The following is a 53,971-nucleotide window of genomic DNA, read 5'->3' as shown; positions in this document are numbered from 1 at the left end:
ATTGCCCGGCCCCATTCGCCCTGGTCCCAAAGCACGGTGAAGAGCGGGCGCACGAACTTGGCGCGGCCGATGCGGGCGAGGAAATCCTCCGCCTGCGGGACGGCGGGTTCGTAACGATTGGCCAGCGCCAGTTCGAGCCACAGGAACAGCTCTTCATTGTTGCCGCTCTGGTCGAGCTTGAGCGTGTCGTTGAGCGTTGCGAGCTGTTCGGCAGTGCGCTTCTTCGGGATATTGTCGAGGAAACGCTGGCGTTCTGCGCTGGTCCACTCGGTCCAGTTCTTGGGCAGCGTACCGTTCTTCGCATAGGCGTTCACGGCGTTGTCTACGTCGGCGAAAGCCTTGGGATCGGGCTTGGCCACGTTCGACGGCAGGCCGGGCTCGTAGATCCATTCGCGCAGCATCAGGCGCTTGGCTTCGTCTTCATCGCGTACGAGGTTCTTTTCCATGTCGGCCAGCAGCATCGCGCTGGTGGCGGGCTGGAAGGCGTGATTGTCGAACCATTGGCGCAGCCACGCGTCGAACCGCTCACGCCCGACGATGTTCTCCACCGTGCGGAGGAAGTAGGAGCCCTTGTCGTATGCGATCGCACTGCCGACCAGGTCTTCCTTGCCATCGGTGTGCAGCGCGGTCCCGGGCGCATCCTCGCCGACATCGGCCAGCGTTTCCTCGATATTGGCATAGGCGAGCGCGGCTTCCTGCTCGGCACGCTTCTTGCCGTACACCGCTTCGACGATGCGGTTTTCGAAATAGGAGGTCACGCCTTCATTGAGCCAGCCATCGCCCCACACCGCATTGGTGACGAGGTTGCCCGACCAGCTATGCGCCAGTTCGTGCGCGATTAGACCATTGTTCGATTTGTCGCCCGCGATGAAGGTCGGCGTGAGGAACGTCATCACCGGGTTTTCCATGCCGCCATAGGGGAAGGCCGGCGGAAGGACGATCATGTCGTAGCGGCCCCAGCGATAGGGACCGTAAAGGGCCTCGGCTGCTTCGACGAGCTGCTCGGTATCGGAGAGTTCCTCTGCCGCACGATCGAGCACGGCGGGTTCCGCCCATACGCCGGTGCGGGGCCCGAGCTCGCGGAAATCGATATCGCCCGCCGCGATCGCGATCAGATAGGGCGCGACCGGCTTGTCCATTTCGAATGTAAAGGCGCGCTTGTTGCCATCCACATCCTCGACTTCGCCGACCTTCAAGCCGCTCATCACCACGTCGAGCGGCTTGGGGGCGACGATGCGCGCCTTCCAGGTCTGGCGAATTCCGGGGCTGTCCTGCGTCGGGATCCAGGTGCGGTTGAGGATCGCCTGGCCCTGGCTAAAGAGATACGGGTATTCGCCACCTGCCGTCTGTTCGGGGCTCAGCCATTGCAGCGCGTCGGCATCCTTGGCGCTGTAGGCGATCTTGATCTGCCGCGCGTCGCCGATCTGGATCGTGAGCGGGCGGCCCTTGCCCTCGACGGCTTCGCCGAGCTCGTATTTCAGCGGTTTGCCCTTACCATCGGTGATCGAGCGGACCGTGTAGCCATCATTGTCGAGGATGATTTCCTTGGCGCCATCGGCGGCCTGGACATCGAGCACGGCCTCGCCTTCGACCGACTGGTCTTCGAAGTTCAGTTCGACGTCGAGATCGACATGCGTCACTCGCGCGACCTGGGGCTGAGCGAAGGTCTGGTCGTCGATTGCATCTTCGCTGGTCAGGATCGGCGCTACCTGCGGGGCCTCGTCGCTCACGGCCTTCTGGTTGTTGACGGTGCATCCGCCGGTGGCGAGCGCGATCGTGGCGACGGAAAGGGAAAGGGCGAAGGGGAGAATACGCAAGACAGGTCTCCGATTGCGGGGAGGATTCGGTCGAAATGGAAAGGCGGGTTACAGCATCGCGCATCGTTTCGCACGGCCCGTTTGCCAAACCTGAACGACACGCTATTGTGAACGTTAACAACAAAATTCGTCGGGGAGAGAGTTATGATGGGAAGAAACATGGCGATCGGCCTCGCCACAATGCTGGCAGCAGGTTGTGCAACGGCAGATGTCGCACCGGTGCGTGTCGACGGGGCCACCGGACGGACGGTGATCTTCGAGGACAATTTCGACAATGGCGCACTCGACCGATCCAAATGGAACGCCATCGGCCCCGATTTCTGGGTCAATAACGAGCAGCAGGCCTATTTCGACAGCCCCGAAACGATCCTATTCGAAGACGGTATGGACGGCGCGGATGGCGGCGTACTGGTGCTCAAGCCGGTGTGGAAGCCGGGCATGGACACCAATGCCGAACGCGAAGCCGATTTCATCTCCGGCCGCCTCAATACCCGCGACAATTTCGATTTCACCCATGGCCGCGCCGAAGCGCGCATCCGCATGCCAGATAATGTCGGGGCCTGGCCGGCCTTCTGGCTGCTCGGCAACGGAGCCTGGCCCTACACCGGCGAAATCGACATCATGGAATATGTCGGCGACAAGAGCTGGACCGCCGTTGCGATCCACGGGCCCGGCTATTCGGGCGACACCCCGATCGTGAAACGCCGGACCTTCCCTGCGGGACAGGACGTGACCGGTTGGCACACCTACGGCGTCGAGTGGACCGGCGACAGCATCGCCTTCGATGTCGATGGCGACGTGTTCTACACCGTCAGCCGCAAGGACATCGAGCAATATGGCGAATGGCGCTTCGATACGCCGAAATTCCTGATCCTCAATTTCGCCGTCGGCGGCGTCTATCCGCAGAAGGTGTTCAATATCGAAGAGCCGTATTTCGGACTCCCGCAGGACACCGTCGACGCGATCAAGCGCGGCGAGGTGCAGATGGAAGTCGATTGGGTGAGAGTCTACGCTCTGGAGTGAGGCTTGCGTTTTGCGCAATATCAAATGCGCAGGCTCCTCTAGCCCCTAAAGCTCAAGGAGCGTAGGACCGGTCCATGTTCGATGGACTCGACGCACTGGTGCTCGCACGCATCCAGTTCGCCTTCACGGTGAGCTTCCACTTCATCTTTCCGGCGTTTTCGATCGGATTGGCGAGCTTTCTCGCAGTGCTCGAAGGGCTCTGGCTCAAGACCGGCAAGCAGCTCTATCTCGACCTGTTCAAATACTGGCTGAAGATCTTCGCGATCGCGTTTGCCATGGGCGTGGTGAGCGGGATCGTGATGTCCTACCAGTTCGGGACCAACTGGTCGGTCTTCTCCGACGTCGCGGGACCGGTGATCGGCCCGCTGATGGCGTATGAAGTGCTGACCGCGTTCTTCCTCGAGGCAGGCTTCCTCGGCGTGATGCTGTTCGGGATGGAGCGGGTCGGCAAGAAGCTGCACTTCGCGGCGACGCTGATGGTCGCGGTCGGCACCTTCATCTCCGCCTTCTGGATCCTCAGCGTCAACAGCTGGATGCAAACCCCAACCGGATACGAGATCGGCGCCAACGGACAGTTCCTGCCAGGCGACAGCTGGTGGACGATCGTCTTCAACCCAAGTTTTCCCTACCGCCTCGTCCACACCGTGCTCGCGGCCTATCTGACCACCGCTTTCGTGGTCGGCGGTGTAGGCGCATGGCACCTGCTCAAGGACAGCGCCAACGCCCATGCGCGCAAGATGTTCTCGATGGCGATGTGGATGGCCGCGCTGGTCGTGCCGGTCCAGATCTTCGCGGGTGACATGCACGGGCTCAACACGCTCGAGCACCAGCCGCAGAAGGTCATGGCGATGGAGGGTCATTTCGAAAGCCATCCCAACGGTGCGCCGCTGATCCTGTTCGGCATCCCCGACAGTGCCGAGAAACGCGTCAAATACGCGATCGAGATTCCCAAGGCATCCTCGCTGATCCTCAAGCACGATCTCAATGCGCCGCTCGCCGGGCTCGACACGATCCCCGATGACGAGGAACCGCCGGTCGGGATCGTGTTCTGGAGCTTCCGCATCATGGTCGGGCTCGGTTTCCTGATGCTTGGCGTTGGCGTCTGGAGCCTACTCGCGCGGTGGCGCGGCAAGCTCTACCAATGGCCCTGGCTGCATCGCGCCGCGCTCGTGATGGGGCCTTCGGGCTTCGTCGCGGTGATCGCGGGATGGATTACGACCGAGGTCGGTCGCCAACCCTATGTGGTCTACAATCTCCTGCGAACGGCCGATGCCGCCAGCCCGCTCGACGCGCCTGCGGTCGCGACATCGCTGCTGGCGTTCGTGCTGGTCTATTTCACCGTGTTCGGCGCGGGCGTGTGGTACATCCTGCACCTGATGCGCAAATCTCCGCATACGGGCGAATACGGCGTCAAACGCGGCGACAAGGGGCCGATCCGCACCGCCGGCATCACGCCCGGCCCGACCCAGGACCCGTCCGACCAAAGCCGTCGCGATCTGTCCGGCAGCAAGCATGAGCCGGAGGACAGGCCATGACCGGGAGCTTCGGAGACCTGACCACGATCTGGGCGTTCATCATTGCCTTCGCCGTGTTCGCCTACGTCGTGATGGACGGGTTCGATCTAGGTATCGGAATCCTTTTCCCGACCTTCGAAGTCGGGCCCGAGCGCGATCGGGCGATGAACTCGATCGCGCCCGTCTGGGATGGCAACGAGACCTGGCTGGTGCTGGGCGGCGGCGGGCTCTTCGCCGCCTTCCCGCTCGCCTATGCCGTGATCCTGCCCGCGACCTATCCGCTGATCACCGCCATGCTGCTCGGGCTCGTCTTCCGCGGCGTGGCATTCGAGTACCGCTGGCGCGATCCCAACCACCGTCGTTACTGGGACGCCGCGTTCACGGGCGGCTCACTGGTCGCCGCGATGGCGCAAGGCATGACGCTGGGTGCATTGCTGCAGGGGATCGAGGTGGTCGATCGCGCCTATGCCGGTAGCTGGTTCGACTGGTTCACACCCTACACGCTGCTCACCGGCCTCGGCACCGTGGCGGGTTATGCGCTGCTCGGCGCGACGTGGCTGGTGTGGAAACTCGACGGCGAAAGCCAGGACCATGCCCGCACCCTCGCCAAGCGCGCGGCCTGGGCTACGCTGGTGCTGATGGCGGGGGTGAGCCTCTACAACGTCTTCCTCAATGCCGACTATGCGGCCCGCTGGCTGACGGCACCGGAAATCTACTTCGCCGCCCCTGTTCCGATCCTGACCGGGCTGATCGCAGTGGCGCTGCTTCGCGCCCTTTCGGTAGCGCGACACAGCAAGCCGTTCTGGCTTTCGATCGCGCTGTTCTTCTTCGGGATGGCAGGGCTCGGCGTGACGATCTGGCCCAATGTCGTCCCGCCCGGCATCACGATCTGGGATGCCGCCGCGCCCGAACGCAGCCAGATCTTCATGTTGATTGGCGTTGCGATCACCATGCCGCTGATCCTCGCCTACACCGCCTGGGCCTATTGGGTGTTCCGCGGCAAGGTCGGCCACGAAGGGTACCATTGATGGCAGCGCGTCCGGCACTCAAGCAGCAAAGCGACAGCGCAGGCGACGACGCTCCTCTGTGGAAGCGCCTTGGATGGATGGCGCTGATCTGGGCCGGCAGCGTCATCGCGCTGGGCGCAGTGGCGTGGGTGCTGCGGCTGTGGATCGCCTAATCTGCGTGGAGCGCGGCGAAAGCTTCGATCCGGTCGACACGGCCTGAAACCACCAGCACATCGTCGGGCAGAATCAGCGTGTCGGGCACGGCGTGGATGAAATCCTCGTCCTCGCGCTTCACCCCGATCACGGTAACGTCGTACTTTTCCCGGCAGGCGCTCAACTCGAGCGGCAGTCCGGCGATCGCTTCCGGCGCTGCGAGTTTCGCGATCGCGAACTCGTCTCCGAAGCTGATGAAATCGAGCAGCCGCTCATTGAGCAGGCGGGCCACGCGTTCGCCCATCCGCTCTTCGGGGAACACGACATGATGTGCGCCGGTCCGCTCAAGGATACGGCCATGTTTCTCGTTGACGGCCTTGGCCCAGATATTGGGGACGCCGAGATCCGATAGGGCGAGCACGGCCAGCACGCTCGCTTCGATATCACTGCCGATTCCGACGACAGCCGAGGTGAAGCTGCGCGCGCCCATCTTTTCCAGGCAGACGGTATCGGTGCAATCGGCCTCAACCACCTGCGTCAGGTCCTGGGCATATTCCTGGACCAGCGTGGCGGACCTGTCCGCCCCCAGCACTTCGTGCCCCATTCGCTCGAGCGTGCGCGCGACCGATCCGCCGAAGCGTCCGAGACCGATCACGAGAACGGGATTGCGCGTATCAGCCGACAATGGGATTCTCCTCTGGATGCCGGAACGGGCGAGGCTCCGCCCCCAGCGCCAACGCGGTTGCGACCGTAATGGTCCCGACGCGGCCGACGAACATCAGAACGCACAAAACCAATTGCGCACTGACAGGCAAATCGGCGGTGATGCCGGTCGATAGACCGACCGTGGAAAAGGCCGAGATCGCTTCGAACAGCACGCGCTCCATCGGCAAGTCGGATACGGCGAGAATGAACATCGATGCCGCGATGATCAGCGTGGAAGCAGCGAAGAACACCGTCAGCGCCTGACGCTCGATGCCCGCACCGAAACGGCGCTGGAACAGGCCGGCATCGCGGCGCCCGCCGACTTCGGACAGCACCACCGCGGCCAGCACGAAGAAGGTGGTGATCTTGATTCCGCCCGCAGTCCCGGCACTCCCGCCGCCGATGAACATCAGCACGTAGTTCCACAACAGCGTCTCGCTGTTGAAAGCACCGACATCGAGGCTGTTGAACCCCGCCGTGCGCGGCATGACCGAGTGGAAGGCCGCATTGAGCAGCTTGGCCCCAACTCCCATTGGCCCGAGCGTATCGGGATTGGACCACTCGCTGGCGAGGATCACGACGAAGCCCAACGCGACCAGCACCAGAGTGCCCGTTACGGTGATCTTCGTGTGCAAGGTCCATTTGCGCCAGCGCAGCCCATTGGCGCGCAAATCCTGCATGACCGGGAAGCCGAGGGCCGTGATCACCACCGCGAGCATGATCGGGCCGAGGAATACCCCGTCGTGCTGGAAACCCATCACGCTGTCCGAATAGCTCGAAAAGCCGGCATTGTTGAACGCGCTGACCGAATGGAACACGCCGTGCCACAGCGCATCGCGAAAGCCGTAATCGTAGGCCAGCATCAATCGCGCCACCAGGATGGCGGCAACCAGGCCTTCCACCAGCAGCGTGATCTTGAGGACCAGCATCAGCACCGAGCGTGCATCCCCGCCCGAAAGGCGGTTGCGCTCGACCTCGGTCGCCATCCGGTCGCGCAGTCCGAAACCGCGCCCCGCCATCAGCCCGAAGATCGTCGCCGCGGTCATGATGCCGAAGCCGCCGATCTGGAACAGCAACAGGATCACCAGCTTGCCGAAGGGAGACCAGTAGGTCGCGGTATCGACGACGATGAGGCCGGTCACCGCAACCGCCGAAGTCGAGGTGAAGAGAGCGGTGGTAAGCGTCGTCCCGTTGCCGTCGACGGTGGCGAAGGGCAGCATCAGCAGCGCCGTGCCCAAAGCGATCGCGGCTGCGAAAAGCAGCGGAATCAGCCGGACCGGATTGCGCAGCGCACCCATGCAGCGCCGATCAGCTCCAGACGGCTTCCGGCGGCAGGCTCATGAGGATGGCGTCGATATTGCCGCCGGTCTTCAGGCCGAACAGTGTGCCGCGGTCGTAGACCAGGTTGAATTCGGCGTACCGCCCGCGCCATTCGAGCTGGGTCAGTTTGTCCGCAGGCGTGAACTCACTCTCCATCCGGCGGCGGACCAGCCTGGGAAAAATGTCGAGGAAGGTCTCGCCCACATCGCGGGTGAAAGCGAAATGGCGTTCGAACGCCGCCTCGTTTTCGCATTCGAGGTGATCGTAGAAGATACCCCCGACCCCGCGGTGGACCTGACGGTGGGGAATGTAGAAGTAATCGTCGGCCCACTTCTTGAAACGTTCGTAATAAGTCGGGTTGTGCGCGGCGCAGGCCGCGCGCAGCCGGGCGTGAAAATCCTCGGTATCTTCGGCATAGGCGATCGGCGGATTGAGGTCCGCGCCGCCACCGAACCAGGCCGCCTGCGTGGTCAGGAACCGCGTGTTCATATGGACCGCCGGGACATGCGGATTGGCCATGTGGGCAACCAGGCTGATCCCGGTCGCCGTGAAGCCGGGATTGTCCGTACTCGCGCCGTTCACTTGGCCGGCGAATTCGGGCGAGAACGAACCCTTCACCGTCGACACGTTGACGCCGACCTTTTCGAACACCTTGCCTTTCATCAGACCGCGCGTGCCGCCGCCCGGATCGGGATTGCCGTCCTCTTCGCGCTGCCAGGGCGTGTATTCGAAAGCGGCGTCCGAATCCGCCTCGCGTTCGATCGCTTCGAATTCGGCGCAGATGCGATCCCGCAGGGTTTCGAACCATGTGCGGGCTTGCTCGGTCTGCTGGGTCCAGTCGGTCATGCGAGAGGCCTTGCCATTGCGCGGGGCCTGCGGCAATAGCCTCGCATGGTTCCCCTTTCGTTCGCAGATGAAGAATGGCTACTGTGCGAGAGCCGTACGCTGTACTGGCCGCGCGAGAATGCGCTGCTGGTGGCAGACCTGCATCTCGAAAAAGCGAGCTGGTATGCGCAAGCATCGGGCCAGATGCTGCCGCCCTACGACAGCCGCGAAACGCTCGAGCGACTCGCTGCGGCCATCCGCCAGACGGGCGCGCGGCGAATCATCACGCTGGGCGACAATTTTCACGACGACGACGGCCCGACCCGGCTCGAGCCGCATGCCAAGGGCATGCTAGCCGCCCTCACCCGCGCAACCGACTGGGTCTGGATCACCGGCAATCACGACGAGCAGCTCGATCCGGCGATCGGCGGAACGGTCGCCGAAGAACTCGAGATCGGCGGCGTGGTGCTGCGCCACCAGGCGATGGCAGGCGAAACGCGGCCCGAATTGTCAGGCCACTACCATCCCAAGCTGCGTCTATGGGCGAGGGGACGGCATATCGCCCGGCCTTGCGCCGTTCTTGCCGCAAATGACCATGGCGGGTCGCGCATGATCATGCCGGCTTTCGGCGCGCTCACCGGCGGAATGGATGCAGGCGATCCTGCCATCCTAGACGCACTCCAGCCCGCCGACCGGATCGAGGCGCTGGTGCCCGCGGCGGGCAAGCTGGCGCGCTTCGCCCTTTGGCAAGCCGCGGCCTGATCGCCACGTTTGCGACTTTTTCGCCCTCGAAACTAATGCGACCCTTTCGCGTTTAACCTTTAGGCCCTATCTAGCGCCCATAAATCGCCATAATTCCGGTCGCCAAGCGGCCACCGCAACAGGAGACTACACATAGCCCGCCCACCGCGCCGTTCCCTTCAGCCGCCCGTCAAAAGCGGCCCGCGCTACGACAATTTCATTCAATCGCCCAAGGTTCGCGTTATCGACGATCAGGGCGAAAATCTCGGGGTCATGTACACCCGGGAAGCGATCGAGCAGGCCCAGGAACAGGGGTTGAACCTCGTCGAGGTATCGCCCAACGCCGATCCGCCGGTGTGCAAGTTCCTCGATATCGGCCGCTATCGCTACGAAGCGCAGAAGAAGGCAAACGCGCAACGCAAGACGCAGAAGACCCAGGACATTAAAGAGGTCAAAATGCGTCCCAACATCGATACGCACGATTACGACGTGAAGATGCGTAACGTGAACAAGTTCATCGACAATGGGGACAAGGTGAAGGTCACGCTGCGCTTCCGTGGTCGTGAAATGGCGCACCAGCAGCTTGGCATGGACCTGCTCAACCGCGTCCGCGACGACGTGGAAGAGACCGCCAAGGTCGAACAGTTCCCGCGCCTCGAAGGCCGCCAGATGCTGATGGTTCTGGCCCCCAAGTAAGCGATTGGTGGCGGCGTCCTGATTCGTGCCTTGTGCCGGATCGGACGCCACCACCCACTTCTCTCCCAACCCCTACCAATCCGATGCGCCGACCGCGCACGATAGCGCATGCCTGCACGATGGCCTGACAGTCAGGCCGGGTGTGCGGACCAGTTGAAAGCACGCCAAGCCGCGACTAAACGCGTTCGCGCAAGTGGTGATCGGAGGAGAAGCGTTCCTGCGGAGGTTAGGAACGGGCGCCCCGAATGCCCCATCCGCTCCCGCCTTCCTGGGAGCGCGATCATAGGAAGGATGCTCGCCCCATGAGCGACAACGACATCGACCCCACCACGCCGCGCAAGAACCCGCATGCCGAAGTCAAGACGATCGGCGGACGCGAACTGAAACCCAGCACGCTGATGATGGGTCATGGCTACGATCCGACGCTGTCGGAAGGCTCGCTCAAAGCGCCGATCTTCCTCACCAGCACCTTCGCGTTCGAAAGCGCGGCCGCCGGCAAGCGCCATTTCGAAGGCATCACCGGCAAGCGCCCGGGCGGCGCCGACGGGCTCGTCTATTCGCGCTTCAACGCGCCCAATCAGGAAATCCTCGAGGATCGTCTCGCCGTGTGGGATGGTGCGGAAGACGCACTGTCCTTCTCCAGCGGGATGACCGCGATCTGCGTGCTGATGATGGCCTATGCCGACAAGGGCGACGTGATCGTCCATTCCGGGCCGCTCTACGCTGCGAGCGAGGGCTTCGTTGCCAAGGTGCTCTCGCGCTGGGGCATCACCTATGTCGATTTCCCCGCCGGCGCCACGCGCGAGAAGATCGACGAAGTGCTCGAAAAAGCCAAGGCCCAAGCCGACGAGAATGGCGGCAAGGTCTGCATGGTCTATCTCGAAAGCCCGGGTAATCCGACCAACGCCCTGGTCGATATCGAAGCCGTGCGTGCAGCACACGATGCTGCCGGGCTCGATTGCCCGATTGCGATCGACAACACGTTCCTAGGGCCGCTGTGGCAGCGTCCGCTCGACCACGGTGCCGACGTGGTCTGCTATTCGCTGACCAAGTATGTCGGCGGCCATTCCGATCTCGTTGCGGGCTCGATCGCCGGTGCGAAGAAATGGCTCGATCCGGTTCGCTCGCTGCGCAACACGATGGGCGGGATCACCGATCCCCACACTGCGTGGATGCTGCTGCGTTCGCTCGAAACGGTCGAGCTCCGGATGCAGCGTGCAGGCGAGAATGCGGCCAAGGTTTGCGATTTCTTCGCCGAGCACCCCAAGGTCGAAGGGCTGGGCTATCTCGGCATGATCAAGGACGAGCGCCAGCAGGACATCTATGATCGCCACTGCCTCGGTGCCGGGTCGACCTTCTCGCTCCTGCTCAAGGGCGGCGAGGCCGAGTGCTTCCGTTTCCTCGATGCGCTGAAGATCGCCAAACTGGCGGTCAGCCTCGGCGGAACCGAGACGCTGGCCAGCCACCCGGCCAGCATGACGCACCTCTCGGTCGCCGAAGGTCGCCGGGCCGAACTCGGCATTTCGGACAATCTCGTGCGCATTTCGATCGGCATCGAAGATGCGGACGATCTGATCGCCGATTTCGAACAAGCGCTCGAGAGCGTGTAGTTCATCGGATTCGACTTGCCGAATGGTGGGGCGGGTAGCTACGCCCCACCGCACACCAACGACGAAAAACCAGGACAGAAAAAGATGGTCGTGCTCCGGAAATCCAGCCTTCTCGCAAGCGTTGCCATGTGCGGCGCTCTGCTTCTTGCCTCGTGCGGCGACGACGACAACGCACCGACGCCAACACCGACCGATTCGCCGACCCCGTCGCCTACTCCGACCGAGACGCCGACGCCTACGGCCACCGATTTCGATTTTGCGAAAGACTTCGAAGCGTCGGTGTCGAACACCTCGTATATCTATGCCTATTTCACCCCTGCCGGTGAAGCGGAGGTGTTCAACGGGAGTTCGAGGTTCACCGGATTGGGCTCGGTCAATTATGCCGCATCGCCCAATACCGTGGCCTATTCCGCTCCGGACAGCACCGAGATCCGCAATTTCGCAGCTGCCGATCTGGAGAGTGCTGCGGCAGACATCAGAACCTATCGCAAAGGCGCTGAAGGTCTGGTGATGGAATTGCCGTTCGAGCATATTTTGCGCGTATCGTATGAACGCGTCGATGCCTATGTGCGGGAAACGGTGGCAGGTGATTTGCGGAGCAACCGCGTTACGCTGTTCTTCAATTCGGTCACCACGAGCGACGCAATCACGACCAACCTTTCCTACACAGGATCCGCGCAAGTTGTCGGTGGCAAGCCGGGGGAGACCGCGCCTGAAACCTATAGCTCGCCCACTGCCACTCTGACGGTTGCTGCAAGCGATAAAAAGGTGAGCGGCACGATCCAGATCGTGACGGTTTCAGGAGGGACGACGACGGTCGTCGCAGAAATTCCGATCTCGGCAACGCTAACGGATAAAAACGTCTTGAGCGGCGATATCAAAGACACCGCCAGAGGCTTCACGGGCAAATATATCGGCTCACTCGCTGGCCCGAACCGTGAGGAAGCGTTCGTAATTTTCGAGCTCATCCACACCGACGGGCGCAGGTTGCTGGGCTCGTTTATCGCAAACTGATCGAGTGGCGCGGCGTCAGCCGCGCCACGACCGCCGCTCTTCGGCCTGCTTCAGAACGTCGTAGGCCACCTGATAGGCCTGAAACTGCTTGGCTGCGTCTTCGTCGCCCGGCTTTACGTCCGGATGGACCAGCTTGGCCTTGGCGCGCCAAGCTTTCTTGATCGTCTCGAAATCGACATCGGGTTCGAGCTCCAGCAGTTCGAGCGCACGCATCTCGTCTGCAGACCGGGAGCCATCGCCACTGCCCGACCAGCCGTAATGGCTGGCTTCGGCATAGCCGGCGTTCTCGGATTGCTCCTGCTTGGCGCGCGCCGCCGCTTCGGCCTTGTCCAGGCCTTCGAAATAATCCCAGCCCTTATTGTATTCGGCTGCGTGCTTCTCGCAGAAATACCAGCGCTCGTTCGTTCCGACCGCCTTGGGTGCCGGGCAATTGCCGGGCTCGTTGCAATTGTGGCGATCGCAGATGCGCACATTCGTGGCTTCGCGCGAGGCACCGTAATCGCGCCAGCGGGGAAAGCCCCAGTCCATCGATCTCTTTTCGCCAACCATGCGAGGTCATGTAGGCGATCGAACGCGCAAGGAAAAGGCGCGCCCGCCAGGGCGAGCGCGCCTCCCGTCCGGTTGTTCCGGATCAACTGCGAATGGAATGCTTCCGATCAGTCAATCGTTACCGTCACCGCGCGGCGATTCTGTGCCCAGGCCGCTTCGTTCGAGCCAAGCGCCTTGGGGCGTTCCTTGCCGTAGCTCACGGTGGTGATCCGACCCGGCTGCACCCCGAGCCCAACGAGGTAATTCTTCGCGGCATTGGCACGGCGTTCGCCCAGAGCGAGGTTGTAATCGCGCGTGCCGCGTTCGTCGGTGTGGCCTTCGATGGTGATCCGCTTGTTCGGATAGCGCATCAGCCATTGGACCTGTGTCTGCAAGCGAGCGGCAGCCTCGCTATCGATATTGTAGCGATCGGTATCGAAATAGACCGTGTCCTGGCCGCGCGTGAAATTCACGAAATCGCGCTGGCTGCCGGGGACGATCTCGTCCGAAATGCCCGATCCGGCATTGTCCTGCTGGCCCGAGCCGGTGCTCGTATCGACCGGCTGCGGCGGAAGGTCTTCGGGCGCTTTCTTCGAGCAGCCCGCAACGGCAACTGCCATGGCGAGCGGGGCGACGTATTTCCAATTGGCCATCGTGCTTCTCCTGTAACGGACGTGAAAGGGAGGCGACCCCTCGAACTCATTTCATCAACGTGTCAGTCGCGGATCGGTCCCCATGCGGGGTCGGACCCGTCGACAGGCGTGGTCAGGCGGCGTTCGTTGCGCCCTGTAAGGTCCACCTGCCAAATCGAGGTATCGCCCGAATTGCGCTGGGTCCGGAAGAACTGGATGATCCGACCGTTCGGGGCCCAGGTCGGCGCTTCGTCCTGCCAATTGTTCGTCAGATGCTTCATGTTCTTGCCCGACGGGCTCATGATCGCGACGCGGAAATTGCCCGAAATGTGCGTGAAAGCAATCTGGTCGCCACGCGGGCTCCACTCGGGTGTCGCCGCGCGTCCGCCAAAGAAGGTGATCCGGCGCTGGTTCGATCCGTCGGCATCCATCACATAGATCTGCTGCGAACCGGACCGGTCGCTTTCGAACACGATCTGGCTGCCATCGGGCGAGAACGAGCCGCCGACGTCGATGCCCGGCGTGGTGGTCAGACGCTCGCTCTGGCCGCCATTCGCGGAAACGCGATAGATGTCGGTATTGCCCGCGACAGCCATCGAATAGAGGACCCACCTGCCATCAGGCGACCAGCGCGGGGCGAACGTCGGGTTCTCGCTCCGGGCGATCAGCTTCTGCGTGCCGCTGGCGAGATCATAGACGTATATCCGCGGATTACCGTCGAGATAGGAGAGGTAAAGGATCTTCTTGTAGTCGGGCGAATATCGCGGGCTCAACGCGGTCGCGTTGCCGCTGGTCAGGAAACGGTGGTTGGCCCCATCCGAATCCATGATCGCGAGCTGCTTGCGGCGGTTATCCTTGGGACCGGTTTCGGCGATGTAGGCGATCCGGCTGTCGAAGAACGGGCTTTCCCCGGTCAGGCGCGAAAACACCATGTCCGCACATTTATGCGCCGCACGGCGCCAATCCGACGGCGGCAGACGCCAGCCCGCCTTGTCGACCGGCTGCTTGAGCAGCACATCGTAGAGATAGCAGCCGACGGTGAGGCTATCGTCGCTATTCTTGCGGACATAACCCTGCACCAGCATCTCGGCGCTGCGTCCGCTCCAGGTCGCATAGACCGGATCGGTCACGTCGCCGAAGTCCGGCTGCGGCAGCGCATCAGGACCGGTCGGTTTGAACAGACCATTGTTCTGCAGGTCGGCAGTGATTACCCGCGCCAGTTCCCGCCCCAATGCAGAGGTGCCGCGATCATTGGCGGCGGTCGAAACATCGGCATTAGTCGCGAAGCCGGGAATGGCGATCGACAGGTCCTGCCACTCGCTTTCGTCGGTCACAGCACCCGAAAGGCCTTGCGGCGCTTCCTGAGCGGTCGCGATCGGCTCTTCGTCGATCGCAGGCGACTGCTGCGCGACCGCAGGAACCGCAAATAGCGCAAAGGTGGCGGACAGCAGGACGGCAGAAAATTTCATCACAGTCTCCGGTCGAAACGGAAATCCGACACGCGCTTCCACGCGTCGTAATATTCTTCGGGAAGGTTGAACGGCGCGGCAAGTCGGACGGCGCGGATGGCCTGCTCCGCATGTCGTCCTGCCTGCGCGCGATTGGAATCGGTGATCCCGAGCTGGCGGACCACACGCGGCGTGCCGCTAAGCGACCCGTCCCGGTTGAGGTCCCAGGCAAGGATCGTCACGAGTTGGTCGGCATCGGCGCCCTGCGGCGCACTCCAATGCGGTTTGAGCTGGCGCGAGATCGAGCCTGCGAGGGAATTGCGCACTCTTGGCCCGATTTCCGCAGCAGGCGTCCCGGAATTGGAGCTGTCCTTCGTGGCACCACCGCCTCCCAAGAAGTCCTTGCCGATCTCGCCGCGCGATTCGGCGCGTTTGGGAGGCGAGCTGCGCTCCTTGCGCGGGGTTTCGGTCCGCTTGGGAGTGGCGCGCGGTTCGCTGCGGGTCTTGGGGCGCACCACCGGATCCGCACGGGGTTGCGATCGAGGCTGGGCGATCGGTTCGGACGGCGTCTCAGGCGCGACTTCGTCCGGTGTATCCTCGACCAGTTTTCCGCCAGCGGGCGGCGCTGCGTCGGGCACAGGCATCGGTGCGGTGGAAGTAAGGCCGACATCGTCGGTTAGCGACACCGTGATCCGTTCGGGCGGCTGCACGATCGCGTCGCCGACGGGCTTCCACAGCAGCACTGCGACCAACGCAAGATGGAGCACCACCGCGAGCGGCAGCGCGTATTTCTCCTCCGTGGCAAGGCTTCTGGTGGCCATTACCATGGCGCTACGGAAGCTCGGATGAACTGTTGTTGACCAGCGAGATCGCGGTGAAACCGGCTCGGTTGAGCTCGCCCATCACCGCCATGACCCGCCCATAGTCCAGGCTGCGATCGGCGCGCAGCGTCACCGGAGGCGGCGTGCCGCCGGCGGCACCGATCGCCTGAACGAGCCGGTCGGGCAGTTCTCCGGGCGCAAGTTCGCTATTGTCGAAATAGAGCCGGCCGTCGCGCGTCATCGAGATTTCGAGCTGATCCGCTTCCTGGCTCAACGCCTTGGCGCGGCTGTCGGGCAAATCGAGCGGAACGCCAGAATTGAGCAGCGGTGCCGTGACCATGAAGATGATCAGCAGCACCAGCATCACGTCCACGAACGGCGTGACGTTGATCTCCGCCATCGGGGCGCGCATCCGGCGCTTGCCGCCCGATTTGTGAAGCCCCATCGCCATCAGCCGCGCGTTTCCAGTTGGCGGGAAAGGCTCATGTTGAAGCGTTCGGCAAACCGCTGGAGCCGCGCTTCATAGCCGTTCACGCTCTGCGTCAGGCGATTGTAGGCAACCACGGCGGGGATTGCGGCGAACAGGCCGATGGCGGTCGCGAACAGCGCTTCGGAAATGCCGGGTGCCACAACCGCGAGCGAGGAATTCTGCTGCGCCCCGATCTGGAAGAACGAGTTCATGATCCCCCAAACGGTGCCGAACAGTCCGACGAACGGCGCCACCGAGCCGACCGTGGCGAGGAAGCCCAACCGCTTGGCCAGAGTGTCCGCTTCCTCGGCAACCTGCATGTCCATCGCCATGCGCAACCGTTCGCGCGTCCCTTCGCGATCGATTTTCGGCGCCTTGATCGAGCGGCGCCATTCCTTGAGCCCCGCCCCCGCCACGCGCGCGGCCGGAATGTCGCGATCGGCGACGCTCTTTTGCAGCTGGTCAAGGTTCTCCGCGTCCCAGAACTGCGTCTCGTAGATGGCGCCCTGCTTTTTGAGCCGCCCGAACTTCATCGCGAAGGAAATCACGATCATCCATGTCCACACGCTGGCCAGCAGCAGGCCGATCATCACGATCTGCACGACGATATCGGCATGCAGGAACAGCTCGATTGGATCGAGCCGGTTGGGTGCGGCGGCGGCGGCAGCAAGGATCGGAAGGTTGGTCATTGATCGCTTTCGTCGAGAATGGTCTTGAACGCCTCACGCCAGGCTTCGGGTTGGCGGCGAGGTCTTCCGTCGGGAGCCACGAAGCCCACCCGCAGATCGGCATCGGCCAGCATCGTATCGTCGCGCCAGGCCTCCTGGTGCATCCGGCAACTCGCCGCTTTCAACTCGGTGCAGCGGGTCTTGATCGTCACCGCATCGTCGAGCTTGGCCGGGCGCAGATAGCGCAGCTGCATGTCGGCGACGGCATAGGCGCCCTCGCCCGCTTCGTTGGCGGCGCGCTGATCGATCCCGAGCAGGCGCAGGATATCGGACCGAGCGCGCTCGAACCAGCGCAGGTAATTGGCGTGATAGACCACCCCGGAAAGATCGGTATCCTCGAAATAGGCGCGCACCGGGAACAGGTGCAGCGTACCCTCGAAGACGCCGGACGGAGGTGTAGGAGCGTTGGTCATCGTTCTGCGCGCCTTAGACGGGCTTTCCTGAACGGGGAACCACGGCTTGCGACGAACAGAATCCAGCGCTCGACGAAAGGAGCGATGGCGCCGTTGCGGAGACGCTCCTTCAGGAGGCCACCATCCGGCCGAGCGGACGCCCTGCGAACACATGCACGTGCAGATGCGGCACTTCCTGCCCGCCATCGGTGCCGATATTGGCCAGCAGGCGATAGCCCGGCTCGACCAGACCTGCCTCGCGCGCAACCTTGCCGATGGCGCGGACGAACCCGGCGATCTCTTCGGCACTCGCCTTGGCCGAGAAGTCGTCCCAGCTGACATAGCGGCCCTTTGGGATCACCAGCACATGGGTCGGTGCCTGCGGTGCGATATCGTTGAATGCGAATGCCCATTCGTCTTCATAGACCTTGTCCGACGGGATCTCGCCGCGCAGGATCTTGGCGAAGACATTGTCGTCGTCGTAATCTTGGGTGGCGTCGATCGGCATCGGCTGTCTCCTGCTGGCACTCGACGATGGTCTTACGCCATGCGCCCGGCGAGGCAACCGGGGAAGATCGCGCTTTCGGCTTGACCGCACCACTCGGCCCCGCCAATCGTCACCGCATGACCGAGACCCCGCCCGATAGCCTGATCCCCTATGACGAGATCGTGCAGGAAGCGCTGCGCGCCGTCGTCGGCCGCGTGCTTGGCGAAATCGAACAGACCGGCGGCACGCTGCCTGGCGAGCACCATTTCTACATCACGTTCAAGACAGCCGCTCCGGGGGTCGACATTCCGGCCGACCTCAAGGCCCGCTTCCCCGACGAGATGACGATCGTGCTCCAGCACAAGTTCTGGGATCTGCGCGTCACCGATAGCGGCTTCTCCGTCGGGCTGAGCTTCAACGGCATCGGTTCGACCCTGTCGATCCCCTTCGCCGCGATCACAGCCTTCGTCGATCCGGCGGTCGATTTCGGGCTTCAGTTCCAGGCCGTGGGCGAAGAAGATTTCGCTCCCGAGCATGATGACGCCGAAAACGACGAAGCCGGTGCCGCTGCGGAACAGGGCGACGGCCCCACCGTTGAGAAGGACGAAGGCTCGAACGTCGTCACGGTGGATTTCGGTCGCCGCAATTAGTTTCGAGCCCATGTAAACGGGGCACGACATGGCGAAAGTCAATAAGCAGAAGAAAGTCGCGAGCGATATCGCTGGCAAGAAGGTCGCCAAGGCCGGCCGCAAGCTCAACGGCGAGGACGACAATGACGTCTGGGGACCCAGCACCAATCCGGCGACCAATCTGATCGTTCAGGACCTGATCCTGCGCGCAGCCGGGCGACTGACCCGCACCTCGCTCGAAAAGGGACTCCTACGGCGCCGCTATGGCGGACAACACGCCAAGCAGATCATCGAAAACCGCAGCATGGTGCAGACCCTACTCGCCTTCGGCGCGACCAAGTTTGCAACCCGCTCGATCCCCGGTGCGATCCTCGTGGGTAGCGCGGTCATCGGAAAGACGATTTTCGATCGTTCGCGCAGCAAGCGACAATCGCGCCGCGAAGGCGACCGGCAATTGACCGAACAATCCAAGGACTGACCATCGGCCATGGGGGTTGATTTGCGCCCGCGCTCCGGTGCAAGTGCGGCCATGGCTTCCCACGATACCACATTGCAGCGCCGCGGACTGATGTTCATCCTTTCCTCGCCCTCGGGCGCGGGCAAGACGACGATCGCGCGTATGCTGCTCGATCGCGACGGGCATATCGGCATGTCCGTCTCGGTCACCACCCGTCCGATGCGTCCCGGCGAAGTCAACGGGAAGGACTACCACTTCGTCACCGATGCCGAATTCGACCAGATGATCGAAGAAGACGACTTCTACGAGTGGGCGCACGTTTTCGACCATCGTTACGGTACGCCGAAGGGCAAGATCCGGAACGCGCTGAAGGAAGGGAAAGATTTCCTCTTCGATATCGATTGGCAGGGCACCCAGCAGCTCTATCAGAAGGACCAGCAGGACGTGGTCCGTGTGTTCATCCTGCCCCCGAGCCTGGGCGAGTTGCACAATCGCCTGCGCGGTCGCGGAACCGACAGCGAGGAAGTGATATCCGGACGGATGGATCGCGCCCGGGCCGAGATCAGCCACTGGGACGGCTATGATTACGTCGTGATCAACGACGATGTCGAGGAATGCTACACCAAGGTCCGCGAGATTCTCGATGCCGAACGCATGAAGCGCCAGCGCCAGACCGGGCTCATTGGCTTCGTGCGTGGATTGATGTCGCCCGACGGAGAGCCGCAGAGCTCCTGAAACCGGGCGCGACGGTTGGGCTTTACGGCCTCCCGGCCCTTGCGACATCCACTTTGCAGGCGATGATCTTACCTTTTCTTTCGGCGCTGGCGAAATCGCGATGCGATGTCGGCGCGACGACCATGAACAGGGTTTTCCCGTCCGCGCCGCCAAGCATGCAGGCATAGCAATTGAGCTCGCCGGTCTCGACAACCTCGAGCACCTCGCCGCCTTGCGCATAGCGCACGCATTCTGGCGCAAGAGGGTTCGCGATCCAGATTGCGCCTTCAGCGTCTAGGCAGATGCCGTCGGGAAGGCGCGGATCGGTGCTGGCCCATTCGCGGCGGTTGGAAAGATGGCCGTCAGCTTCGATATCGAACGCGGTCAGTTTGCCCGCCAGTGTCTCTCCGACGATAAAGGTCTTGCCGTCGGGCGTAATCACCGGGCCGTTGGGGAAGAAGAGCTTCTCTTCGCCTGCCGCCAGCGAAACGGTACCGTCGGGCTGGATCAGTGCGAGCGACGTGGTCTCGCCATTCTCGCGCACCCAGTCGGGGCCTTTGTCGAGCAGCACCGCATCGAGGTCGAAGCCGAAATTGCCAACATAGGCCCGGCCCTCGCCGTCCACGACCATGTCGTTGCACCAGAACCCGGCGATATCGGACAGATCGGCATGTCGTTCGAGCCTGCCGTCGGGCCAGCGCCGCCAGACCTGCTGCCGCACCATAGAGACCACCAGCAGCGACCCGTCGGGCATCCAGCCGAGGCCGGAGGGCTGGTCGTCGAATTCGAGTTCGACACGGATATCTCCGCCCGCTTCACTCACCGAACACACGCGATGGGCGTAGAAATCGGAGAACCACAGCCGCCCGTCATGCCAGCGCGGGCCTTCCCCGAAATAGAGCCCTTCGGCGACGGTGCGAAGCTCGCTGGCCATCGGTTTACTCTCCCGACGGATCGACGAAATTGCCCGCCCCGATATTGGCATTGACCACGCCGCCATCAATCGGGATCGTGGTGCCGACCACGTAATCGCCTGCGCGGCTGAGCAGATAAATCGCGCCGCCAGCCATATCCTCGGTCACGCCGACGCGGTGCGACGGGATCCCGCGCTCCACCTTATCGGCATTGTCGCGCGCGGCCCGGTTCATGTCGCTGGGGAAAGCGCCCGGCCCGATGCCGTTGACGACGATGCCGTGCTGGATCAGCTCGGCCGCCATCCGCCGCGTAAGATGGATGAGGCCCGCCTTCGACGCCTGGTAGGGATAGGTTGGCCAGGGGTTGGATTTCATCCCGTCGATGCTCGCGATCATCAGCACCTTTGCCGGACGTTCGGCGCTCGCCGCCGCCTTGAGCAGCGGGAGCAGTTTCTGGGTGAGGAAGAACGGCGTCTTCAGGTTGAGGTCCATGGTCTTGGCCCAGCCCGCCTCGCTGAAATCCTCGAACGGTTCACCCCATGCGGCACCGGCATTGTTGACCAGCAGGTCGAGCCGATCCTCGCGCGAAGAAAGCTCGTCGGCCAGCGCCTGGATGCCGTCCATCTGGCTGAGGTCGCCGACCAGGCCGATCACCTTGTCGCCCAGTTCGGCGCTGGTCGCGTCGACCTGCTCCTTTTTGCGAGCCACGATGTAGACCTTCTCCGCACCCGCGGCGAGCAGGCCTTCGACGATCATCTTGCCGATCCCGCGGCTACCGCCGGTGACGAGCGCGATGCGTCCTTCGAGGCTGAAGAGTTTGCTGAAATCCATCATAATTGCTCCTGCTCCCCTCCCGCTTGCGGGAGGGGCAGCGAGACTTGGGCTTGCCCCGCAAGTCCTAGTCGCAGCGGGGTGGGCCCATGGCACGGACGCACTTGTCCATGCCCACCCCCGCCCCCTCCCGCATGCGGGAGGGGAGACTTAATCAATATCCGCTCAAGCGCGCCACGCGATCGGCGTGGAAATAATGATCGCCGAGAAATTCGTGCAGCGCACGGTCGCGTTTCATGAACAGGCCGATATCGTATTCGTCGGTCATTCCGATGCCACCGTGCATCTGCACGCCCTCCTGCACGGCGAGGCGCGCAACCTTGCCGACCTTGGCCTTGGCGACCGACACGATGAGGTCTGCCTTCTCGGCATCCTCGTCGAGCATCTGGGCCGCCTTGATCGCGGTGGCTCGTGCAATCTCGAGTTCCGAGTAGACATGGGCGGCGCGATGCTGGAGCGCCTGGAATTCGCCGATGAGCTTGCCGAACTGCTTGCGCTGCTTGAGGTATTCGGTGGTCATGTCGAACGCCCCGCCGGCCACGCCGACGCCTTCGGATGCCGCGCCCGCGCGGCCCGCGGAGAGCATTTTGTTGAGGACCGCACGTCCGCCATCGACGTCACCGATCACGGCATCGCCATCAAGTTCGACACCGTCGAAAGTGATGTGGCTCGCCATCGAGCTGTCGACCAGGCGAACCGGGTCCTGCGTCATGTTCGCCGCATCCCTGGGTACGGCGAACAAAGTGATGCCATCGTCATCGGCATCGCCGCCCGAGGTGCGTGCGGCCACCACCAGCATGTCGGCACTCGCGCCCTGCACGACGAACGTTTTCGCGCCGGTCAGCTTGAACCCGTTGCCCGATTTCTCTGCGCGGGTCTTGATCGACTGCGGATTGTGCTTGGGCCCCTCGTCCACGGCGACCGCGAACACGCTCTTGCCTTCCACGAGGCCAGGCAGCCAGCGCCCCTTGAGGTCGTCCGACGCGGCGTCCAGTGCCGAAGCCGCCATCACCGAACTGGTGAGGAAGGGCGACGGGGTGAGGTTGCGGCCGATTTGTTCGAGCACGATGCCGGCTTCGGCATGACCCATGCCGAGCCCACCATGATCTTCATCGACCATCATGCCGGTGAAGCCCATTTCGGCGAACTGTTCCCACAGGCCGTGGCCGAAACCGTCCTTGCAACCCTTGTCCCGCCAATGGCGAAGCTGCTTTTCGATTCCGCCCTGTTCGGCCATGAATTCGCTCGCCGTATCGGCAAGCATCTGCTGATCTTCGTCTAGATAAAGAGGCATTGTTCTGGTTCTTCCTCAGGCGCCGGGGAGTTCGAGAATGCGTTTGGCGATCACGTTCAGCATCACTTCGCTGGTGCCGCCTTCGATCGAGTTGGCCTTGGTCCGCAGCCAGGAACGTGCGGGAGTTCCGCCACTGGTTTCCTCGCTCTCCCATTCGAGCGCGCGGCTGCCGCCGGCCGACATCATCAATTCGTGACGCTGCTTGTTCAGCTCGGTCCCGGCGTATTTCATCATGTTCGGTTGCGCGGGATGTCCCTTGCCGACCTTGAGCTCGTCGAGAAATTTCTCGCCCATGCAGCCGAAGGCGAGCGCATCGATATCGTATTCGGCAAGCGCCGCGCGCAGCACCGGATTGTCGATTCCGTTGCGGGCCAGCTTGGGTCCGAGCGAGCCGGAACGTTCCTTGTTGCCGGCGCCGGAAATCATTTCGCGCTCATGGCCGAGCAGATACTTGGCCACATCCCAGCCGCGATTGATCTCGCCGACATAGGCGGGAATGCCCTCGCCGTAGCTTTTCGGCACCTTCACGTCGTCCATGAAGGTTTCGCAGAACGGGCTGTTGCCGCTGATCAACTTGATCGGCTTGGTCGACACACCGTCATTGGTCATGTCGAAAAGCATGAAGGTGATGCCGCGATACTTGTCGTTCTTGTCGGTGCGGACGAGGCAGAAGATCCAGTCGGCCTCGTCGGCGTAGGAGGTCCAGATCTTCTGGCCGTTGACGATCCAGTGATCGCCCTTGTCCTCGCCAAAGGTCTGCATCGAGACGAGATCGGACCCGCTACCCGGCTCCGAATAGCCCTGGCACCAGCGGATTTCGCCGCGCGCGATCTCGTTGAGGAAATGCTGCTTCTGGCCTTCGGTGCCGAAATGCAGCAGCGCCGGGCCGAGCATCCAGATGCCGAAGCTCGAGAGCGGCGGGCGGGCATTGATCCGCGCCATTTCCTGGCGAAGCACCTTTGCTTCGGCGGGAGACAGGCCCGCGCCGCCATATTCCTTCGGCCAGTCCGGCACTGTGTAGCCCTTTTCGCGACAGGCTTCGAACCAGGCTTTCTGCGCCTCGTTCTTGAATTCGGCGTTGCGGCCGCCCCAATATACGTCGCCCTCGCCGTCCACCGGCTGACGCATTTCTTCGGGGCAACTCGCTTCGAGCCATTCACGCGTTTCGGCGCGGAAGGCGTCCAGGTCCTGGGCCATGTTCACTCCTCTCACTCGCCGCGGGGGCGCGGCATTTAACCGCGCGTTTAAGAGCATCGCGGCGAGTCTCGCAAGCCGTGAATTTCCGCTTTCTTCGGGAATGCGGCTTCCCGTGCCGCGTCCGCGGCGCGGCGACGATTGACGCGCGACGGGGATCGCCTACGGTCCAGCCCGCACCGTTGGAGAGGATGGCGCCACATCGCAGACCCTGCACCTTTCACGCATGAAAGCGGCGCGCCCACGCCGCGCAAGCTGGCCTTGTGGCTGAAGCTCGCGCACGGTTCGGGCGCGATCGCGTTCGGGATCAAGGATGGCGGATTCAGCTTCTTCCTGCTGATCTTCTACAATCAGGTGCTGGGGATGGAGGCATCGACGGTCAGCTACGCGCTGCTGATTGCGTTGCTCGTCGATGCGTTTTGCGATCCGATCATCGGCAACCTTTCGGACCGCACCTATACGCGTTGGGGCCGGCGCCTCCCGTGGCTCTATGTCGCGCCGATCCCATTGGCGATCGCCTGGACGCTGCTGTGGACCCCGCCGGGCGGAGGAGCGCCAAGCTTCTGGGGCCTCGTCGGCATGGCGGTATCGGTCCGCCTGCTACTGTCGTGCTGCGAAGTCCCGCAACTCGCGCTGGTGCCCGAACTGACCGGCGATTACGACGAACGCACCACGCTGTTTCGCTGGCGCTTTCTGTTCGGATGGCTCGGCGGCCTTCTGATGATGGTGCTCGCCTACACGGTGTTCATGCCCGGCGCCGACGGCCTGCTGCGGCCAGATGGCTATGCAGCCTACGGAATCGCAGGCGCATTGCTGATGGCGCTAGCGGTGATGGGCAGCGCGGCAGGCCAGCACCGCGAAGTGGCGCGACTGCCCGCGGTCAAACCGCCGCCATTCACGGCGCGCAACATGTTCGGCGAGATCGTCGAAGCGTTTTCCGAACGCGCTTTCCTGATCTGGAGCGTCGGCGCGATGGCGGCCTACGTCGCACAAGGCATGACCTTCTCGATCGCGAACTACCTCAACCTGTTCGTGTGGGAATTCGGCAGACCAGCCCTGACCGCCTACCCCGCGATCCTGTTCTTCAGCGTCGTGCTGATGTTCTTCCTCGTGAGCCCGATGCATCGCCGCTTCGGCAAGCCCAGAAGCGCAGCAATCGCGGTCATATGCTCGGCGGGGATCATGCTTATTCCCTTTGCCCTGTACCTCGTGCGGCTGTGGCCCGAACCGGGCGGCCTCGCCTCGACGCTGTTGTTCTTTGGGTTCCTGCTATGCGCCAACACGATGGGCATCATCGCGATGATCAGCGCCAATTCGATGGTCGCGGAAATCGTCGAGGCGTTCCAGGAACGCACGGGCCGCCGCGCGGAAGGATCGTTCTATGCAGGTAACTGGTTCATCCAAAAATGCGCCACCGGCGGCGGCATCCTGATCACCGGGCAAATCATCTCGCTTTCGGGGCTTTCGACCGACGCCGAGCCCGGCACGATTCCGCAGGCCACACTCGATTCGATGATCCTGCTCTATGGAGGCGGGGCGTTGGCGATGGCGCTTATCGCGGCCTTCTGGCTGCATCGCTTCCCAATCGACCGATCGGCGCACGAAGCTCGCCTGTCTGCGCTCGATTCATTTGTACGGGCCGATCCCGACCATCGGAGCGTCGGCCCCTGAAGATCAATCCGCCGCTCTTTTAACCGCCCGTTTAAATCGACACTTGCGCCGAACGCTCATGGCTTCCAAACACGCGCCAACGGAATCGAACGAGAGGATACATCATGGATTTCCAGCCCACCGAACGGCAGCTCTACTGGCGCGATCGCGTGCGGGACTTCATCGCGAAGAAGGTCCGCCCCGCCGTCCCCACCTATGACGAGCAGGACGCCGAGGGCGATCGCTGGAAGGTGATCCAGGTGGTGCAGGACCTGAAGGCAGAAGCCAAGGAAGCAGGCATCTGGAACCTGTTCATGCCCCCGCGCAATGACAGCCACCACCATGTCGACGAGACCTTCGAATTCGAAGGTCCCGGCCTCACGAATCTCGAATATGCCATGTGCGCCGAGGAGATGGGGCGCATCGGTTTTGCCAGCGAGGTGTTCAACTGCTCGGCACCCGATACCGGGAATATGGAAGTGCTCCACCGCTACGGCACGCGCGAGCAGAAGGACCAATGGCTCGAGCCGCTGATGAACGGCGAAATCCGTTCCGCCTTCCTGATGACCGAGCCCCAAGTCGCCAGTTCGGACGCAACCAATATCGAATGCCGCATCGAGAAGGATGGCGACGAATATGTGATCAACGGCCGCAAATGGTGGTCGTCGGGCGCAGGCGATCCGCGCTGCAAGGTCGCGATCGTGATGGGCAAAACCGATTTCGGTGCGCAGCGTCACCAGCAGCAATCGATGGTGCTGATGCCGATGGATGCCGAAGGCGTCACGATCCTGCGGCACCTGCCGGTGTTCGGCTATGACGATGCGCCGCACGGCCATATGGAAATCGAGCTGAAGGATGTCCGCATCCCGGCATCGAACATGCTGCTGGGCGAAGGTCGCGGCTTCGAGATCGCGCAGGGTCGCCTGGGGCCGGGCCGTATCCACCACTGCATGCGCACGATCGGCGCGGCCGAGGAAGCACTCGAGAAGATGTGCCGCCGCCTGCAAAGCCGCGAAGCGTTCGGCAAGTCGATCTACAAGCATTCGGTGTGGGAAGAACGCGTCGCCCGCGCGCGCATCGATATCGAGATGACCCGCCTCCTCTGCCTGAAAGCGGCCGACATGATGGACAAGGTCGGCAACAAGGCGGCCAAGCAGGAAATCGCGATGATCAAGGTGCAAGCGCCGAACATGGCGCTGAAGATCATCGACGATGCGATCCAGGCCCATGGCGGCGGCGGTGTGTCGGAAGATTACGGTCTCGCCCGCTCCTATGCCGGACAGCGCACGCTGCGCCTCGCCGACGGTCCGGACGAAGTCCACGCCCGTTCGATCGCCCGCATGGAATTCGCCAAGCACACGCCGGACACCGAGGAAGATGGCTTCAGCTCGGGTGACCTGGGCGTGACGCGGTAACCCCGATCCCTCTCGCAAGCGGGAGGGGAGAATTGGAGAAGACATGAAAGCCGCCATTCTCGAACAGCCCGGCACCCCGCTCGAAATCGGCGATGTGCATATCGCCAAGCCGAAAGCGCATGAGGTGCTGATCCGCACCCATGCCTGCGGGTTGTGCCATTCGGACCTGCATTTCATCGACGGGGCCTATCCGCACCCGCTGCCGCTGGTACCGGGTCACGAAGCCGCCGGCGTGGTCAAGGCGGTCGGCAGCGAAGTACGCACGGTGAAGCCTGGCGATCACGTCGTCACCTGTCTCTCCGCCTTTTGCGGCCATTGCGAGTTCTGCGTCACCGGGCGCATGGCGTTGTGCCTCGGCGGTGATACGCGTCGGGCGAAAGGCGATGCTCCGCGTCTTACCCGCGGCGATGGCGAAACCGTCAACCAACTGCTGAACCTGTCGGCCTTTGCCGAACAGATGCTCATCCACGAACATGCCTGCGTCGCGGTTGACAAGGACATGCCTTTGGATCGCGCGTCGGTGCTCGGCTGCGCGGTGACCACGGGTGCCGGTGCGGTTTTCAACGCCTGCGATCTGGTCCCGGGCGAAACCGTTGCGGTCGTCGGCTGCGGCGGCGTTGGTCTCGCGGCGATCAACGCGGCGAAGATCGCCGGCGCGGGCCGGGTGATTGCGCTCGACCCGCTCGAGGAGAAGCGCGAACTGGCCAAGGTCCTCGGCGCGACCGATGCCTACGATCCGACTGCAGACGGCACGGCCAAGGAAATCATCGAACTGACCAAAGGCGGCGTCGACCACGCGATCGAAGCCGTCGGACGTCAAGCGAGCGCCGATATGGCAGTCAAGCTGCTGCGCCGCGGCGGCACTGCAACGATCCTCGGGATGCTGCCGCTCGACTGCAAGGTAGGCCTCGGGGCGATGGACCTGCTCGGTGGCAAGAAACTGCAAGGCGCGATCATGGGCATGAATCGCTTCCCGGTCGATCTGCCGCGGCTCGTCGATTTCTACCTGCGCGGTCTGCTCGATCTCGACACGATCATCGCCGAGCGGATTCCGCTGGAGAAGATCAACGAAGGCTTCGACCTGATGCGCCAGGGCACGAGCGCACGCAGCGTGGTGGTATTCGATCAATGACTCAGATCACGCCCCCCATCGATGCGCAGAACGCCTTCACCGGAACGGTCGAACCGGAAGGTCAGGACGTCCTCGATCTCGATCGCCTCGCCGAATGGATGCGTGCAAACGTCCCGGGTTTCGAAGGACCGCTGAGCCAAGCCAAGTTCAAGGGTGGCCAGTCCAACCCGACCTACAAGCTTTCCTCGCCCTCGGGCGATTACGTGCTGCGGCGCAAGCCGTTCGGCAAATTGCTGCCGAGTGCGCATGCGGTGGACCGTGAATTCCGCGTCCAGTCGGGCCTCGAAAAGGTCGGCTTCCCCGTCGCCCCGCAATACGGGCTGTGCGAGGATGACGACGTCATCGGATCGATGTTCTACGTCATGGGCATGGTCGAGGGGCATTCGATCTGGAACGGAGCGATGCCCGATCATTCGCCGGAGGAACGCCGCGCGCATTATTTCCAGATGACCGATGTGTTGGCACGTCTGCACGCGGTCGATCTCGGCGAAGCGGGTCTCGAAGATTACGGCAAGCCGGGCAATTATTTCGAGCGGCAGATCGGCCGCTGGACCAAGCAGTACCGGATGAGCGAGACCGAAACGCTCGCGCCGATGGAAAACCTGATCGAGTATCTCGCACGCTCGGTGCCCGAACAGACGCGCACCTCGGTGGTGCATGGCGACTATCGGATCGACAACATGATCTGGGCCAAAGGCAAGCCCGAGGTCCTCGCCGTGCTCGACTGGGAGCTGTCGACGCTGGGCGATCCGCTGGCCGATTTCACCTATTTCTGCCTTGCCTGGGTGACCGACAATGGCGGGCGCTCGGGCGTGCTAGATCTCGATCGCGCCGCCCTTGGTATCCCCGAGCTGGACGCGATCGTGGAACGCTATTGCGAGGCGACCGGACGCGACAGCGTGCCCGACATGAACTGGTACTTCGCCTACAATTTCTTCCGCCTCGCCGGAATCATGCAAGGCATCAAGAAACGCGTGATCGACGGCACCGCCTCATCCGCCCATGCCAAGGCGATGAGCGAACGCGTGGGTCCCCTCGCCGAACTGGCATGGGGATTCGCCGAGAAGGCACAAGGCTAAGCCGGAGACCCGCCTGCGCGCGGTTTCGCCTCTGCCTAGAACTCTGTCGACCAGCGCACTGCCGCACCCGGATCGTCGGGCAATGTGGCGTAATGCCCGGGATCGGTGCGGTAGAACAGGCTGGCCGAGGCCATTCCGCCCCAAAGCCTTCCGCGCCAGGCGATCTCACCGATAACCTCACGGCCCGTCGGCGCGAGCGAAAGCCTGCGCGTGGCGAAGGTGGCGCTGCGCGTGCCATAATCCCAGTGGACCGGGAGCGTCAGATCGATGCCGCCCGATGCGACACGCAAGGGCTGGGACAGACGCAGAGCGATTCCGTCATCTTCCGCAAGCACCCCGCGACGCTCGATATCGAAAGCCCAGCCATCGCTGGCGAGCGCCACACCCTGCGCGAACGTCCAGCCGCGCCGATAGCTGCCGCCGAGCCGCCATCCCGCACCCGCATCGAAACGCAGGTCGGTGTCGAGAAACAGGCTGTCCGCCCCGCCCACACCCAGCGCATCATGGAAGCGCGCGCCAAGCAGAGTGTTCTCCTCGCGTAGCCAGCTTGCTCCCAAGGTTGCCGCGAGCGGCCCGTAACGGCGATCGAGCGCCGCGCCGAAGCGCATGGCGCGCCCCTCCTCGCGCGTGCGAGCGAAATCATAGGCAAAACGACCGTGTGCGCCAGCCCGCACGTTTCCGCTTTCGGCGCTGAACGTCAGGCCGGACTGCCCCGCTTGGCGGCGCATGGCTATGGATAGGGTGTCGCCGAGCGCGAAGCCTGTGTCGTCATCGGGAGCGGGCGCGACGAGGAAGGCTGGGCGCGATTGGCCCTGCACCTGCGCCACCAGCCCCTGGCTGCCTTGACGGAACGCGAAGCCCATCTTCATGTCGGCGGCGACCTTCGATACCACCCGTGCAGCAAGAACGCGCGCGCGCTCGGCGTCCTCGCCCGTAAGGCGCAATTGTCCGCTCCAGGGCATCTCTGGCACCCGATCGTCGATCGTGAACGACAAGGCTGCCTCGCCCGCGCCGATCGCTACACTGCGCGATGCGTCGGTCAACGCACCGGTGAGCCGCGGCGCGACCTGTGCGCCCACGGTGCGGGCGCCGATATCGGTAACATAGGCACGGCGATATTTGTCGAGCACGGTCACCGGCATGCTGGCGCTGGCCAGCGCGTCGCCCATGGCTGGCGATCCGACGACGCTGCTGTCGGAAAGCGCCATCACCGACCCGGTGGACGCGATCGAAGTCGTGCCTGCCGGGGCGAAAGCGGCGGCGATATCGAGTATGCCCTTGCCATAGATGTCGTCATCGCCGGTCGCGCCAGCATCGCTCGCGCTTTCGAGCAGAAGTTCGACCACTTCTTGAGCGGTGAGGTTCGGGAAGGCTTGGAGCAACAGCGCGATTGCACCAGCCACCTGCGGGGCGGCAAAGCTCGTACCGGAAAAGAGGAATGCGTAGGTGCCGGTCTGATCGGTTTCGGTCTTGATCGCGCCGTCTTCATAGACACAGCATATCTGTTCGCCTCGCGCGCTGATGAACTGCGACGCGAAGCTTCCTGCGCGATTCGAAAACGAGGAAATGTTGTCCCCTGCATCGACCGAGCCGACGATCACGACACCGCCAGTGCCGGCATTCGCGAGATCCTGCGCAAACGTATCGGGCGATCCCGACCCATCATTGCCGGAAGAAACCACTACGACTACACCCGCAGCGACGGCGCGGCTCACCGCATCGCGCAGGGCTAGGCTGGCATTGCCACCACCCAGTGAGAGATTGATGATCCTGGCGCCTTGGTCGACGGCGTAATTGATTCCGGTCGCGATATCAGTATCACGCAGGCGACAATTGGTGCTACCATCATCGGAGAGATCAGCGCACGTGCCCGGCGCATCGCCGCGCAGGACGAGCAAGTCCGCTTCATAAGCGATCCCGACGACGCCGATATTATTACGCGCCGCAGCCGCGACCAGCGCGACATTGGTGCCGTGGTCGTCTTCCTGCTGGATTGAGCGCGAGCCAGCAACGTCGCGCGAGGTGGGCAGGATGCGGCCTGCGAATTCGGGACTGTCGACATCGATGCCGGTGTCAAGGATTGCGATCGCCACGCCATCGCCGGTGGCACCGCGCTGCCAGGCATAGATCGCTTCGTGCTGCTCCGGGCCGTCAGATCGAGCATACTCCTGCGTCTCGAAGACTGACGGCGGCGTAGGCGTCGGGGTAGGCGCGGGCGGCGGCGTAGGGCTGGGGGCTGGCCCCGATAGGGGCGGCGGCGTGGTCCGCGGCGTGCCGCCACCGCCGCAGGCGGCGAGCAGCGCGATCGCCGCCACGCTCGCCCCTGCCCGCAATTTCCACCCGACGTTCCGATAAGTGGCGACCGTCATTCCCGAGCTCCCGATACAGTGGACTTACGGTCTTATAGCGGCGTTACTGGCCAAAGGTTTAACGCTTGCAAAGCAATTTACCATGCCGCGGCGCTTGCCCCATCTCCGGGCAGCGGTTAGCGCCGCGCCCAGTCCAGATCGCCACCTACATGACGAGGCCAAAGCATGACCGATACCCTCGCCCGAACCATCGAAGCTGCCTGGGACAACCGGGCGCAGCTCTCGCAGCAAAGCGACGACGTGCGCGGTGCCGTCGAAAAAGCGCTCGCCATGCTTGATAGCGGCGAAGGTCGCGTTGCGGAGCCCGATGGCAATGGTGGCTGGACCGTCAATCAATGGCTCAAGAAGGCGGTGCTTCTCTCGTTCCGGCTCAACGACAATCAGGTCATGGAAGGCGGCAGCGCCGGCCATCCCGCGTTCGACAAGGTGCCGAGCAAGTTCGCCGGGTGGGATGATGCGCGTTTCCGCGAGGCAGGCTTTCGCGTGGTGCCCGGCGCGATTGCGCGCGAGGGCAGCTACATCGCGCCCGATTGCGTGCTGATGCCGAGCTTCGTCAATATAGGCGCCTATGTTGCCAAGGGCACCATGGTCGATACCTGGGCCTCGATCGGTAGCTGCGCGCAGATTGGCGAGAATTGCCATATCTCGGCCGGAGCCGGGATCGGCGGCGTGCTCGAACCGATGCAGGCCAATCCGACGATCATCGGCAACAATTGCTTTATCGGGGCGCGCTCGGAAATCGTAGAGGGCGTGATCGTGGGCGAAGGATGCGTTGTGGCGATGGGGGTTTTCATCACCCAGTCGACCAAGATCGTCTATCGCGAAACGGGCGAAGTGATCCGTGGCCACATCCCGCCCTATTCGGTGGTGGTCCCCGGTTTCCTGCCGGGTAAGGACGGCGCGCCTGGCCTTGCTTGCGCGGTCATCGTCAAGACGGTCGATGCGCAAACCCGCGAGAAGACCGGCATAAACGAGCTGCTGCGCGCCTGAGACGCGGAACCGCGAAGGCCATTCGCGCATTTCGATCGCATAACCACAACAGGCGGGATGATGAGCCATGCGCGACGAAGATAAAGAAATTCACATCGAGACCGACGAAGTGCGCGGCGGCCAGAGCAGTGGCGTTGTACGCTGGGTGCTTCTGATCGGTACACTGGTCGCGATCGTTCTGCTGTCGATCGTTTGGATGACCGGCGCGGCCACGAGCGTCGACGACGAAGCGGTCGGCGATGTTTCGGGCCAGGTCGACCCTACGGAATAAGCCGATGAACAATCCCAACAGCTTTCAGACCGATCAATACGTCGAATGGGAATGGGGCGACGGCAAGGGCAAAGGCCAGATCAAGGAGCGTTTCGAGCGTGAAGCGACGCGTACGCTCCAGGGGACCGAAGTCACCAAGGACGGTGATTCCGACAATCCCGCCTATCTCATCAAGCAGGATGACGGCGACGAGGTGCTCAAGCGCGGCTCGGAACTGTCGGCGCAAAACTGATGCCCGCGAAATCGAAAGCGCAGCAACGCGCGGCCGGTGCCGCCCTTTCCGCCAAGCGCGGCGAAACGAAGGTCGGCGACCTCCAAGGCGCGTCCAAGCAGATGTACGAGAGTATGTCCGAAGACGAACTCGAGGATTACGCGTCGACCGATCTCGACGGTCTACCCGAACACGTCGAAGACGACTGATGCTCCGCCGTTTCAGGACGCAAGACTGACATGGATGTCGGGGTCGAAGGGGGCGAACTTTTCAGCCTGACGCCGTCGATGACGTCGCAACTGGCGCTCAGCGCCGTGATGGTTGTCGTCGCGGTGGTGATCCATGGCGCCGGGCTGTTCTCGCTCGGCAATATGCTCACCCGCGAACGCGAGGTGGAAGTCCAGGATGGCGAGAACACCACAGAGCGCCGCTATAGGTTCGAAGGATACCAACCATTGTCGTGGCGCGGCGGACTGGTGGTTGTCGGTGTGGTGCTGGCGATCTTCGCTTTGCATTTCGCGGAAATCTGGGCCTTCGCCTTCCTCTACTCAGCAATCGATGCCGTCCCCGATCTCGATACCGCGATCTATTTCTCTTCGATCGCCTATGCGACCCTCGGTTTCACCGACAATTATATCGATCCAAGCTGGCGAATGATCGCTGCCTCAGAAGGAATTATTGGCGTCCTGCTCCTGGGGTGGTCGACCGCCTTCTTCGTGCGCGTTCTTTCACAGCTCGAAGGGCGCGGCTAACGCCTTCGCATGGGCACGGCGCGCGACCTGATCGACCGGCTCAGCCTAGAGCCGCATCCCGAAGGTGGTTGGTACGCCGAAACGTGGCGCGCGCCCGCATCGGGGGGTGATCGCGCCTCTTCGACCGCGATCCATTTTCTGCTCGAAGCAGGGCAGAGATCACATTGGCACCGGGTCGATGCGGCCGAACTCTGGCTCTGGCACACGGGCGATTCGCTCGACTTGGCGACCGCCCCGTCCGATTCGGGTCCAATCGAGTCGGCCCGCTTGGGCCCAGATCTGGCTGGTGGCGAGAAGGTTCAGCATGTGGTTGCACCGGGTGAATGGCAGGCCGCGCGTCCCGTTGTCGATGGCGTACGTGGCTATGTACTAGTCTCGTGCGTGGTCGCGCCGGGTTTCGATTTCGCAGGGTTCGAACTGGCCCCTGCGGGGTGGTCGCCGGGAGAGCGGACATGATCCGCACGACCCTGCGTTGGGTTCTTGCGATCCTCTACGCGATCGCCGGCTACCTGCACCTCGCCAAACCCGCGCCGTTCCTCTCGATCACGCCCGGGTGGGTGCCCGCACCCGAACTCGTTATCGCTGCCACCGGGATTGCCGAATTGCTTGGCGCAATCGCACTGTTGCAGCCGTGGTCGCGTACGCTTCGCCTGGTCGGCGGATGGGGCCTTGCTCTCTACGCAGTTTGCGTATTCCCAGCCAATATCAATCATTTCGCCGCAGATATGGCGCGTGATGACGGTGGTTTAGGTTTGGCTTATCATATCCCACGGATGGTCCTCCAACCGATCCTCGTCTGGCTTTCCTTATGGGTATCGGGCGCTGTGAATTGGCCGTTGAGCGGCAAAGAAAAAGGGCGAGCACAGCATCTGCCGCACTCGCCCTGAAAAGGTAAGCGTAAATGCTTAGCTGAGGTGCTTGGACACCGCAGCGGTCATCTTGAACATCGAGATCTTCTCGGTGCCGATGACGCCGCCGAGCTTGGCATCGGGCTCGATCATACGCTTGTCGTCCGACGCCTGCAGATCGTGCTTCTTGATGTATTCCCAGACCTTCGAGGTCACCTGGCTACGCGGCATCGGACCCTTGCCGACAACTTCTTCGAGCTGCGGCGAAAGGTTAACCGGCTTGGCGAGCGCATTGTTCTTTGCGGCCATTGTGTTTTCTCCCTACAAATTGGCCATTCTGAAATACGCTTGCGTCAAGGCCCGGTCGAGGGAGGGGCGCGTTTTCCCCCCAGTTTCCTCGGCATGGGCTGCGCCGCTACACATCGAGATCGTCGGCGATATCGCCCGCGATTTCCTCGTCGTCCTCTTCCGACCACGCATCGAGGTCTTCGGGCTCGTAGGTCGCATTGAGCACGGCGGCGGCCAGAACATGGCCCTCCATCGCTGCGAAGACTTCGTCCGCCCCCGCACCCGGCATCAGGCCCAGCGGCCGATCGATCGCGAACAGCTGGAACACGTAGTCGTGCGCCGGATCGCCGATATCGAGCTTCGGCAGCAGCCATTCCGAATTGCCGGCCGCGTTCTTGCCGGCGAAAGGCGGGCTCTCGCCTTCGAGCAGTTTGCCCTGCTGGGGCGCGAAGCCCCAGGCTAGCCAGTGCAGGTGCGCCCTGTCGCCGCGCCCGGCCGGATCTTCGACGACCAGGACCAGTTCCTCGGCTCCGGAAGGCGGCGTGCTCCACTCGAGCGGGGGCGCGACCGCGTCCTCTTCATCCGCGGTGAAACTCGGGTCGAGTGCATCACCGTCGCGAAACGCCGCAGAGCGCAGCGAGAAGTCCTCTGCACCCAGCGTATCGGCATCGGCAAGCCGCGCGACGGCCAGCCGGCCATGCAACGGAGATGCTTCGGGAAGTTTATCCGCCAGCCAGGCGGGGCAATCAGTCATAACATCCTCTTTATCTGTCTGCGGCCTACTTAATGCGGGCCTTTCAGCGCGGTCCAGAAGCGAGCATCCGCCGCGCACCGGTACTCCTCGCGCGGCTCTATCAGGCCATAGCGTAGTATCAAACGATACGGCCGTCGTTCATTTCCCATATCGCTGATTTTTGATAGAGTAATGCTAGGGAAGTTCATCTCCAGGGGATCGCACAACCATGTCTTTAGCCAAACTTCGAGCCGGCACGCACACCAGCCGCTTCGCCTTCATCGCCGCATGTTCCGCTATGGTTGCCGCATGTGGTGGCGACAACCCGCCGCCCAGCGGCCAGGCTCCGACGCCTACGGCGACGGTGGCAACGTGTGACATCCAGAACCGTCTGGCGACGACCTTCGACGTTTTCAACACGAAGTATCTATTCCCGAACCTGCTCGATACCAGCGTGAACCGGCAAAACTATAGCGCCATCCAGCCTTTCATCGATGCGCTGGTCGCGCCTGCTCGCGCGCAGAACAAGGACCGCGGATTCAGCTATGTGACGTCGATCGCCGAAGAGAACGCCCGCATCCAGTCGGGCGCAACGGCGGGCTTCGGCATCCGCCTTGTTTACGACACCACCAACGCTCGCGTGTTCATTGCAGAGGCTTTTGAAAATGGCCCGGCTTTTGCCGCGGGGATCGACCGCGGGACAGAGCTTCTCGCGATCAACGGACAGACGGTCTCCAGCCTGTTCGCCTCCGGTGGCGCGCAAGCCGTCAGCAATGCGCTGGGCCCGAGCGATGCCGGTACCACCCGCACCTTGAGGTTCCGTCCCCTGGGGGGCGCTGAGATCACCGCTTCGGTGGCCAAGGCCGACTACAATCTCGACCCGGTCTCCGATCGCTATGGCGCCTTGGTCCTCGACGATGGCGGCAAGAAGGTCGGATACCTCAATTTGCGCACCTTCGGTTCGGAAACCGTTGCGCCCAACATCCGTAGCGCGGTGCAGAAATTCCGTGATCAAGGCGTGACCGAAATCATCGTCGATCTCCGCTACAATGGAGGCGGCCTGGTTTCGATGGGCGTGCTCCTGACCGACCTTCTGGCCCGCAGCGAAGCCGGCAGTCTGATGAGCCGGATTACTTTCCGGCCGTCGCGGGCAGACGAGAACCAAGCGATCAATTTCTCCGCCGAGCCCGCAGCGATCGATGCGACGAAGATCGCCTTCATCAGCACTGGCGGGACTGCTTCGGCCTCCGAATTCGTGCCCAACAATCTGATCCCGGTGCTCGGCGACAACCTCGCTCTGGTAGGCACCAACAGCTTTGGGAAGCCGGTCGGCCAGGAAGCCTATGATATCACGGCATGCGACGATCGGTTGCGCGTGGTTGCGCTGCAACTCGAAAACCGCAACGGACAGGGCGAGTATTTCACCGGCCTTGCCAGTGTGTTTCCGAACACCTGCCGCGCGGGCGACGATATCTTCACACCGTTTGGCGATCCGACCGAAGCCTCGATCAGCGCCGCGCTCGATTTTCTCGCCGGGCGGTCCTGCACACCGATTGCGTCGTCCGGAAGCGACAAGAGCGTGATGAGCGCGGGAGACAGGGTCTTCCTCCAGCCCGAAGCGTCCAAGCGCAGCGGCGCGCAATGGGAAATCCCCGGCATCTATTAATTCGGAGACCCCACCGATGGCAGCGCGCGAATACACCGATTTTGCCTCCTTCTGGCCGTTCTATCTGAGGGAGCACAGCAGACCGGCGACGCGCGCGCTGCATTATATCGGCACCACGCTGGTCGTCGCGATCGCGATCTTTGCCATCGCGACCGGCCGCTGGTGGTGGCTGCTCGCCATGCCGCTCGCGGGGTATTTCTTCGCTTGGATCGCGCATTTCCGGGTCGAGCGAAACCGCCCGGCGACTTTCACTTATCCGCTCTGGAGCCTGGCTGCCGATTTCAGGATGTGGTGGCTATGGCTCACGGGCCGCCTCGGCCCCGAGCTCGACCGCGCGGGGGTCAAGGCATCTCCGCGCCGGTAAATGCACGCGCGTCGGTCCACGCACAGCCGCGACGGGTCTCGCCGCGCACCGAAAGGGTAGCGACGAAGGGATAGTTGCGATCGCTCATCCCGTCCGAGCATTTGCCCTCGGTGATCGAGAGATCGAAGGCTTGGCCGTCGAACTCGCCGCTCCAGGAAACCCCGCCCAACCCGGCAAAGCGCGACACGGCGACGTCGCTGCCGTCCTGGTCTTCCGGTGTCGCATAACGGACGGTGTCCTCGACGACTTCGCCCGACCAGAAGGGTTCGGTGCCGGTGAAATACACCGCCTCGCCCTCTTCGATCGCATCGAAGGTCGGGGCACTGCGATCACCATCGGCGGGTCCATTACCCGAGCAGGCGGCCAGCGCCAGCGCGGCAGATAAAAGGTTGATGGCGGCTTTCATGATGTACGCTTCCTTGATCGCAGAACGGCGGCGAAGAGACGCGGACAAGATCTCTCGCGCCCTCGTCGTCACGTTATTGCGGCATCAGGACGGTGTCGATCACATGGATCGTGCCGTTTGAAGCCGGAATGTCGCTTGCGGTAACGGTGGCAGTGCCGCCCGTCGCATCGGTCAGCACGACCCTGCCATCGACCAGCGTGGCCGTCAGCGTGCCCCCGCCGACAGTCTCGATCGAATAGCCATCGTCGCCCGCAGCCTCGATCGCCTTGGTCAGCGTGGCAGCGTCCACATTCCCCGGGACGACATGATACCGGAGGATCGTGGCGAGCGTGTCGGTGTCGTTGGTGGTGAGCTCGGTCAGTGTCGCATCGGGGATCTTGCCGAACGCGTCGTCGGTCGGCGCGAAGACGGTGAACGGCCCCTCGCCCGAAAGCGTATCGCCAAGTCCTGCTGCGGTGACGGCCTTGACCAGCGTCGAGAAGGTTTCATCGCCCTGCGCGACTTCGACAACCGTTCCAGGGCCGGTATCGACGGGCGTGGCAACGGGCGCCTCGACCGGCTCGTCATACTTGTTCTTGTCGACAGGATCGGCACAAGCGGTGAGCGCCAGTGCGGCGGATGAAGCGAGCGCGATGGATAGAGTGCGTTTGATGGTCGTCATGGCTTGAATTCCTTGTCGTCTAGCGGGCGGGAAGACCCGGCTGGCGGCAAGCGTCACGCATACGCGATGCATCGCCGGGAGAGTGACGGCGCGGGCTGGGCGGGTCTAACGCCGGGCCCGCGCATCGGGTCACATCACTTTGTCTGGCCGCGCGTCGTGATCGTGGCGCGAGGCCTTGCCGAGCACGCGCTGCAGCCGCTGGGCGAGCGTCGAGGCAGCCTTGCGTGCTGCCGCGTCGACATCGTCCGAATGTTCGGTCACGCCGATGGGACGGCCGCCGCGCGGGCGAGCCTCGATCGTGCAGGCCTTGTCGTTCGACCCGCCCTTTGGCCCGTTCTCGTCGCGGATGTGGACTTCAAGCCGGGTCAGCCGATCCTCGAACCGCGCGAGCTTCTCGCGCACCTGGTTTTCGATCCGGGTGGCGACATCGGCGGTGCCCATCAGCGAACTGTCGGAGTTGAACTGGAATCGCATTGGCAGGTCCTCTTAATAGCTTTCCTTGCCCCCATTCCCAGAACGGTCGCGGCAAGCCCGCGTTCCCGCTCCCACCCCGGATTTCGGCGCGCGCGACGGGGACATATGATACTATAGAGAGGATACCTTCGGGCGCACGAAGGCGCGCCGATCGGTTAGTCTTCGCCAGCCTCGGCAGCGACCCGGGCAGCGGCTTTTTCGCGCTCGGTCTTTTCACGTTGCAGTGTTACGCGGCGGGCCTGGTTGGCGAGATCGGTCCAGGTTTTGGCCGCCCGCATTTCGCGCTCGCGGACATTGGCGAGCTGGGCCTTGTCGGCCGCGGCGGTCGCAGCTGCGGCGCGCTCTGCATAGAATTCGTACGTCTGGGCCATGGTCTCTCCGTTGCTGGGCGGAAGACCCGCCCGCCAAGAAAAATCCCCTCCCGCCACTGGCGGAAGGGGATCGATGCGATTCAGTCCGCAGTCGAGAGGTTCACGGCGCTTTCCTTGCCGTTGCGTCCCTGCTCGACGTCGTAGTTGAGACGCTGTTCCTTATCGAGCGTCGTCATGCCCGCCGCCTGCACGGCGGTGATGTGAACGAAGCTGTCGGCCGAACCATCGTCGGGCTGGATGAAACCATAGCCCTTGTCTGCGTTGAAGAATTTTACGGTGCCAGTCTTGGCCATAAGATGTTCCTTTCAAAGAACGTAGAGTGCCCCCGCAGCAACATGCCGGAGGGTCGTGCGTAAGGTCGTCCGAAGAAAGGAAGTCGTCGTCTGGTTTTCGCCGGGGCCGGCCCAAAGGGCGCGGCAAGCGGCGTCGTCAAAATCCGAAGTCCGTCGCAAATTTCGACGTCAGCAACAGCCTATTAGCACGACTTGCCCGGATCACCTAATCCTGACTGCATCGCACCTGCTCAGCGCTCCCCCGCCAGCTTGCGATGCTCGTCGACCGAACGCCTCATCTCCACCGCCTGCAGATTGAGCGCTTTGGACGACAGCCGGATCTCGCGGCTCTGCTGGAAGAACCCCAGCACCAGCCACAGGAACGCCAGCGGGCTCGAAATTCCGCCAAGGAAATCGCCGAGTTCGTTGAGCTGAAGCTCTGCCGGGTTCTGTCCCTGGACCGCGAGATAAATCACCAGCCCGACGAGATAGAGCGCCGTGAGCGCCAGCCCGATCTGCGGCAGTCGTCGCCGTTCGCGCCGGTCGTCGAGGATTGCGGAGCTGTCGGTATCGGTCATGGCGCGCACTTCTCCTGTTGTAGCGGAACGTGGCAAACCGCCGCCCGCTTGTCCATGGCCCGTTCGATCGCCGGGCGATTACGGTTGGCTTATGCGGAACCTTCTGCCTCGCTGGCGCGCTGTTGCCCCGGACGGGTCGCAGGAGACTGGCATGGCCGACAAGACACCGCAGCAGCACCTTTCGCATATCGCCGAGGCGATGAAGGACATCGACTTCGTGATGCTCAACACCCACACGAAGGACGGGCAGATCGGCGCGCGGCCGATGAGCAACAACCGCCAGGTCGATTACGATGGCGATAGCTACTACTTCACTTGGCACGATTGTCTCATGACCAAGGACATCGAGCGCGATCCCAAGGTCGGCCTGTCGCTTCAGGGCGCTCCGCGCGAAGGCGGCGCTCCCGGCATCTTCATCGCGATCGAGGGCAAGGCCGAGATCGTCAAGGACAAGGCGCAGTTCGCCGAGCACTGGACCAAGGATCTCGACCGCTGGTTCGAGGACGGAGTCGATACCGAAGGCCTCGTCATGCTCCACGTGCACGCCACCCGCGCTGCCTATTGGGACGGCGAGGAGGAGGGCGACTTCGACATCGGCTAAGATGCGGCCTTGCCTCGCAGACGGATTGGCGTACGCACGCCGCGCTCCAGTCCGTCTTGCAGGGATTCGACGATGCCCAAACTGATCCGCTACGCTCTGCTCCCCTTGCTGATCGCGGCCTGCGCACCCGAAGCCGGATCGGTGGAGGCTCACGATTTTCCACGGCTGGTTCCCGAGCCGGTCCAGCGCGATGGCCAGCCGACCACGCTGGTGGGATGGCACGACGCATCCACCCCCTATTCGCAAAACCGCATTCTGCCCGACGATCCGTCGTTTGCCGGTGCCGTAATGCTGACGGTAGGGGATGTCGCGGTGGATTTCGATCGTGGCTTGGTCGAAGCGCTCGCACATGAAGGCGTGAGCGAACCGACAGTGGTGGCGCGCCGCGATCTCACCGGGACGATCCCCGAAACGTTCAGCACGGCGATCGACAACCCGCGGGGGCGGTATTCCACCTTCGTCGCCGATGCCGTCGGCCCTGACGGCCCGGTGCGCATTGCGGGATTGTGGTTGCAGAGCCCGGTCGATGACGAGCCCGGCTCTACCTTCGAAATGTTCATTGCACCGCGCGACACATTCGAGGCTATGGGCGGCTGGTTCGTACCCACGGCCCGCTATTTCGACATCTCGTTCGTCGATCCGGCGGAGGTCGACCTGACGCGGCATGGCACCTTGCCTCCCGAAGAGGCCGCGCAAAAGATCGCCGAACACTTCGGCGAACTCATGAGCTTCATCCTCCAAAGCCAGGCCCTGATGTCGGCGATGACCCAGCAGACGCTCAGCATTCAACAGGGTCTCGACCAAGTCGAGCCGCGCGGGCTTCAGGATCCGATGTACAAGCCGTAGTGTCCCGACTCCGCGCGCCTAGTCGTCCGGGCGTCGCCGGTCATCGGGTTCCTTCGCCACGCCCTTGAACGGTTCGCCGTCGCTCTTGACGTCCATGAACTCGCCCGCGTTCTCGCCATCGGAGCGATCACGCTTGGTCCATTTGCCCGTCACCGGGTTCTTTACCTGCGTCCGATCGTCGACCGAACCCTCGCGGTGGCCCTCACCTGTATTGCGCGCCATGATTTCTCTCCTTGTGTGAGAAGGAATCCGCGACGAGTCCCGCTTGTTCCGAAAAACACGCTGTCGGGGTCACGCATGTGTCGACCTGCACCTGAGAGCGATAGTTTCGCAACGCGGGAAAGCCATTCGCCGCGATACATAGTACCGCCCGATCAGTGGAACCTCTGTGCTAGCTTAGACGCGCGACAGCCGTCGCCGATTGGCACGAACCGGCCCTGCGTAATGCCGCAGTGTCAGTGCCCCGAGCTCCTGCGGGGACTGATTGAAACCGCCGCGCGTGAGCACCGGCCACAGGCCCAGTCCCGCCTCAACCTTTTCGGCCACCATTCTCTCCGCTTCGCGCGTCGCGATCGCACCGCCGCCCATCATCCGCATCCCGCGCAACCAGACGACGCAAGACGCCTCCATCGAAAGCGCCCAACTATCGAACGCAAGCCGCGTCCACGAAGCGGCAGGAGAGTGTGTCATAGGCAATTCCCTTGAGGTGCGGCGGAATGCTGCAATGCAACGACGGACGGCAGGATAGATGGTTGCGCTGCAGACACCGACGCCCTCGTTTACTGCACCAACCTATTCGAAGCGTCGCCAATCGGCAAATCGTCTTCCCGACTCTCGGCAATTTGGTGGCATCCCTCGCTCCGGCGCGGACTTAGTAATCGAGCGCTGAGAGTTGTGCGCTGCCCATCGTTTAGCGAGCCTGGCCCGAAGCCCGGTCATGTGCCCGCCCCAGCGTCGCGACGGCCAGGATGGCGCCGATCAGGCAAATGAGTACCAGCGCAGGGCCGGTCAGCGGGAAGCGCCGGTGCGTTGCCGAAGCACATGGATCGCCAAGATCACCGGACTGACCTCCATTCCGTCCGTCACGTGATCGAACGGGTCCCACCCGGATAGCACCAGCGCCACTACCCAGTTCGCGGTGAGCGCCAAAAGCAGGCGCGGCGGGGCCGGGTTACGACAGCGTCCTGGAGCGCCGGGTGGGCCCGGTCCGGCCTAGTCTCCCTCGGCCGCCTTGGTTGCGGGCTGTTCGTCGCTGGCCTTGCGAACGGAGGCTCGCAGGGCCGATCCCTTGCGCTCGCCATACATTCGTGGGTCGCCTTTATAGCGTTCCTGCAGGTAGGCGAGATCCCAATCCGTCAGCGAAGCGTAGGACTCTTCGCCCATCGGCGTCGACAGCACCGTCAGGATAGTGGCCGCGCCGCTTCCCTCGAGCTTGGCTGGATCGCCATTGGTAAGGCTGCGCATCAGGGCATAATCGGCGACCTGCTCGACCGACAGACCGATCAGCGCCTCGCGCTCGATCACCACCACCGACATCGCGATCGCGGCAGTGAGCATGGAATGGAGCCGTGACCCCCCGGAGGTTGAGGTATAGACCTGCATTCCGTCGGCCGACGAGCTGGAAGGGGTGCCGTTCTCGTCGATCAAAGCCGACAGGTGCCAGGCGATCGAAGGACCGTCCTCCTCGCCAATGCCCCCCAGGTCGCCGTCGAGATTCTGGAAATAGATCGGGTGTACTTTCCGGAACTGCTTGAGAAAGGCCGGTTTGTCGTCGACCAGCACCACTAGCGCACTGGTCGCGCAGCCAGGCTTGGCCGGTCGCACGCCCGCAACCTCCGCGACAGTGCGCATACGTGCCTCGATCGCGTCATTGCCGTTCTCGGTCAGCCCGACGACGCCCGGACAATAGACTTCCGGTTCGTAACGCGTCAGCGGATCGAAGTTGGAAATGACGGTCAACTCCTTGACGAAGCGATCGGCGATCTTCTTGGTTTCTTTCTCGCTTAGCGGGACCTGGCCGCGAATGACGACCCTGTTGTCGTCTCCGGCCTCGCCCGAAGCCTGGGCCGATTCCTGCTGCGCCATGGCAGGCGCGGAAAGCGCCGTCGCTCCAAAGGCAAGTGCCAGCGCGGCGATGCGCAAACGGCTGATGCTTGCACCTCGCGCTTGTGCTTCGAAACGGTTTTCCGGTGCATTCTCGATCATAATTGAGCCCTTCCCGATGCGCGTTCCTGCGAACATGCCTCTCCTGCGGACATGCCTCTGCGCGATGGATGAAGCTATCAGACTTTTTACGGCCCGAGAAGCCGTGCGCGAAAGCACGACGTGCCCCGCAACCGGATTTGCCTCTCGCTTAGTCCTCACGCTCGGGCGCTTCCGCCGGCTCTTCCTCCGCGGCATCGAACACCACGCTTTTGAGTGAAGACCCGACGCGGTTTCCGCGCAGCCTCGGATCGCCGCTGTAGCGTGCCTTGATGTAAGCGAGATCCCACGCGGTAACGGAAGCGACGGCATCTTCGCCCATCGGGGTCGACAAGACGGTCAGGATCGTCGGCGCGCCCGAATCCGCGAGTTTTTCCGCAAGACGGTCGGTAAGTGTGCGCATCACCGCATAGTCCGCCAGTTGGTCCGTGGAAAATCCTTTCGCGCCGTCGCGCTCGATCACCACCACCGCCATCATCACCGCGATGTTCACCGGTGCGAGCATCGGCGTCCCACCCTCGCTCACCGACACGTACGGGTTCGACAGGATGTGATGCGATGGCGGCATCCCGTCGCGCACCATCGGCAGCCAGAGGGTCCAGGCAATGGCGGGACCTTCCTCATCGGGCATTTTCCAATGCTTTACGTAAGACTGGAAATATTCGGGATAGGCTTTCCGGAATTCACTCAGGAAGCTCGTCTTGTCGTCCACGAAAAACACCAGCGCGCTGGTGGGGCAACCCGGCTCTGCGGGCTGGACGCCACCGACCTCGGCGACCAGCCGCATACGTTCTGCGATGCGGCGGTTGATGTCGTCCGACAGTCCGATCACCGCCGGACAGTACATTTCGCGCTCGTATCGCGCGACGGCGTTGTTTCCGCTGATGATCGTGAGTTCGCGGACGTAGCGATTGGCGATCTTCTTGGTCTCTTTCTCGGTAAGAGGGGCCCTGCCGCGAATGACGACGCGGTTATCCGCCTTCGCCTCGCTCTCGTCTGCGCCATTCTCCTGCGCGAAGGCCGCGACCGGAAGGGCTGTGCAGCCGATCGAGAGCGCAAGCGCTGCGGTTCGGAGCGCGCGACCGATGATACCGATGCTTGGCGGGGCAAACGGGTTGGCGGCATGTGTCATCACAAGCGGTGCTCCATCGGCGCCGCAGCCTCGCCGCGGCCATGCACGAGCGTACCCTGCTCGGCGCGCGAACGGAAGTGCGCGATGGCCGTGCCCACTACGGCCCTGCCGCCCTTGCCCCGAAACGACGACGGGGGCAGCCCGCGCATGGCAGGCCGCCCCCGGTCGGTGCGTATCGCGTGTCGGCGATCAGTCGTTGAGCACGAAGGTGATCTTCAGCGTGCAGCGCCATTCGACGATGTTCTCGCCATCGACGGTGCACTTGATGTCTTCGACCCACACGCCCTGGATATCATTGAGCGTCTTGCTGGCGCGGGCGACGCCCTGCTTCACGGCGTCCTCGATCCCGACCTTGGACGAGGAAATGACTTCGGTAATCTTGGCGATGGACATTGGATAGTCTCCCATTGGGTTGGTGTATACCGAACCAATGGACGGCGAACCGACAACGTTCCGACACGAGCGTCGGCGGCGCGCGCGCCGGGGGGCCGCGCAATGGCGGCACGGCCTTTGCGATCCCAGCTCCCTCTCGAAACACGCAACAAAAAAGGCGGCCCTTGCAAGGCCGCCTTCTTCGGTTCGGTCGAGCGCTCGGTTACGAGGGCATCAGCACGGTGTCGATGGCGTGGATCGTACCGTTCGAGGCGTCCACATCGGTCATCGTGACGGTCGAGGTGTTGCCCGCAGCATCGGTCAGGACGACATTGTCGCCATCCATCATCGCGGTCAGCGTGCCGCCATTGACGGTGGTGATTTCGTAACCGCTGTCGCCGGCGTCGGCGATCGCCTTCATCAGCGTCGCGGCATCAACATCGCCTTCCACCACGTGGTAGGTAAGGATGTTGGTGAGATCGGCCTTGCCGGCTTCGCTCATCAGCTCGTCACGCGTGGCCTGCGGGACCTTGTCGAAGGCCGCATTGGTCGGCGCAAACACGGTGTACGGGCCGGTGCCCGACAGCGTTTCCGCCAGGTCGGCCGAGGTCACGGCGGAGACGAGCGTCGAGAAATCGGCATTGCCCTGCGCGACTTCGACGATCGTGCCTTCGGTGGCGGCATCGGCGGTCGTGCCGTCGGTCATCGTGGCATCTTCATCCACGACCACCGTATCGTCGGCGGGATCGTTGCAGGCGACGAGCGCGAGCGAGGCAACGGAAGCGAGTGCGAGTGTCATCTTGTTCATGGCGGATAGGGTCCTTGAAAAGGGATAGGCCAGTATAGGCAATGGCGCGGGGCGATCGCCCACAACTAGCGGCTGTTCGTCAGCCGCGCGCCTTCACCCAACCAATGATCCGAACGCGGCAACGTTCCGAAATTGGCGAAAATGTGGCAGCGCCCGGATCGCGCCAAATTGTTCATCCGCAAGAAAAAACCGCTTTCTCCTGATCGCTGCTGGGCGATCGGTGCTAGGCCCGCGCGATGGAACCCGACACCCTCCCGCCCAAAACCATTCTCGTCGATGCCGATGCCTGCCCCGTGAAGGAGGAGATCTACCGCGTGGCGGCCCGCTACAAGGCGCATGTCCGCGTGGTCAGCAACAGCCCCTTCCGCGTGCCGGTGAGCGAGCGGGTGAAGCGCGTGGTCGTCTCCGACAGCTTCGACGCGGCGGATGACTGGATCGCCGAGCATGCAACGCCGGAAAGCGTGGTGATCACCGCCGACATCCTCCTCGCCGAACGCTGCCTGAAGGCGGGCGCGCGGGTGCTGAAACACGACGGGCGCGAATTCGACGCCGCCAGCATCGGCAGCGCCCTCGCCACCCGCGCGATCATGGAAGATCTGCGCGCCGGAATGGATGGCATCGGTGGTGGCCCGCCCCCCTTCAGCAAGGCAGATCGCTCGCGCTTCCTGCAGGCGCTCGACCGGGTGCTGGTGCAGCTGGGCTGAGAGGACGGGGCGGGTGACAAAGGTGGGTGACAAAGGTGGGTGACAAAGGTGGGTGACAAAGGTGACAGGGCGTCACTTTTGCAGGTCCGCGTCAAGCTCCTGCAAATGCTGGAGAAGTTCGTCGTTGGACATGGCGGACGGACACAGGTCCAGGGGCTCGTAATCGGGATCGGCGGTGGTTTGGGCGCGCAGCATCGCGATCTCGGAGCGGTCCGCAGGCGTGCGCGCGCCGGTCGACACCCCCTCCCCGCGCTCGACCGCCCCCAGCAGCGTTTCGAAATCACGCGCATGCCGCTCCGCCATCGGGGCGAGCTTGCCCATCAGCGGAATGCCGCCGAGCGAAACCTTGCGCAGCAGCGCCACCGTCAGCCGCTCGTCGAACTTGCGATAGCTGCCGACCTGCTCGCCCTGGAAGAACACCGGTATCTCCACCCCGTTCAGCGCCCGCTCGAGCGCGGCCTGCGCGAGCACATCGTAGGAATGATGAAACGCCACCTCCCATGCGAGGTCGAACGCCCGCCCCTTCAGCCGCGAGCGCAGCCGATAGGCCGATTGCCGCGACATGCCGACCGACTGCGCCGCCTCGGTCACCGAATGCGTGGCGGAAAGCTGCCGCAGGAACGCGCCCTGCTTGTCGAGCGACCAGCCGTCGTGGCGAGTGGCGCGGTGGGTGGTCTGGCGGGCGGAGGCGCTCGCGGAGGCGGCGGCGGGGTGATCGTGCTTGCTCATCGGCAAGGATAAGGCAGATTTCGGCGATGTAGGAAAGTTTATCGTGCTAAACCCATGACCAGCCCCTCGCCTTTAGCATTTCGCAAACCGCCATTTGCTACGGTGCCACGCGTGGAAACGGTAAACTTCTTGCTCGACCGTCCCCTCGCGTTGTTCGTAGTGCTCGCCATCGGCGCCGCGATCGGGATCGTGTTCGAACGCGTGACGACCGCCGCCGACCGCGAGCGGCGCAAGGCCTATTGGCGCGGCCGCAATGCCAGCAAATTCGGCAAGAAGGGCGCAACCCTCAAAACGATCGAGGCGGAAGAGCGCAAACAAGCTAGCGGCGTCGAGCTGGCGGCGGACCAGTTGAAGCTGGTCAGCAGCGCCAAGTTCACCTCGCGCTCGCTGCTCAACAAAGCGGAGGCCAAGGTGTTCGACGCGCTCGACAAGGCGGTGATCGCGCGCAATCCGCGATGGCAGGTAATGGCGCAGGTGAGCCTGGGCGAATTCCTCGCCAGCCCCGAAAAGGACGCCTACTTCGCGGTCAATGCGAAACGCGTCGATTTCGCCCTGATGGACGAGCGTTGCCGCGTGGTCCACGCACTCGAATATCAGGGCAGCGGCCACCACACCGGCACGAGCGCGGCCGCGCGCGATGCGGTGAAGAAGGAAGCGCTGCGCAAGGCCGGCATCGGCTATCACGAGATCGTCGCCGGCCACACCACGCCGAGCGAACTCTGGGCGCTGGTGGAGCGGTTGGTGGTGGGTGACAGGGATTAAGTATTGTGTCCCCGGAATTTTTGGAATTAAGTATTGTGTCCCCGGAATTTTTCGGAATTTCGTTCCGGAATTTCATCGCAAGGTCGCCGCGTAAAGCAAGCTCCGGCGATTTTCATTCCTCGCCGAACAGCCTGCTCCGAACTGGGAGCCAGCACCGGTGACGCATTTGGCGGTGGGGTATTAATCCCCTAGCGGGTTGAGCGGATCAATTGGAGAAAAGCCTTTGGTCTTCGCGAATTTCATTCTGTGATTGAAATTGGACATCGAGTCCGATGGATCAATGGCTGACAGGCGCAGATCATTGAACGTTGGCCGCACAAATTGGACAGATACGATAGGCATATCAACCTTATGCCCAGTTGTACTGTCCAGCATATTAGCCATACATGTTACAAACACCTCATTGCGAGGCAGAACACTGAAAATATCTCCAGCAACTTTCAGTGAGACGCTACAGACATAATCCTGATATAGCTCGTTGCGCTCGCCGATTGGCATTTTCGTCTCGGAGAGCTTTCCGCTCTGCAATTGTTTCCGCCGATAATTTGGTACGATCTCATCTGTATGAACATGCGCAATGGCATGCAGAAATTCGTCGGTAATACTAAACTCTAGGCGGGAACCGATAAGACCGTCATCTGCCCAAGATGTCATCGTATTAATCACGTCTCTTTCGGCCGAGATGTCCCCAGCGAGCAATCTGGTCGCCAATTCCTTATCTGATTGCCAGTCGGCATGTTCCTGATCGAAGACATTCAAATTATTTTGATGCTCCGCATCATCGCGTGCGCGTCCCTCCGATACTGCATCTACGAGCGACAGTCTGCGCTTCTCGGATCCACCTGAAAGAAAGTCGAAGAAACGCGGTTGAAATTGATCGAGGGCAGCTAGCGCAGAGTCCTCATGTCGCGTCCTCCTCATTGGCGAGACGGGTTCGGGAGCGTCCCTGAGCATCTGCCAATTCACGTCGTCATTCGGATTAACGTGAAGCGATACAAGGTCGCTGAGGTGCTCCCGCCATTCACTAACCGCATCTTGAGCATCTGCAGCGATCATTGCTTTTTGATCAGCTTTCCAGCGACGCTCTGCATCGCGAGCAGCTCGCCGATTGGCAGCCTCGATGGCGCGAAGTGTACCTCTCCAACCCATACAATCCCCCTAGTTTCTGCTACAATAAAAGGCTTCTCCGTATTGTAGCAATCAGTTCTTGAACGAATTCGGTTTCATTGCCTGCGCGCCACGGGACGGTGGTGCAGTGGTTAGTGTCGAAGTGTGTTTTCTCTTTTTCGAATTTCTCGGCTTCACAAATGTACAGAACAGGCTTTCCCAATCCTTCTGCAAAACCAGCTTCCCAGTACGCACCGGCATTTTCGTGAGTAAGATCAGCAATTAGAAATGCACAATCTCGGATATGCATTCTCATTATGTTGTCTATCACACCCGCCTGTGAGACATCCCTAAGGTCAATTGTCTCATAGCCAATTTTTGCCAGCGCAGGCTTTACGTGATCATTAATAAGACCATCGAGCTCTGTGTCGCCAAACTTAAGTGCGATGAATCCGTAGCTACCCGACACAAGACCCTTTTGCTCTTGGTCATAAAGTTCCCAACCATTGAGCGTTAGGTTCAATTCTTGTGCATTAGATGGACCATTAACGTCAGGAATGAACATACCTACAACCAGTCTTTGATCTCGCAACTCAGCCAACAAGTCGCAAGCGAATTGGCGAGAGGGAGCGCCAATCGATGAGTGGAAGTCGGGAGTGAGAATTTCAACGGGCTCACCCGTCTTCTGAACTTTAGTCCCTATCCATCGAAGGATGTTTGTGGCTTGGTTTCCCGGCGTAGGAAGTGCAGGGCCGTCTTCAATAAAATCGCGGAGTTCGTTGGAAAGCCACATTCTCGGCTTGCCTTCACGATCATTATCAAGTCGTATTTTGTGTGAAAGTGCTGCTCTTCTGACTTTGGTCAAAGACGGAAGCAATTGATCTAGATTATCAACCAAAGCTGTGCGCGATATTGCGAACTGTCCACACACCGAACAGTTAAATAGCGTCGCGTCGTAACCTTGAAACGGTGCGGACATGCAATCGAATCCATCTTCAGAAAGACAGACTGGGCAATTAGCGTTTGTCCATGCCATTAGTGCTGGCCGTCACCCTCCGGCAAATACAACCGCTCGCCCTTCTCCCGATACACCTTGCTCATCTCTTCCATCCCCTCGCGCGCTTGCTCGGCCTCCGCGTCGCTCGTCTCGCGCTTGATGTTTTCACTCGCCAGATAGCTGTCCGAGTTTTGCTTGGCGGCGAAATCGCGCACTTCCTGGCTGATCTTCATCGAGCAGAATTTGGGCCCGCACATGGAGCAGAAATGCGCGGTCTTGGCGCCTTCTGCCGGCAGCGTCTGGTCGTGGAAGTCCTCGGCCGTGTCGGGGTCGAGGCTGAGGTTGAACTGGTCGCGCCAGCGGAATTCGAAGCGCGCCTTGCTCAGCGCATCGTCGCGCACCTGTGCCGCCGGGTGGCCCTTGGCGAGGTCGGCTGCGTGGGCGGCGAGCTTGTAGGTCACCACGCCGACCTTCACGTCGTCGCGGTCGGGCAGGCCGAGGTGTTCCTTGGGCGTGACGTAGCAAAGCATCGCGGTGCCGTACCAGCCGATCTGCGCCGCGCCGATGCCGCTGGTGATGTGATCGTAGCCGGGCGCAATATCGGTGACGAGCGGCCCGAGCGTGTAGAACGGCGCTTCGCCGCACACCTCCAGCTGCTTGTCCATGTTCTCCTTGATCTTGTGCATGGGCACGTGGCCCGGCCCTTCGATCATGACCTGCACATCTTGCTTCCACGCGCGGTGCGTCAGCTCGCCCAGCGTGTAGAGTTCGGAGAATTGCGCTTCGTCGTTTGCATCCGCGATGGAGCCGGGGCGCAGGCCGTCGCCCAGCGAATAGGCGATGTCGTAGGCCTTCATGATCTCGGTAATCTCGTCGAACTTCTCGTACAGGAAGCTCTCCTTGTGATGCGCGAGGCACCATTTCGCCATGATCGACCCGCCGCGGCTGACGATCCCGGTGACGCGCTTGGCCGCCATCGGGACATAGGGCAGGCGCACGCCGGCGTGGATGGTGAAGTAGTCGACGCCCTGCTCGGCTTGCTCGATCAGCGTGTCGCGGAACACTTCCCACGTCAGGTCCTCGGCCACGCCGCCGACCTTTTCCAGCGCCTGGTAGATCGGCACGGTGCCGATCGGCACGGGGCTGTTGCGGATGATCCATTCGCGCGTGTCGTGGATGTTGCGACCGGTGGAGAGGTCCATCACCGTGTCCGCCCCCCAGCGGATCGACCAGACCATCTTGTCGACCTCGTTCGCCACATCCGACGCGACGGCGGAATTGCCGATATTGGCGTTGATCTTGACCAGGAAGTTGCGCCCGATCGCCATCGGTTCGGTCTCGGGGTGGTTGATGTTGTTGGGAATGATCGCGCGGCCGCGGGCCACTTCGTCGCGCACGAATTCGGGCGTCACGTAATCCGGCAGACTGGCGCCCCAGGGCTGGCCGTCATTGCGTGCTTCGAGCCGCGCGGCTTCCTCGCGCAGCATCTCACGTCCGAGATTCTCGCGCTCGGCGACATATTCCATCTCGGGCGTGATGATGCCCTGCCGCGCATAGTGCATCTGGCTAACGTTCTTGCCCGCTTTCGCACGCAGCGGGCGCCGCACGACATTGGGATAGGCCGGGACGCCGCCGCTGCGATCGGGGCCAAGCTGGCCGTTGTCTTCCGGCTTCACTTCGCGCGCATCGTATTCCTCGACATCGCCGCGCGCCATGATCCAATCGCGGCGCAGCTGGGGCAGGCCGGCGTTGATGTCGATCGTGGCTTCGGGATCGGTATAGGGGCCGCTGGTGTCGTAGACCCGCACGCTCGGCTCGCCGCCTTCGAGGTCGATCTCGCGCATGGCGACGCGCACGCCGCTGCCGCTTTTCGCCGCGACATGCACCTTGCGGCTGCCGCGGATCGGGCCGGTGGTGACGCCGATGTCGAATTTGCTGTTGATGTCGGCCATGCGAAGTCTCTCCTTGTGACGGAGCGCGGACTTCGGGCCGGGCGGATTGCGACAGGACCGGTCCACTCCCTCCGCCGATGCTAATCGGTTCAGGTTCGACGGGTCGTGGGGCGCGACGCCCACCTCTCAGGCCCTTGTTGTCCATCCGCATTCGCTGGCGAATACGAAGGGCGCGGCCTCCCCGGGGATGGCCCGTGTGTAGAGGTTCGCATCGGCCGCGTCCAGCATTGCGCCAATCGCGGCGGCAATCTTGTCCAGCTCCGATATTCGACGCGTTTCACTGAAATCCACGCGCGCCCCCCTCGCATGAAAATACCCGGATCCGGGGATACTCATACGCGCCGGTACCCGTCAAACTGCGCGCGCTTTCGAACATAGGAAATATGCGCGTCCCCCTCTCCGGGCGGCCAATGGTGCAGGCGCATTCGCCGGATCGCCATGCATGCCCACCAGCGAGGAAACGAACCCGTGCAGATGAAGCCAACTCACCTTCGACGGGGCGTGGGCCCGCGGCCGACAAAGGTGCGTGCCGCCAACTGAACGAATGCCAAAAAACTGCCGACACCCGCGACAGGAGGCGGACCGGACCGGTTCGTCACCTTCGCTCTATCCGCCAACCAGGAGCATGATCTTGAAAACCACTCTCTTTCTGTCCGCAACCATCACCGCGATCGCCTTCGCCACACTGTCGAGCAGCCCCGCGCTTGCCGACGACTGCCTGCTCGACACCAACGACGACGGCAATGCCGACACCAATGTCGATACCGACGGCGGAGCGGATTCGAGCGGCATCATTTCGCGGCTTGCGTGCGGAGACAGTGCGGAGGCCAGCGGCGGGAACAGCACGGCAGTCGGGGGCAGAGCGACAGCATCGGGCTTTGACGCTTCTGCTTTTGGTAACAACGCGAATGCCACTGCCACCGGTGCAATTGCGATTGGGAGGGACGCGTTGGCAAGCGGCGATTATTCGACTGCCATCGGAAATCAGGCGCAAAGCTCCAATGACAGCGCCGTCGCCATCGGCAGCGAAGCGAATGCTGCTGGAAGCTACGCGACTGTCGTTGGGACCTTTGCCAGAGGCACAGGCACTTCGAGTGTGGCCGTAGGCTATAATGCGGAGGCGTCACAATTTTCTGTCGCTGTGGGGACCTCCAGCGAGGCGAGCGGCTACATCTCTTCCGCATTCGGTCAGAGCGCTGCAGCCACCGGAGATCGGTCGTTCGCAGCAGGTTATGCAGCGAATGCTGAAGGCGCGTCGTCGATCGC

General features: G+C 62.6%; 63 protein-coding genes and 1 pseudogene (1 of these 64 cut by a window edge). 29 read left to right on the top strand and 35 right to left on the bottom strand.

Annotated features, from left to right (window positions below):
• Positions 1–1,817, bottom strand: partial view of a M1 family metallopeptidase gene (locus tag GRI68_RS00315; protein WP_199799680.1) — the 5' portion only. Its footprint begins 88 nt before the window's first position; the window shows 1,817 of its 1,905 coding nt (coding positions 1–1,817); its start codon is at positions 1,815–1,817; its stop codon lies beyond the left edge, outside the window.
• 144 nt (positions 1,818–1,961) lie between these two features.
• On the opposite strand from GRI68_RS00315, the gene GRI68_RS00310 reads away from it, so the two are divergent.
• From GRI68_RS00310 to GRI68_RS00295, 4 genes are all read left to right on the top strand, one after another.
• The gene (locus GRI68_RS00310; RefSeq protein ID WP_160615163.1) at positions 1,962–2,840 is read left to right on the top strand and encodes a glycoside hydrolase family 16 protein; all 879 of its coding nucleotides are present in this window, start codon (positions 1,962–1,964) and stop codon (positions 2,838–2,840) included.
• A gap of 74 nt (positions 2,841–2,914) precedes the next feature.
• Positions 2,915–4,375 (top strand): cytochrome ubiquinol oxidase subunit I, encoded by a 1,461-nt coding sequence (locus GRI68_RS00305; protein ID WP_160615162.1) that lies wholly within the window; start codon positions 2,915–2,917, stop codon positions 4,373–4,375.
• Positions 4,372–5,382: a cytochrome d ubiquinol oxidase subunit II gene (gene cydB / locus GRI68_RS00300; RefSeq protein WP_160615161.1), complete on the top strand. Its 1,011-nt coding sequence runs from the start codon at positions 4,372–4,374 to the stop codon at positions 5,380–5,382. The genes GRI68_RS00305 and cydB overlap by 4 nt, the downstream gene beginning before the upstream one ends.
• The gene (locus GRI68_RS00295; RefSeq protein WP_160615160.1) at positions 5,382–5,534 is read left to right on the top strand and encodes a DUF2474 domain-containing protein; all 153 of its coding nucleotides are present in this window, start codon (positions 5,382–5,384) and stop codon (positions 5,532–5,534) included. The genes cydB and GRI68_RS00295 overlap by 1 nt, the downstream gene beginning before the upstream one ends.
• On the opposite strand, the gene GRI68_RS00290 is transcribed toward GRI68_RS00295, so the two are convergent.
• Genes GRI68_RS00290 through hemF form a run of 3 tightly spaced genes read right to left on the bottom strand, consistent with a single transcriptional unit; the run spans position 5,531 to position 8,385 of the window.
• Positions 5,531–6,199, bottom strand: a complete 669-nt coding sequence (locus GRI68_RS00290; RefSeq protein WP_160615159.1) for a potassium channel family protein — start codon at positions 6,197–6,199, stop codon at positions 5,531–5,533. The two genes, GRI68_RS00295 and GRI68_RS00290, sit on opposite strands and share 4 nt — an antisense overlap.
• Positions 6,189–7,517: a TrkH family potassium uptake protein gene (locus GRI68_RS00285; protein ID WP_160615158.1), complete on the bottom strand. Its 1,329-nt coding sequence runs from the start codon at positions 7,515–7,517 to the stop codon at positions 6,189–6,191. Before GRI68_RS00285 ends, GRI68_RS00290 begins: the two co-directional genes overlap by 11 nt.
• Positions 7,518–7,527: 10 nt before the next feature.
• A complete protein-coding gene (gene hemF / locus GRI68_RS00280) occupies positions 7,528–8,385 on the bottom strand; it encodes an oxygen-dependent coproporphyrinogen oxidase (protein ID WP_160615157.1) in 858 nt (285 codons plus the stop codon).
• 45 nt (positions 8,386–8,430) lie between these two features.
• Here hemF and pdeM point away from each other — a divergent pair, with 45 nt between their 5' ends.
• From pdeM to GRI68_RS13565, 4 genes are all read left to right on the top strand, one after another.
• Complete coding sequence (gene pdeM / locus GRI68_RS00275; protein WP_160615156.1) at positions 8,431–9,126, top strand: ligase-associated DNA damage response endonuclease PdeM; 696 nt, start codon at positions 8,431–8,433, stop codon at positions 9,124–9,126.
• 132 nt (positions 9,127–9,258) lie between these two features.
• Entirely contained in the window at positions 9,259–9,801 is a 543-nt protein-coding gene (infC, locus tag GRI68_RS00270) for a translation initiation factor IF-3 (RefSeq protein ID WP_160617768.1), read from the top strand.
• A 302-nt stretch (positions 9,802–10,103) separates the two neighbouring features.
• On the top strand, positions 10,104–11,411 hold the full coding sequence (locus GRI68_RS00265; protein ID WP_160615155.1) for a cystathionine gamma-synthase family protein: 1,308 nt from the start codon (positions 10,104–10,106) through the stop codon (positions 11,409–11,411).
• An 84-nt stretch (positions 11,412–11,495) separates the two neighbouring features.
• Positions 11,496–12,425 carry a hypothetical protein gene (locus GRI68_RS13565; protein WP_199799679.1) on the top strand — a complete coding sequence of 310 codons (930 nt, stop codon included), beginning with the start codon at positions 11,496–11,498 and terminating at the stop codon, positions 12,423–12,425.
• A 15-nt stretch (positions 12,426–12,440) separates the two neighbouring features.
• Here the strand turns inward: GRI68_RS13565 and GRI68_RS00260 are convergent, their stop codons facing one another.
• The 8 genes from GRI68_RS00260 to GRI68_RS00225 form a co-directional block, all read right to left on the bottom strand.
• Entirely contained in the window at positions 12,441–12,974 is a 534-nt protein-coding gene (locus tag GRI68_RS00260) for a J domain-containing protein (protein WP_160615154.1), read from the bottom strand.
• A gap of 107 nt (positions 12,975–13,081) precedes the next feature.
• Entirely contained in the window at positions 13,082–13,606 is a 525-nt protein-coding gene (gene pal / locus GRI68_RS00255; protein WP_160615153.1) for a peptidoglycan-associated lipoprotein Pal, read from the bottom strand.
• A 62-nt stretch (positions 13,607–13,668) separates the two neighbouring features.
• A complete protein-coding gene (tolB, locus tag GRI68_RS00250; protein ID WP_160615152.1) occupies positions 13,669–15,054 on the bottom strand; it encodes a Tol-Pal system beta propeller repeat protein TolB in 1,386 nt (461 codons plus the stop codon).
• A complete protein-coding gene (locus GRI68_RS00245; RefSeq protein WP_160615151.1) occupies positions 15,054–15,854 on the bottom strand; it encodes an energy transducer TonB in 801 nt (266 codons plus the stop codon). The genes tolB and GRI68_RS00245 overlap by 1 nt, the downstream gene beginning before the upstream one ends.
• A 10-nt stretch (positions 15,855–15,864) precedes the next feature.
• Positions 15,865–16,305, bottom strand: a complete 441-nt coding sequence (locus tag GRI68_RS00240) for an ExbD/TolR family protein (RefSeq protein ID WP_160615150.1) — start codon at positions 16,303–16,305, stop codon at positions 15,865–15,867.
• A complete protein-coding gene (gene tolQ / locus GRI68_RS00235) occupies positions 16,305–17,012 on the bottom strand; it encodes a protein TolQ (RefSeq protein WP_160615149.1) in 708 nt (235 codons plus the stop codon). The genes GRI68_RS00240 and tolQ overlap by 1 nt, the downstream gene beginning before the upstream one ends.
• Positions 17,009–17,464, bottom strand: coding sequence for a YbgC/FadM family acyl-CoA thioesterase (locus GRI68_RS00230; RefSeq protein WP_160615148.1), 456 nt, complete (start codon positions 17,462–17,464; stop codon positions 17,009–17,011). The genes tolQ and GRI68_RS00230 overlap by 4 nt, the downstream gene beginning before the upstream one ends.
• A 109-nt stretch (positions 17,465–17,573) precedes the next feature.
• Positions 17,574–17,951, bottom strand: a complete 378-nt coding sequence (locus GRI68_RS00225) for a histidine triad nucleotide-binding protein (protein WP_160615147.1) — start codon at positions 17,949–17,951, stop codon at positions 17,574–17,576.
• 116 nt (positions 17,952–18,067) lie between these two features.
• On the opposite strand from GRI68_RS00225, the gene GRI68_RS00220 reads away from it, so the two are divergent.
• The 3 genes from GRI68_RS00220 to gmk are packed head-to-tail and all read left to right on the top strand — an operon-like array spanning position 18,068 to position 19,751.
• The gene (locus GRI68_RS00220) at positions 18,068–18,580 is read left to right on the top strand and encodes an SspB family protein (RefSeq protein WP_160615146.1); all 513 of its coding nucleotides are present in this window, start codon (positions 18,068–18,070) and stop codon (positions 18,578–18,580) included.
• 28 nt (positions 18,581–18,608) lie between these two features.
• Entirely contained in the window at positions 18,609–19,037 is a 429-nt protein-coding gene (locus GRI68_RS00215) for a hypothetical protein (RefSeq protein WP_160615145.1), read from the top strand.
• A 51-nt stretch (positions 19,038–19,088) separates the two neighbouring features.
• Positions 19,089–19,751 (top strand): guanylate kinase, encoded by a 663-nt coding sequence (gene gmk, locus GRI68_RS00210; RefSeq protein ID WP_234028669.1) that lies wholly within the window; start codon positions 19,089–19,091, stop codon positions 19,749–19,751.
• 22 nt (positions 19,752–19,773) lie between these two features.
• On the opposite strand, the gene GRI68_RS00205 is transcribed toward gmk, so the two are convergent.
• The 4 genes from GRI68_RS00205 to GRI68_RS00190 form a co-directional block, all read right to left on the bottom strand.
• Positions 19,774–20,664: an SMP-30/gluconolactonase/LRE family protein gene (locus tag GRI68_RS00205; protein WP_160615143.1), complete on the bottom strand. Its 891-nt coding sequence runs from the start codon at positions 20,662–20,664 to the stop codon at positions 19,774–19,776.
• 4 nt (positions 20,665–20,668) lie between these two features.
• On the bottom strand, positions 20,669–21,475 hold the full coding sequence (locus tag GRI68_RS00200) for an SDR family NAD(P)-dependent oxidoreductase (protein WP_160615142.1): 807 nt from the start codon (positions 21,473–21,475) through the stop codon (positions 20,669–20,671).
• 154 nt (positions 21,476–21,629) lie between these two features.
• Positions 21,630–22,769 (bottom strand): acyl-CoA dehydrogenase family protein, encoded by a 1,140-nt coding sequence (locus GRI68_RS00195; RefSeq protein ID WP_160615141.1) that lies wholly within the window; start codon positions 22,767–22,769, stop codon positions 21,630–21,632.
• Positions 22,770–22,784: 15 nt separating this feature from the next.
• A complete protein-coding gene (locus GRI68_RS00190) occupies positions 22,785–23,966 on the bottom strand; it encodes an acyl-CoA dehydrogenase family protein (protein WP_160615140.1) in 1,182 nt (393 codons plus the stop codon).
• A 258-nt stretch (positions 23,967–24,224) separates the two neighbouring features.
• On the opposite strand from GRI68_RS00190, the gene GRI68_RS00185 reads away from it, so the two are divergent.
• The 4 genes from GRI68_RS00185 (at position 24,225) to GRI68_RS00170 (ending at position 29,239) form a co-directional block, all read left to right on the top strand.
• The gene (locus tag GRI68_RS00185) at positions 24,225–25,634 is read left to right on the top strand and encodes an MFS transporter (RefSeq protein ID WP_234028668.1); all 1,410 of its coding nucleotides are present in this window, start codon (positions 24,225–24,227) and stop codon (positions 25,632–25,634) included.
• Between the two features lie 104 nt (positions 25,635–25,738).
• Positions 25,739–27,028 (top strand): acyl-CoA dehydrogenase family protein, encoded by a 1,290-nt coding sequence (locus GRI68_RS00180; protein WP_160615139.1) that lies wholly within the window; start codon positions 25,739–25,741, stop codon positions 27,026–27,028.
• 43 nt (positions 27,029–27,071) lie between these two features.
• Positions 27,072–28,160: a Zn-dependent alcohol dehydrogenase gene (locus GRI68_RS00175; protein WP_160615138.1), complete on the top strand. Its 1,089-nt coding sequence runs from the start codon at positions 27,072–27,074 to the stop codon at positions 28,158–28,160.
• Positions 28,157–29,239 (top strand): phosphotransferase family protein, encoded by a 1,083-nt coding sequence (locus GRI68_RS00170; protein ID WP_199799678.1) that lies wholly within the window; start codon positions 28,157–28,159, stop codon positions 29,237–29,239. The genes GRI68_RS00175 and GRI68_RS00170 overlap by 4 nt, the downstream gene beginning before the upstream one ends.
• A gap of 35 nt (positions 29,240–29,274) precedes the next feature.
• Here the strand turns inward: GRI68_RS00170 and GRI68_RS00165 are convergent, their stop codons facing one another.
• Positions 29,275–31,608, bottom strand: coding sequence for a S8 family peptidase (locus GRI68_RS00165; protein ID WP_160615137.1), 2,334 nt, complete (start codon positions 31,606–31,608; stop codon positions 29,275–29,277).
• 165 nt (positions 31,609–31,773) lie between these two features.
• On the opposite strand from GRI68_RS00165, the gene dapD reads away from it, so the two are divergent.
• The 7 genes from dapD (at position 31,774) to GRI68_RS00130 (ending at position 34,719) form a co-directional block, all read left to right on the top strand.
• On the top strand, positions 31,774–32,598 hold the full coding sequence (dapD, locus tag GRI68_RS00160) for a 2,3,4,5-tetrahydropyridine-2,6-dicarboxylate N-succinyltransferase (protein WP_160615136.1): 825 nt from the start codon (positions 31,774–31,776) through the stop codon (positions 32,596–32,598).
• A 67-nt stretch (positions 32,599–32,665) separates the two neighbouring features.
• Positions 32,666–32,869, top strand: coding sequence for a hypothetical protein (locus GRI68_RS00155; RefSeq protein ID WP_160615135.1), 204 nt, complete (start codon positions 32,666–32,668; stop codon positions 32,867–32,869).
• Positions 32,870–32,873: 4 nt separating this feature from the next.
• Positions 32,874–33,101 (top strand): hypervirulence associated TUDOR domain-containing protein, encoded by a 228-nt coding sequence (locus tag GRI68_RS00150; protein WP_160615134.1) that lies wholly within the window; start codon positions 32,874–32,876, stop codon positions 33,099–33,101.
• Positions 33,101–33,289, top strand: a complete 189-nt coding sequence (locus GRI68_RS00145) for a DUF3008 family protein (protein WP_160615133.1) — start codon at positions 33,101–33,103, stop codon at positions 33,287–33,289. The genes GRI68_RS00150 and GRI68_RS00145 overlap by 1 nt, the downstream gene beginning before the upstream one ends.
• A gap of 30 nt (positions 33,290–33,319) precedes the next feature.
• On the top strand, positions 33,320–33,832 hold the full coding sequence (locus GRI68_RS00140; protein ID WP_160615132.1) for an ion channel: 513 nt from the start codon (positions 33,320–33,322) through the stop codon (positions 33,830–33,832).
• Between the two features lie 9 nt (positions 33,833–33,841).
• Positions 33,842–34,288 (top strand): cupin domain-containing protein, encoded by a 447-nt coding sequence (locus GRI68_RS00135; protein WP_160615131.1) that lies wholly within the window; start codon positions 33,842–33,844, stop codon positions 34,286–34,288.
• Positions 34,285–34,719, top strand: a complete 435-nt coding sequence (locus GRI68_RS00130; protein ID WP_160615130.1) for a DoxX family protein — start codon at positions 34,285–34,287, stop codon at positions 34,717–34,719. Before GRI68_RS00135 ends, GRI68_RS00130 begins: the two co-directional genes overlap by 4 nt.
• Before the next feature lie 18 nt (positions 34,720–34,737).
• Here the strand turns inward: GRI68_RS00130 and GRI68_RS00125 are convergent, their stop codons facing one another.
• The gene (locus GRI68_RS00125; RefSeq protein ID WP_160615129.1) at positions 34,738–34,989 is read right to left on the bottom strand and encodes an SWIB/MDM2 domain-containing protein; all 252 of its coding nucleotides are present in this window, start codon (positions 34,987–34,989) and stop codon (positions 34,738–34,740) included.
• A gap of 106 nt (positions 34,990–35,095) precedes the next feature.
• Entirely contained in the window at positions 35,096–35,722 is a 627-nt protein-coding gene (locus GRI68_RS00120; protein ID WP_160615128.1) for a YbhB/YbcL family Raf kinase inhibitor-like protein, read from the bottom strand.
• A gap of 208 nt (positions 35,723–35,930) precedes the next feature.
• Here GRI68_RS00120 and GRI68_RS00115 point away from each other — a divergent pair, with 208 nt between their 5' ends.
• Together GRI68_RS00115 and GRI68_RS00110 are read left to right on the top strand one after the other, a co-directional pair.
• Positions 35,931–37,367, top strand: a complete 1,437-nt coding sequence (locus GRI68_RS00115; protein WP_234028667.1) for a S41 family peptidase — start codon at positions 35,931–35,933, stop codon at positions 37,365–37,367.
• Positions 37,368–37,383: 16 nt separating this feature from the next.
• A complete protein-coding gene (locus GRI68_RS00110; protein WP_160615127.1) occupies positions 37,384–37,731 on the top strand; it encodes a DUF962 domain-containing protein in 348 nt (115 codons plus the stop codon).
• Here GRI68_RS00110 and GRI68_RS00105 read toward each other — a convergent pair.
• The 6 genes from GRI68_RS00105 to GRI68_RS00080 all read right to left on the bottom strand — a co-directional run bounded on the left by GRI68_RS00105 (position 37,709) and on the right by GRI68_RS00080 (position 40,493).
• Positions 37,709–38,137 carry a COG3650 family protein gene (locus GRI68_RS00105; protein ID WP_160615126.1) on the bottom strand — a complete coding sequence of 143 codons (429 nt, stop codon included), beginning with the start codon at positions 38,135–38,137 and terminating at the stop codon, positions 37,709–37,711. The genes GRI68_RS00110 and GRI68_RS00105 overlap by 23 nt on opposite strands.
• A 73-nt stretch (positions 38,138–38,210) precedes the next feature.
• The gene (locus GRI68_RS00100) at positions 38,211–38,798 is read right to left on the bottom strand and encodes a fasciclin domain-containing protein (protein WP_160615125.1); all 588 of its coding nucleotides are present in this window, start codon (positions 38,796–38,798) and stop codon (positions 38,211–38,213) included.
• 129 nt (positions 38,799–38,927) lie between these two features.
• Positions 38,928–39,272, bottom strand: coding sequence for an HPF/RaiA family ribosome-associated protein (locus GRI68_RS00095; protein ID WP_160615124.1), 345 nt, complete (start codon positions 39,270–39,272; stop codon positions 38,928–38,930).
• Positions 39,273–39,427: 155 nt separating this feature from the next.
• On the bottom strand, positions 39,428–39,643 hold the full coding sequence (locus tag GRI68_RS00090; RefSeq protein WP_160615123.1) for a hypothetical protein: 216 nt from the start codon (positions 39,641–39,643) through the stop codon (positions 39,428–39,430).
• An 80-nt stretch (positions 39,644–39,723) separates the two neighbouring features.
• Positions 39,724–39,936, bottom strand: coding sequence for a cold-shock protein (locus GRI68_RS00085; RefSeq protein WP_160615122.1), 213 nt, complete (start codon positions 39,934–39,936; stop codon positions 39,724–39,726).
• Positions 39,937–40,166: 230 nt separating this feature from the next.
• A complete protein-coding gene (locus GRI68_RS00080) occupies positions 40,167–40,493 on the bottom strand; it encodes a hypothetical protein (protein ID WP_160615121.1) in 327 nt (108 codons plus the stop codon).
• A gap of 151 nt (positions 40,494–40,644) precedes the next feature.
• Here GRI68_RS00080 and GRI68_RS00075 point away from each other — a divergent pair, with 151 nt between their 5' ends.
• A complete protein-coding gene (locus tag GRI68_RS00075) occupies positions 40,645–41,094 on the top strand; it encodes a pyridoxamine 5'-phosphate oxidase family protein (protein ID WP_160615120.1) in 450 nt (149 codons plus the stop codon).
• A gap of 72 nt (positions 41,095–41,166) precedes the next feature.
• Complete coding sequence (locus GRI68_RS00070; protein ID WP_160615119.1) at positions 41,167–41,940, top strand: hypothetical protein; 774 nt, start codon at positions 41,167–41,169, stop codon at positions 41,938–41,940.
• Between the two features lie 18 nt (positions 41,941–41,958).
• On the opposite strand, the gene GRI68_RS00065 is transcribed toward GRI68_RS00070, so the two are convergent.
• From GRI68_RS00065 to GRI68_RS00040, 6 genes are all read right to left on the bottom strand, one after another.
• The gene (locus GRI68_RS00065; RefSeq protein ID WP_160615118.1) at positions 41,959–42,162 is read right to left on the bottom strand and encodes a hypothetical protein; all 204 of its coding nucleotides are present in this window, start codon (positions 42,160–42,162) and stop codon (positions 41,959–41,961) included.
• 174 nt (positions 42,163–42,336) lie between these two features.
• Entirely contained in the window at positions 42,337–42,630 is a 294-nt protein-coding gene (locus GRI68_RS00060; RefSeq protein ID WP_160615117.1) for a hypothetical protein, read from the bottom strand.
• Positions 42,631–43,152: 522 nt separating this feature from the next.
• On the bottom strand, positions 43,153–44,145 hold the full coding sequence (locus GRI68_RS00055) for a hypothetical protein (protein ID WP_160615116.1): 993 nt from the start codon (positions 44,143–44,145) through the stop codon (positions 43,153–43,155).
• A gap of 148 nt (positions 44,146–44,293) precedes the next feature.
• Positions 44,294–45,274, bottom strand: a complete 981-nt coding sequence (locus GRI68_RS00050; protein ID WP_160615115.1) for a hypothetical protein — start codon at positions 45,272–45,274, stop codon at positions 44,294–44,296.
• A gap of 189 nt (positions 45,275–45,463) precedes the next feature.
• Positions 45,464–45,667 carry a dodecin family protein gene (locus GRI68_RS00045; protein WP_160615114.1) on the bottom strand — a complete coding sequence of 68 codons (204 nt, stop codon included), beginning with the start codon at positions 45,665–45,667 and terminating at the stop codon, positions 45,464–45,466.
• Positions 45,668–45,869: 202 nt separating this feature from the next.
• Positions 45,870–46,454, bottom strand: a complete 585-nt coding sequence (locus GRI68_RS00040) for a fasciclin domain-containing protein (protein WP_160615113.1) — start codon at positions 46,452–46,454, stop codon at positions 45,870–45,872.
• A 236-nt stretch (positions 46,455–46,690) separates the two neighbouring features.
• Here GRI68_RS00040 and GRI68_RS00035 point away from each other — a divergent pair, with 236 nt between their 5' ends.
• Positions 46,691–47,158, top strand: coding sequence for a YaiI/YqxD family protein (locus tag GRI68_RS00035; RefSeq protein WP_160615112.1), 468 nt, complete (start codon positions 46,691–46,693; stop codon positions 47,156–47,158).
• A 72-nt stretch (positions 47,159–47,230) separates the two neighbouring features.
• On the opposite strand, the gene GRI68_RS00030 is transcribed toward GRI68_RS00035, so the two are convergent.
• Positions 47,231–47,887, bottom strand: coding sequence for a hypothetical protein (locus tag GRI68_RS00030; protein WP_160615111.1), 657 nt, complete (start codon positions 47,885–47,887; stop codon positions 47,231–47,233).
• 129 nt (positions 47,888–48,016) lie between these two features.
• Here GRI68_RS00030 and GRI68_RS00025 point away from each other — a divergent pair, with 129 nt between their 5' ends.
• On the top strand, positions 48,017–48,649 hold the full coding sequence (locus tag GRI68_RS00025) for a DUF2726 domain-containing protein (protein ID WP_234028666.1): 633 nt from the start codon (positions 48,017–48,019) through the stop codon (positions 48,647–48,649).
• Between the two features lie 180 nt (positions 48,650–48,829).
• Here the strand turns inward: GRI68_RS00025 and GRI68_RS00020 are convergent, their stop codons facing one another.
• The 3 genes from GRI68_RS00020 to thiC are packed head-to-tail and all read right to left on the bottom strand — an operon-like array spanning position 48,830 to position 52,705.
• Positions 48,830–49,798 (bottom strand): hypothetical protein, encoded by a 969-nt coding sequence (locus tag GRI68_RS00020; protein WP_160615109.1) that lies wholly within the window; start codon positions 49,796–49,798, stop codon positions 48,830–48,832.
• Between the two features lie 19 nt (positions 49,799–49,817).
• Positions 49,818–50,735, bottom strand: a complete 918-nt coding sequence (locus GRI68_RS00015) for a TIR domain-containing protein (RefSeq protein WP_160615108.1) — start codon at positions 50,733–50,735, stop codon at positions 49,818–49,820.
• 56 nt (positions 50,736–50,791) lie between these two features.
• The gene (gene thiC / locus GRI68_RS00010; RefSeq protein ID WP_160615107.1) at positions 50,792–52,705 is read right to left on the bottom strand and encodes a phosphomethylpyrimidine synthase ThiC; all 1,914 of its coding nucleotides are present in this window, start codon (positions 52,703–52,705) and stop codon (positions 50,792–50,794) included.
• Positions 52,706–53,336: 631 nt separating this feature from the next.
• On the opposite strand from thiC, the pseudogene GRI68_RS00005 reads away from it, so the two are divergent.
• Positions 53,337–53,971, top strand: a pseudogene (locus GRI68_RS00005) (hypothetical protein); the annotation flags it as partial.

It is taken from the genome of Alteriqipengyuania halimionae, assembly GCF_009827575.1.
Lineage (GTDB): Bacteria > Pseudomonadota > Alphaproteobacteria > Sphingomonadales > Sphingomonadaceae > Alteriqipengyuania_A > Alteriqipengyuania_A halimionae.
Note: the sequence above shows the minus strand (reverse complement) of the source record. Positions and strands in the feature narration are given on the sequence as shown.

Bases quoted from the DNA above. Each gene is read 5' to 3' on its own strand.
- tolQ (WP_160615149.1), bottom strand. From the start codon at position 17,012: ATGACCAACCTTCCGATCCTTGCTGCCGCCGCCGCCGCACCCAACCGG.
- GRI68_RS00100 (WP_160615125.1), bottom strand. From the start codon at position 38,798: ATGACGACCATCAAACGCACTCTATCCATCGCGCTCGCTTCATCCGCC.
- GRI68_RS00165 (WP_160615137.1), bottom strand. From the start codon at position 31,608: ATGACGGTCGCCACTTATCGGAACGTCGGGTGGAAATTGCGGGCAGGG.
- GRI68_RS00150 (WP_160615134.1), top strand. From the start codon at position 32,874: ATGAACAATCCCAACAGCTTTCAGACCGATCAATACGTCGAATGGGAA.
- GRI68_RS00070 (WP_160615119.1), top strand. From the start codon at position 41,167: ATGCCCAAACTGATCCGCTACGCTCTGCTCCCCTTGCTGATCGCGGCC.
- pal (WP_160615153.1), bottom strand. From the start codon at position 13,606: ATGGCCAATTGGAAATACGTCGCCCCGCTCGCCATGGCAGTTGCCGTT.
- GRI68_RS00195 (WP_160615141.1), bottom strand. From the start codon at position 22,769: ATGCCTCTTTATCTAGACGAAGATCAGCAGATGCTTGCCGATACGGCG.
- GRI68_RS00170 (WP_199799678.1), top strand. From the start codon at position 28,157: ATGACTCAGATCACGCCCCCCATCGATGCGCAGAACGCCTTCACCGGA.
- GRI68_RS00020 (WP_160615109.1), bottom strand. From the start codon at position 49,798: ATGGGTTGGAGAGGTACACTTCGCGCCATCGAGGCTGCCAATCGGCGA.
- GRI68_RS00265 (WP_160615155.1), top strand. From the start codon at position 10,104: ATGAGCGACAACGACATCGACCCCACCACGCCGCGCAAGAACCCGCAT.
- GRI68_RS00015 (WP_160615108.1), bottom strand. From the start codon at position 50,735: ATGTCCGCACCGTTTCAAGGTTACGACGCGACGCTATTTAACTGTTCG.
- dapD (WP_160615136.1), top strand. From the start codon at position 31,774: ATGACCGATACCCTCGCCCGAACCATCGAAGCTGCCTGGGACAACCGG.
- GRI68_RS00180 (WP_160615139.1), top strand. From the start codon at position 25,739: ATGGATTTCCAGCCCACCGAACGGCAGCTCTACTGGCGCGATCGCGTG.
- GRI68_RS00175 (WP_160615138.1), top strand. From the start codon at position 27,072: ATGAAAGCCGCCATTCTCGAACAGCCCGGCACCCCGCTCGAAATCGGC.
- GRI68_RS00245 (WP_160615151.1), bottom strand. From the start codon at position 15,854: ATGGCCACCAGAAGCCTTGCCACGGAGGAGAAATACGCGCTGCCGCTC.
- GRI68_RS00065 (WP_160615118.1), bottom strand. From the start codon at position 42,162: ATGGCGCGCAATACAGGTGAGGGCCACCGCGAGGGTTCGGTCGACGAT.
- GRI68_RS00110 (WP_160615127.1), top strand. From the start codon at position 37,384: ATGGCAGCGCGCGAATACACCGATTTTGCCTCCTTCTGGCCGTTCTAT.
- GRI68_RS00220 (WP_160615146.1), top strand. From the start codon at position 18,068: ATGACCGAGACCCCGCCCGATAGCCTGATCCCCTATGACGAGATCGTG.
- GRI68_RS00200 (WP_160615142.1), bottom strand. From the start codon at position 21,475: ATGGATTTCAGCAAACTCTTCAGCCTCGAAGGACGCATCGCGCTCGTC.
- GRI68_RS00095 (WP_160615124.1), bottom strand. From the start codon at position 39,272: ATGCGATTCCAGTTCAACTCCGACAGTTCGCTGATGGGCACCGCCGAT.
- GRI68_RS00285 (WP_160615158.1), bottom strand. From the start codon at position 7,517: ATGGGTGCGCTGCGCAATCCGGTCCGGCTGATTCCGCTGCTTTTCGCA.
- GRI68_RS00305 (WP_160615162.1), top strand. From the start codon at position 2,915: ATGTTCGATGGACTCGACGCACTGGTGCTCGCACGCATCCAGTTCGCC.
- GRI68_RS00135 (WP_160615131.1), top strand. From the start codon at position 33,842: ATGGGCACGGCGCGCGACCTGATCGACCGGCTCAGCCTAGAGCCGCAT.
- GRI68_RS00205 (WP_160615143.1), bottom strand. From the start codon at position 20,664: ATGGCCAGCGAGCTTCGCACCGTCGCCGAAGGGCTCTATTTCGGGGAA.
- GRI68_RS00030 (WP_160615111.1), bottom strand. From the start codon at position 47,887: ATGAGCAAGCACGATCACCCCGCCGCCGCCTCCGCGAGCGCCTCCGCC.
- GRI68_RS13565 (WP_199799679.1), top strand. From the start codon at position 11,496: ATGGTCGTGCTCCGGAAATCCAGCCTTCTCGCAAGCGTTGCCATGTGC.
- GRI68_RS00295 (WP_160615160.1), top strand. From the start codon at position 5,382: ATGGCAGCGCGTCCGGCACTCAAGCAGCAAAGCGACAGCGCAGGCGAC.
- GRI68_RS00055 (WP_160615116.1), bottom strand. From the start codon at position 44,145: ATGATCGAGAATGCACCGGAAAACCGTTTCGAAGCACAAGCGCGAGGT.
- GRI68_RS00190 (WP_160615140.1), bottom strand. From the start codon at position 23,966: ATGGCCCAGGACCTGGACGCCTTCCGCGCCGAAACGCGTGAATGGCTC.
- GRI68_RS00240 (WP_160615150.1), bottom strand. From the start codon at position 16,305: ATGGCGATGGGGCTTCACAAATCGGGCGGCAAGCGCCGGATGCGCGCC.
- gmk (WP_234028669.1), top strand. From the start codon at position 19,089: ATGGCTTCCCACGATACCACATTGCAGCGCCGCGGACTGATGTTCATC.
- GRI68_RS00075 (WP_160615120.1), top strand. From the start codon at position 40,645: ATGGCCGACAAGACACCGCAGCAGCACCTTTCGCATATCGCCGAGGCG.
- GRI68_RS00225 (WP_160615147.1), bottom strand. From the start codon at position 17,951: ATGCCGATCGACGCCACCCAAGATTACGACGACGACAATGTCTTCGCC.
- pdeM (WP_160615156.1), top strand. From the start codon at position 8,431: ATGGTTCCCCTTTCGTTCGCAGATGAAGAATGGCTACTGTGCGAGAGC.
- GRI68_RS00045 (WP_160615114.1), bottom strand. From the start codon at position 45,667: ATGTCCATCGCCAAGATTACCGAAGTCATTTCCTCGTCCAAGGTCGGG.
- GRI68_RS00050 (WP_160615115.1), bottom strand. From the start codon at position 45,274: ATGACACATGCCGCCAACCCGTTTGCCCCGCCAAGCATCGGTATCATC.
- GRI68_RS00040 (WP_160615113.1), bottom strand. From the start codon at position 46,454: ATGAACAAGATGACACTCGCACTCGCTTCCGTTGCCTCGCTCGCGCTC.
- GRI68_RS00155 (WP_160615135.1), top strand. From the start codon at position 32,666: ATGCGCGACGAAGATAAAGAAATTCACATCGAGACCGACGAAGTGCGC.
- tolB (WP_160615152.1), bottom strand. From the start codon at position 15,054: ATGAAATTTTCTGCCGTCCTGCTGTCCGCCACCTTTGCGCTATTTGCG.
- GRI68_RS00230 (WP_160615148.1), bottom strand. From the start codon at position 17,464: ATGACCAACGCTCCTACACCTCCGTCCGGCGTCTTCGAGGGTACGCTG.
- thiC (WP_160615107.1), bottom strand. From the start codon at position 52,705: ATGGCCGACATCAACAGCAAATTCGACATCGGCGTCACCACCGGCCCG.
- cydB (WP_160615161.1), top strand. From the start codon at position 4,372: ATGACCGGGAGCTTCGGAGACCTGACCACGATCTGGGCGTTCATCATT.
- GRI68_RS00085 (WP_160615122.1), bottom strand. From the start codon at position 39,936: ATGGCCAAGACTGGCACCGTAAAATTCTTCAACGCAGACAAGGGCTAT.
- GRI68_RS00140 (WP_160615132.1), top strand. From the start codon at position 33,320: ATGGATGTCGGGGTCGAAGGGGGCGAACTTTTCAGCCTGACGCCGTCG.
- GRI68_RS00145 (WP_160615133.1), top strand. From the start codon at position 33,101: ATGCCCGCGAAATCGAAAGCGCAGCAACGCGCGGCCGGTGCCGCCCTT.
- GRI68_RS00060 (WP_160615117.1), bottom strand. From the start codon at position 42,630: ATGACACACTCTCCTGCCGCTTCGTGGACGCGGCTTGCGTTCGATAGT.
- GRI68_RS00120 (WP_160615128.1), bottom strand. From the start codon at position 35,722: ATGACTGATTGCCCCGCCTGGCTGGCGGATAAACTTCCCGAAGCATCT.
- GRI68_RS00310 (WP_160615163.1), top strand. From the start codon at position 1,962: ATGATGGGAAGAAACATGGCGATCGGCCTCGCCACAATGCTGGCAGCA.
- GRI68_RS00125 (WP_160615129.1), bottom strand. From the start codon at position 34,989: ATGGCCGCAAAGAACAATGCGCTCGCCAAGCCGGTTAACCTTTCGCCG.
- GRI68_RS00260 (WP_160615154.1), bottom strand. From the start codon at position 12,974: ATGGTTGGCGAAAAGAGATCGATGGACTGGGGCTTTCCCCGCTGGCGC.
- GRI68_RS00115 (WP_234028667.1), top strand. From the start codon at position 35,931: ATGTCTTTAGCCAAACTTCGAGCCGGCACGCACACCAGCCGCTTCGCC.
- GRI68_RS00080 (WP_160615121.1), bottom strand. From the start codon at position 40,493: ATGACCGATACCGACAGCTCCGCAATCCTCGACGACCGGCGCGAACGG.
- GRI68_RS00035 (WP_160615112.1), top strand. From the start codon at position 46,691: ATGGAACCCGACACCCTCCCGCCCAAAACCATTCTCGTCGATGCCGAT.
- GRI68_RS00105 (WP_160615126.1), bottom strand. From the start codon at position 38,137: ATGAAAGCCGCCATCAACCTTTTATCTGCCGCGCTGGCGCTGGCCGCC.
- GRI68_RS00090 (WP_160615123.1), bottom strand. From the start codon at position 39,643: ATGGCCCAGACGTACGAATTCTATGCAGAGCGCGCCGCAGCTGCGACC.
- GRI68_RS00130 (WP_160615130.1), top strand. From the start codon at position 34,285: ATGATCCGCACGACCCTGCGTTGGGTTCTTGCGATCCTCTACGCGATC.
- hemF (WP_160615157.1), bottom strand. From the start codon at position 8,385: ATGACCGACTGGACCCAGCAGACCGAGCAAGCCCGCACATGGTTCGAA.
- GRI68_RS00215 (WP_160615145.1), top strand. From the start codon at position 18,609: ATGGCGAAAGTCAATAAGCAGAAGAAAGTCGCGAGCGATATCGCTGGC.